General features: G+C 71.6%; 51 protein-coding genes and 3 pseudogenes (1 of these 54 cut by a window edge). 34 read left to right on the top strand and 20 right to left on the bottom strand.

Features of this window, described 5'->3' with window-relative positions:
* The first annotated feature begins 184 nt into the window (after positions 1 to 184).
* The 3 genes from ddaH (at position 185) to F6J85_RS15835 (ending at position 3,212) form a co-directional block, all read left to right on the top strand.
* Positions 185 to 1,081, top strand: coding sequence for a dimethylargininase (gene ddaH, locus F6J85_RS15845; RefSeq protein ID WP_150926513.1), 897 nt, complete (start codon positions 185 to 187; stop codon positions 1,079 to 1,081).
* Positions 1,078 to 2,298, top strand: coding sequence for an ornithine--oxo-acid transaminase (rocD, locus tag F6J85_RS15840; RefSeq protein ID WP_150926511.1), 1,221 nt, complete (start codon positions 1,078 to 1,080; stop codon positions 2,296 to 2,298). The genes ddaH and rocD overlap by 4 nt, the downstream gene beginning before the upstream one ends.
* A 122-nt stretch (positions 2,299 to 2,420) precedes the next feature.
* A complete protein-coding gene (locus F6J85_RS15835) occupies positions 2,421 to 3,212 on the top strand; it encodes an IclR family transcriptional regulator (RefSeq protein ID WP_150926509.1) in 792 nt (263 codons plus the stop codon).
* Between the two features lie 6 nt (positions 3,213 to 3,218).
* On the opposite strand, the gene F6J85_RS15830 is transcribed toward F6J85_RS15835, so the two are convergent.
* From F6J85_RS15830 to F6J85_RS15800, 8 genes and pseudogenes are all read right to left on the bottom strand, one after another.
* Positions 3,219 to 4,397 (bottom strand): acyl-CoA dehydrogenase family protein, encoded by a 1,179-nt coding sequence (locus F6J85_RS15830; RefSeq protein ID WP_150926507.1) that lies wholly within the window; start codon positions 4,395 to 4,397, stop codon positions 3,219 to 3,221.
* Positions 4,394 to 5,266, bottom strand: coding sequence for an amidohydrolase family protein (locus F6J85_RS15825; protein ID WP_150926505.1), 873 nt, complete (start codon positions 5,264 to 5,266; stop codon positions 4,394 to 4,396). The genes F6J85_RS15830 and F6J85_RS15825 overlap by 4 nt, the downstream gene beginning before the upstream one ends.
* Positions 5,263 to 5,571 (bottom strand): AMP-binding enzyme, encoded by a 309-nt coding sequence (locus tag F6J85_RS15820; protein WP_191906657.1) that lies wholly within the window; start codon positions 5,569 to 5,571, stop codon positions 5,263 to 5,265. The genes F6J85_RS15825 and F6J85_RS15820 overlap by 4 nt, the downstream gene beginning before the upstream one ends.
* 178 nt (positions 5,572 to 5,749) lie before the next feature.
* Positions 5,750 to 6,610, bottom strand: a pseudogene (locus F6J85_RS15815) (AMP-binding protein); the annotation flags it as partial.
* Between the two features lie 25 nt (positions 6,611 to 6,635).
* A pseudogene (locus tag F6J85_RS18320) lies at positions 6,636 to 6,884 on the bottom strand (AMP-binding protein); the annotation flags it as partial.
* Entirely contained in the window at positions 6,881 to 7,798 is a 918-nt protein-coding gene (locus F6J85_RS15810; RefSeq protein WP_202980846.1) for an SDR family NAD(P)-dependent oxidoreductase, read from the bottom strand. The gene F6J85_RS15810 and the pseudogene F6J85_RS18320, both read right to left, overlap by 4 nt.
* Positions 7,795 to 8,253, bottom strand: coding sequence for a MaoC family dehydratase (locus tag F6J85_RS15805; protein ID WP_150926499.1), 459 nt, complete (start codon positions 8,251 to 8,253; stop codon positions 7,795 to 7,797). The genes F6J85_RS15810 and F6J85_RS15805 overlap by 4 nt, the downstream gene beginning before the upstream one ends.
* Positions 8,250 to 9,401, bottom strand: a complete 1,152-nt coding sequence (locus F6J85_RS15800; protein WP_238706985.1) for a zinc-binding dehydrogenase — start codon at positions 9,399 to 9,401, stop codon at positions 8,250 to 8,252. The genes F6J85_RS15805 and F6J85_RS15800 overlap by 4 nt, the downstream gene beginning before the upstream one ends.
* A gap of 156 nt (positions 9,402 to 9,557) precedes the next feature.
* Between F6J85_RS15800 and F6J85_RS15795 the strand changes: the two genes are divergently transcribed.
* From F6J85_RS15795 to F6J85_RS15755, 9 genes are all read left to right on the top strand, one after another.
* Positions 9,558 to 10,100 carry a UGSC family (seleno)protein gene (locus F6J85_RS15795; protein ID WP_150926496.1) on the top strand — a complete coding sequence of 181 codons (543 nt, stop codon included), beginning with the start codon at positions 9,558 to 9,560 and terminating at the stop codon, positions 10,098 to 10,100.
* Between the two features lie 2 nt (positions 10,101 to 10,102).
* Positions 10,103 to 11,209, top strand: a complete 1,107-nt coding sequence (locus tag F6J85_RS15790) for a hypothetical protein (RefSeq protein ID WP_150926494.1) — start codon at positions 10,103 to 10,105, stop codon at positions 11,207 to 11,209.
* The gene (locus F6J85_RS15785) at positions 11,209 to 11,460 is read left to right on the top strand and encodes a hypothetical protein (protein ID WP_167758099.1); all 252 of its coding nucleotides are present in this window, start codon (positions 11,209 to 11,211) and stop codon (positions 11,458 to 11,460) included. Before F6J85_RS15790 ends, F6J85_RS15785 begins: the two co-directional genes overlap by 1 nt.
* 10 nt (positions 11,461 to 11,470) lie before the next feature.
* Entirely contained in the window at positions 11,471 to 12,751 is a 1,281-nt protein-coding gene (locus tag F6J85_RS15780; RefSeq protein ID WP_150926492.1) for an aconitase X, read from the top strand.
* Complete coding sequence (locus F6J85_RS15775) at positions 12,748 to 13,173, top strand: aconitase X swivel domain-containing protein (RefSeq protein ID WP_150926490.1); 426 nt, start codon at positions 12,748 to 12,750, stop codon at positions 13,171 to 13,173. The genes F6J85_RS15780 and F6J85_RS15775 overlap by 4 nt, the downstream gene beginning before the upstream one ends.
* Positions 13,174 to 13,260: 87 nt before the next feature.
* Positions 13,261 to 14,349, top strand: a complete 1,089-nt coding sequence (locus F6J85_RS15770; RefSeq protein ID WP_150926488.1) for an ABC transporter substrate-binding protein — start codon at positions 13,261 to 13,263, stop codon at positions 14,347 to 14,349.
* Positions 14,350 to 14,368: 19 nt separating this feature from the next.
* Positions 14,369 to 15,202: an ABC transporter ATP-binding protein gene (locus tag F6J85_RS15765; RefSeq protein WP_150926486.1), complete on the top strand. Its 834-nt coding sequence runs from the start codon at positions 14,369 to 14,371 to the stop codon at positions 15,200 to 15,202.
* Positions 15,203 to 15,206: 4 nt separating this feature from the next.
* Entirely contained in the window at positions 15,207 to 16,070 is an 864-nt protein-coding gene (locus F6J85_RS15760; RefSeq protein ID WP_150920814.1) for an ABC transporter permease, read from the top strand.
* Positions 16,071 to 16,128: 58 nt separating this feature from the next.
* Positions 16,129 to 16,923, top strand: coding sequence for an IclR family transcriptional regulator domain-containing protein (locus F6J85_RS15755; RefSeq protein WP_150920813.1), 795 nt, complete (start codon positions 16,129 to 16,131; stop codon positions 16,921 to 16,923).
* A gap of 3 nt (positions 16,924 to 16,926) precedes the next feature.
* Here the strand turns inward: F6J85_RS15755 and F6J85_RS15750 are convergent, their stop codons facing one another.
* A complete protein-coding gene (locus F6J85_RS15750) occupies positions 16,927 to 18,294 on the bottom strand; it encodes an FAD-dependent oxidoreductase (protein ID WP_150926484.1) in 1,368 nt (455 codons plus the stop codon).
* The gene (locus F6J85_RS15745; protein ID WP_150926482.1) at positions 18,291 to 20,033 is read right to left on the bottom strand and encodes a dihydroxy-acid dehydratase domain-containing protein; all 1,743 of its coding nucleotides are present in this window, start codon (positions 20,031 to 20,033) and stop codon (positions 18,291 to 18,293) included. Before F6J85_RS15745 ends, F6J85_RS15750 begins: the two co-directional genes overlap by 4 nt.
* Before the next feature lie 108 nt (positions 20,034 to 20,141).
* Between F6J85_RS15745 and F6J85_RS15740 the strand changes: the two genes are divergently transcribed.
* The 4 genes and pseudogenes from F6J85_RS15740 (at position 20,142) to F6J85_RS15725 (ending at position 25,035) form a co-directional block, all read left to right on the top strand.
* Positions 20,142 to 21,437: a Bcr/CflA family efflux MFS transporter gene (locus F6J85_RS15740; protein WP_191906656.1), complete on the top strand. Its 1,296-nt coding sequence runs from the start codon at positions 20,142 to 20,144 to the stop codon at positions 21,435 to 21,437.
* Positions 21,438 to 21,524: 87 nt separating this feature from the next.
* A pseudogene (locus F6J85_RS15735) lies at positions 21,525 to 23,267 on the top strand (circularly permuted type 2 ATP-grasp protein).
* Positions 23,261 to 24,193 carry an alpha-E domain-containing protein gene (locus F6J85_RS15730; RefSeq protein ID WP_150926478.1) on the top strand — a complete coding sequence of 311 codons (933 nt, stop codon included), beginning with the start codon at positions 23,261 to 23,263 and terminating at the stop codon, positions 24,191 to 24,193. Before F6J85_RS15735 ends, F6J85_RS15730 begins: the two are co-directional and overlap by 7 nt.
* Entirely contained in the window at positions 24,190 to 25,035 is an 846-nt protein-coding gene (locus tag F6J85_RS15725) for a transglutaminase family protein (RefSeq protein ID WP_150926476.1), read from the top strand. The genes F6J85_RS15730 and F6J85_RS15725 overlap by 4 nt, the downstream gene beginning before the upstream one ends.
* Positions 25,036 to 25,062: 27 nt before the next feature.
* Here F6J85_RS15725 and F6J85_RS15720 read toward each other — a convergent pair whose 3' ends face one another.
* The 3 genes from F6J85_RS15720 to F6J85_RS15710 form a co-directional block, all read right to left on the bottom strand.
* The gene (locus F6J85_RS15720) at positions 25,063 to 26,058 is read right to left on the bottom strand and encodes a LacI family DNA-binding transcriptional regulator (RefSeq protein WP_202980845.1); all 996 of its coding nucleotides are present in this window, start codon (positions 26,056 to 26,058) and stop codon (positions 25,063 to 25,065) included.
* A 62-nt stretch (positions 26,059 to 26,120) separates the two neighbouring features.
* On the bottom strand, positions 26,121 to 27,278 hold the full coding sequence (locus F6J85_RS15715; protein WP_150926474.1) for a Gfo/Idh/MocA family protein: 1,158 nt from the start codon (positions 27,276 to 27,278) through the stop codon (positions 26,121 to 26,123).
* Positions 27,275 to 28,114, bottom strand: a complete 840-nt coding sequence (locus tag F6J85_RS15710) for a class I fructose-bisphosphate aldolase (RefSeq protein WP_150926471.1) — start codon at positions 28,112 to 28,114, stop codon at positions 27,275 to 27,277. The genes F6J85_RS15715 and F6J85_RS15710 overlap by 4 nt, the downstream gene beginning before the upstream one ends.
* 722 nt (positions 28,115 to 28,836) lie before the next feature.
* Here F6J85_RS15710 and F6J85_RS15705 point away from each other — a divergent pair.
* Entirely contained in the window at positions 28,837 to 29,847 is a 1,011-nt protein-coding gene (locus F6J85_RS15705) for an aldose 1-epimerase family protein (RefSeq protein WP_150926469.1), read from the top strand.
* 137 nt (positions 29,848 to 29,984) lie between these two features.
* Here the strand turns inward: F6J85_RS15705 and F6J85_RS15700 are convergent, their stop codons facing one another.
* Positions 29,985 to 31,451, bottom strand: coding sequence for a mannitol dehydrogenase family protein (locus F6J85_RS15700; RefSeq protein WP_238706984.1), 1,467 nt, complete (start codon positions 31,449 to 31,451; stop codon positions 29,985 to 29,987).
* 32 nt (positions 31,452 to 31,483) lie between these two features.
* Here F6J85_RS15700 and F6J85_RS15695 point away from each other — a divergent pair, with 32 nt between their 5' ends.
* A complete protein-coding gene (locus F6J85_RS15695) occupies positions 31,484 to 32,212 on the top strand; it encodes an SDR family oxidoreductase (RefSeq protein ID WP_150926465.1) in 729 nt (242 codons plus the stop codon).
* Positions 32,213 to 32,361: 149 nt separating this feature from the next.
* On the opposite strand, the gene F6J85_RS15690 is transcribed toward F6J85_RS15695, so the two are convergent.
* Positions 32,362 to 33,546, bottom strand: a complete 1,185-nt coding sequence (locus tag F6J85_RS15690) for an HAD-IA family hydrolase (protein WP_150926461.1) — start codon at positions 33,544 to 33,546, stop codon at positions 32,362 to 32,364.
* Between the two features lie 109 nt (positions 33,547 to 33,655).
* On the opposite strand from F6J85_RS15690, the gene F6J85_RS15685 reads away from it, so the two are divergent.
* The 16 genes from F6J85_RS15685 to F6J85_RS15610 all read left to right on the top strand — a co-directional run bounded on the left by F6J85_RS15685 (position 33,656) and on the right by F6J85_RS15610 (position 49,622).
* On the top strand, positions 33,656 to 34,738 hold the full coding sequence (locus F6J85_RS15685; RefSeq protein ID WP_150926459.1) for a LacI family DNA-binding transcriptional regulator: 1,083 nt from the start codon (positions 33,656 to 33,658) through the stop codon (positions 34,736 to 34,738).
* The gene (locus F6J85_RS15680; RefSeq protein WP_150926457.1) at positions 34,735 to 35,766 is read left to right on the top strand and encodes a class I mannose-6-phosphate isomerase; all 1,032 of its coding nucleotides are present in this window, start codon (positions 34,735 to 34,737) and stop codon (positions 35,764 to 35,766) included. Before F6J85_RS15685 ends, F6J85_RS15680 begins: the two co-directional genes overlap by 4 nt.
* On the top strand, positions 35,763 to 37,172 hold the full coding sequence (locus tag F6J85_RS15675; protein WP_202980844.1) for an FGGY-family carbohydrate kinase: 1,410 nt from the start codon (positions 35,763 to 35,765) through the stop codon (positions 37,170 to 37,172). Before F6J85_RS15680 ends, F6J85_RS15675 begins: the two co-directional genes overlap by 4 nt.
* 63 nt (positions 37,173 to 37,235) lie before the next feature.
* A complete protein-coding gene (locus F6J85_RS15670) occupies positions 37,236 to 38,000 on the top strand; it encodes an ATP-binding cassette domain-containing protein (protein WP_150922037.1) in 765 nt (254 codons plus the stop codon).
* Positions 37,997 to 39,076 carry an ABC transporter permease gene (locus F6J85_RS15665; RefSeq protein WP_150922038.1) on the top strand — a complete coding sequence of 360 codons (1,080 nt, stop codon included), beginning with the start codon at positions 37,997 to 37,999 and terminating at the stop codon, positions 39,074 to 39,076. The genes F6J85_RS15670 and F6J85_RS15665 overlap by 4 nt, the downstream gene beginning before the upstream one ends.
* 48 nt (positions 39,077 to 39,124) lie before the next feature.
* Positions 39,125 to 40,117, top strand: coding sequence for an ABC transporter substrate-binding protein (locus F6J85_RS15660; RefSeq protein ID WP_150922039.1), 993 nt, complete (start codon positions 39,125 to 39,127; stop codon positions 40,115 to 40,117).
* 63 nt (positions 40,118 to 40,180) lie between these two features.
* A complete protein-coding gene (locus F6J85_RS15655; protein WP_150926455.1) occupies positions 40,181 to 40,948 on the top strand; it encodes an SDR family oxidoreductase in 768 nt (255 codons plus the stop codon).
* Between the two features lie 2 nt (positions 40,949 to 40,950).
* Entirely contained in the window at positions 40,951 to 42,456 is a 1,506-nt protein-coding gene (locus tag F6J85_RS15650; protein WP_150926454.1) for a rhamnulokinase, read from the top strand.
* Positions 42,453 to 43,214 carry a class II aldolase/adducin family protein gene (locus F6J85_RS15645; protein WP_150926452.1) on the top strand — a complete coding sequence of 254 codons (762 nt, stop codon included), beginning with the start codon at positions 42,453 to 42,455 and terminating at the stop codon, positions 43,212 to 43,214. Before F6J85_RS15650 ends, F6J85_RS15645 begins: the two co-directional genes overlap by 4 nt.
* Positions 43,211 to 43,939, top strand: coding sequence for an SDR family oxidoreductase (locus F6J85_RS15640; protein ID WP_150926449.1), 729 nt, complete (start codon positions 43,211 to 43,213; stop codon positions 43,937 to 43,939). Before F6J85_RS15645 ends, F6J85_RS15640 begins: the two co-directional genes overlap by 4 nt.
* Entirely contained in the window at positions 43,939 to 45,039 is a 1,101-nt protein-coding gene (locus F6J85_RS15635; protein WP_150926448.1) for a zinc-dependent alcohol dehydrogenase, read from the top strand. Before F6J85_RS15640 ends, F6J85_RS15635 begins: the two co-directional genes overlap by 1 nt.
* Positions 45,036 to 45,683, top strand: coding sequence for a nucleoside/nucleotide kinase family protein (locus tag F6J85_RS15630; RefSeq protein ID WP_150926446.1), 648 nt, complete (start codon positions 45,036 to 45,038; stop codon positions 45,681 to 45,683). The genes F6J85_RS15635 and F6J85_RS15630 overlap by 4 nt, the downstream gene beginning before the upstream one ends.
* Positions 45,680 to 46,522: a class II fructose-bisphosphate aldolase gene (locus F6J85_RS15625; RefSeq protein ID WP_150926444.1), complete on the top strand. Its 843-nt coding sequence runs from the start codon at positions 45,680 to 45,682 to the stop codon at positions 46,520 to 46,522. Before F6J85_RS15630 ends, F6J85_RS15625 begins: the two co-directional genes overlap by 4 nt.
* Positions 46,519 to 47,517: a 1-phosphofructokinase family hexose kinase gene (locus F6J85_RS15620; protein ID WP_150926443.1), complete on the top strand. Its 999-nt coding sequence runs from the start codon at positions 46,519 to 46,521 to the stop codon at positions 47,515 to 47,517. The genes F6J85_RS15625 and F6J85_RS15620 overlap by 4 nt, the downstream gene beginning before the upstream one ends.
* A 205-nt stretch (positions 47,518 to 47,722) precedes the next feature.
* Entirely contained in the window at positions 47,723 to 48,610 is an 888-nt protein-coding gene (locus F6J85_RS15615; RefSeq protein WP_150926441.1) for a tagatose-bisphosphate aldolase, read from the top strand.
* Between the two features lie 49 nt (positions 48,611 to 48,659).
* Positions 48,660 to 49,622 carry a LacI family DNA-binding transcriptional regulator gene (locus F6J85_RS15610; RefSeq protein ID WP_150927526.1) on the top strand — a complete coding sequence of 321 codons (963 nt, stop codon included), beginning with the start codon at positions 48,660 to 48,662 and terminating at the stop codon, positions 49,620 to 49,622.
* A gap of 552 nt (positions 49,623 to 50,174) precedes the next feature.
* Here F6J85_RS15610 and F6J85_RS15605 read toward each other — a convergent pair.
* The 5 genes from F6J85_RS15605 to F6J85_RS15585 form a co-directional block, all read right to left on the bottom strand.
* Entirely contained in the window at positions 50,175 to 52,211 is a 2,037-nt protein-coding gene (locus F6J85_RS15605) for a bifunctional aldolase/short-chain dehydrogenase (RefSeq protein WP_150926439.1), read from the bottom strand.
* 66 nt (positions 52,212 to 52,277) lie between these two features.
* The gene (locus tag F6J85_RS15600; RefSeq protein WP_191906654.1) at positions 52,278 to 53,039 is read right to left on the bottom strand and encodes a DeoR/GlpR family DNA-binding transcription regulator; all 762 of its coding nucleotides are present in this window, start codon (positions 53,037 to 53,039) and stop codon (positions 52,278 to 52,280) included.
* Positions 53,040 to 53,103: 64 nt separating this feature from the next.
* Positions 53,104 to 54,729 carry a DHA2 family efflux MFS transporter permease subunit gene (locus tag F6J85_RS15595; protein ID WP_150926434.1) on the bottom strand — a complete coding sequence of 542 codons (1,626 nt, stop codon included), beginning with the start codon at positions 54,727 to 54,729 and terminating at the stop codon, positions 53,104 to 53,106.
* A gap of 17 nt (positions 54,730 to 54,746) precedes the next feature.
* Positions 54,747 to 56,138, bottom strand: coding sequence for an MFS transporter (locus tag F6J85_RS15590; protein ID WP_191906815.1), 1,392 nt, complete (start codon positions 56,136 to 56,138; stop codon positions 54,747 to 54,749).
* A 5-nt stretch (positions 56,139 to 56,143) separates the two neighbouring features.
* A protein-coding gene (locus F6J85_RS15585) for a MarR family winged helix-turn-helix transcriptional regulator (protein ID WP_238706983.1) crosses the window boundary here: on the bottom strand, positions 56,144 to 56,274 show its end. The gene runs 313 nt beyond the window's last position; 131 of the gene's 444 nt are visible here — the last part of the coding sequence; its start codon lies off the right edge, out of view; its stop codon occupies positions 56,144 to 56,146.

Genomic DNA, 56,274 nt, shown 5'->3' with positions numbered 1-56,274 from the left:
CCGTCTGAGACACCCGGCGACGCGGGGTGTTTCGGACGGAGAGTGGTGTTTCGGCGCGGCGAGGGGCCACTCGCCCCCGGGTGTGGGGGCGTGGCACAATGGTCGCGGCGTGCCCGGATCGCCGGCTTCACAGAGCTCCGCCGGGCCCGGGGACAGCGTCCGCCGCACTCATCCGAGGAGCTGTATGTCCACGCACGAATCCGTCGCCCCCGCCGCGAGCACCCAGCGCACCCAGCAGCACCGCCGCTACCTCATGTGCCGCCCCGAGCACTTCACGGTCAGCTACAGCATCAACCCGTGGATGGAGCCAGCCCGCCCCACCGACACGGCGCGCGCCCTGCAGCAGTGGCAGACGCTGTACGACACGTACCTCGCGCTCGGTCACGACGTCGAGCTCATCGACCCCATCGACGGGCTCCCGGACATGGTCTACACCGCCAACGGCGGGTTCGTCATCGACGGCGTCGCGTACGGTCCGAAGTTCCGCTTCGCCGAGCGGGTCCCCGAGGGGCCGGCGTTCATGGAGTGGTTCGCGGCGAACGGGTTCGACGTCGTCGAGCCCGCGGAGGTCAACGAGGGCGAGGGGGATTTCCTCCTCGTCGGCCAGACGATCCTCGCCGGCACGGGCTTCCGCTCCACCGGCGACAGCCACCGCGAAGTCGGCGAAGTGTTCGGCCGCGAGGTCGTCTCCCTCACCCTGACCGACCCCCGGTTCTACCACCTCGACACCGCGATCGCCGTCCTCGACCCGGTCGAGGGTCCTTCGACAGGCTCAGCGACCGGGGGTGTGGAGCGGGCGAACATCGCCTACCTCCCCAGCGCCTTCGACGAGGCCAGCCAGGCGATCCTGCGCGAGCGCTACCCCGACGCCATCCAGGTGTCGGATGCCGACGGCGCGGTGTTCGGCCTGAACTCCGCCAGCGACGGTCGCAACGTCATCATCTCCCCGCGCGCGGTCGGGTTCGAGGCCCAGCTGCGCGAACGCGGCTACACCCCCGTGATGCTCGACCTCTCCGAGCTCCTGCTCGGCGGGGGCGGCATCAAGTGCTGCACGCTCGAACTGCGGGGAGTGATCCGATGAGCCTGCGGCTGGACACCGGGACGCTGCGGATCATCGACGACGAGCGCGAGCACGTGGCATCCAACTACTCGCCCCTGCCCGTGGTCATCGCCCGCGGTGAGGGATCGTGGGTGACCGACGTCGAAGGCAAGCGGTACCTCGACCTCCTGTCGGCCTACTCGGCGCTGAACTTCGGTCACGGCCATCCCGAGATCCTCGCCGCTGCACGAGAGCAGCTGGATCGGCTGACCCTGACGAGCCGGGCCTACCACAACGACCGGCTGGGGCCCTTCGCCGCAGCGCTGGCCGAGCTGTGCGGCAAAGAGCTCGTGCTGCCGATGAACACCGGCGCCGAGGCCGTGGAGACCGGCATCAAGGTGGCCCGCGCGTGGGGCTACCGGGTCAAGGGGATCCCGGCGGATGCGGCGACCGTCGTCGTGGCCGACGGCAACTTCCACGGTCGCACCACCACGATCGTCGGGTTCAGCGACGACCCCGCCGCCCGCGACGACTTCGGACCCTTCGCCGCGGGGTTCGTCCGGGTGCCGTTCGGCGATGCCGCAGCGATCGAGGCGGCGATCGACGAGAACACCGCCGCGGTGCTGATCGAGCCCATCCAGGGTGAGGCGGGCATCATCGTGCCGCCCGACGGCTACCTCCGCGCCGTCCGCGAGATCTGCACCGCGAACAACGTGCTGCTCATCGCCGACGAGATCCAGTCCGGCCTCGGCCGGGTCGGCACGACCTTCGCGTGCGACCGCGAAGGCGTCGTGCCCGACGTGTATCTGCTGGGCAAGGCGCTGGGTGGCGGCATCCTGCCGCTGTCGGCCGTCGTGGCCGACCGCGACGTGCTCGGGGTCATCCGCCCCGGCGAGCACGGATCGACCTTCGGCGGCAACCCGCTGGCCGCCGCGGTCGGGCTGCGCGTGGTCGAGATGCTGTCCTCGGGGGAGTTCCAGACCCGTGCGACGGCGCTCGGCGAGCACCTCCAGGCGCGGCTCGCCGACCTCGTCGGCTCGGGCGTCACGGCCGTCCGGGCGGCGGGCCTGTGGGCCGGCATCGACATCGACCCGGCCGTCGGCACGGGGCGGGAGGTGGCCGAGCGGCTGCTGGCCCGCGGCGTCCTGGTGAAGGACACGCACGGGCAGACGATCCGCATCGCCCCGCCGCTGGTGATCCGCGCGACCGAACTGGACTGGGCGGTCGAGCAGCTCAAGTACGTGCTCGACGCCTCGTAGCCGCGGCGCCCAGAACAGGAGAATCGCCCAGATCAGGATGCTCCGGGCCCAATCCGTCCTGATTCCGGCGATTCGCCTGATGCGGGCAACGGGCGCGGCCGCATCCGGTCGATAATGACAGGGTGACGACGGCGCGCGAGAGCACGACAGAAGACCGGGCGCGTTCGCTCATCGACCGGGCCTTCGCGATCCTCGGCACGTTCCAGGGCGGACGCGTGCGGCAGTCGCTCTCCGACATCTCGCGGCGCACCGGGCTGCCCATCGCCACGTGCCACCGCATCGTGGGCCGGCTCACCGAGTGGGGAGCGCTGGAGCGGGATGGCGACGGGCGGTACAACATCGGCCTGCGGCTGTGGGAAGTCGCGTCCCTTGCTCCCCGTTCGGTCGGACTGCTGCGTCTGGCCCGCCCTTACCTCCTGGACCTGTACGAGACGACGGGCTACGCGTCCCACCTCGCCATCCGTGAGGGCCTCGAGCTCCTCTCCATCGAACGGGTGCAGTCTCCGCGGAGACAGGTGCGTCGGCCGCTGTCCGGAGCGCGCTACCCGCTGCATGCCACCGCGATCGGCCTCGTCCTCCTCTCGCATGCGCCCGACGACGTGCGCGCGCAGGTCCTGGCCGCCCCGCTCCCCGCATTCACGCCCCGCACGTACACCGATCCGGTGCTGCTGGAGCGGCTCCTCGGCGACATCCGGCGAAGCGGTTATGCCGTCAGCGACCGGCAGATCGACGACGTGCACATCGGGGTCGCGGCGCCCATCCACGGTGCGGACGGATCGGTCGTGGCGGCCGTCTCGCTCGCCTTGACCGAGCAGGACGTGGACGGCAAGAACATGATCCACCTGGTGCGTCTGACGGCGACCTCGATCGGGCGCGCGCTCGTCGCCGCCGGCTACGGACGTCCGGACGCCTGACGCCGGTCAGCGGGTGAACGCGCTCAGGCCGGTGATGGCCCGGCCGACGATCAGTGCGTTCATCTCGTGCGTGCCCTCGAACGTGTACAGCGCCTCGGCGTCGGCGAAGAAGCGCGCGACGTCGGAGTCGACCCGGATCCCCTCCGCACCGCACACTTCGCGGGCGAGGGCGACGGTCTCGCGGGCGCGGTCGGCGACCCACCCCTTGGTGAGGGCGGCATGGACCTCCTCCGCCCGGCCGGCATCGCGCAGCTCCGTCATCCGCATCGCCATGGCGAGCGTCGCGGTGGCGTTCCCGAGCATCCGCGCCAGCTTCTCCTGCACGAGCTGGAATCCCGCGATCGGCCGGCCGAACTGGGTCCGCCGCATCGCGTAGGCCAGGGCCGCCTCGTACGCCCCTGCCTGCAGGCCGGCCGCGTTCCATGCGACGACGTAGCGCAGCTGGGCGAGGATCGCCGCGATGTCGGCGAACGAGTGGATGCGGGCGAGCCGGTCGGACTCGGGTACGCGCACGTCGCGGAGCTCGATGTCGCCGTTGCGCACCATGCGGAGCGCGAGCTTGCCGGTGATGTCGGTGACGGCCACCCCGGGGGCCTCCCGGGGGACGAGGAACGCCTTGGCGCGCCCGTCGGCGGCGTCGCGGGCGACGACGACCATGACCTCCGACAGCGCGGCGTTGCCGATCCACCGCTTGTGCCCGGTGAGGCGCCACTCATCGCCGTCGCGGGTGGCGACCGTCTCCATGCCGCCGGCCACGTCCGAGCCGTGATCGGGTTCGGTGAGCGCGAAGCATCCGGTCAGATCGAACGAGGGGATGCGGGGGTCCCACCGTGCGACCTGCTCCGCCGAACCGCCACTGCGCACGAGCGTGCGGAACATGCCGACCTGGCCCCCGTACAGGGTGCCGATGGACATGTCGAAGCGCGCGAGCTCGAAGTGGCGGAATCCGATGTACACGGCACGGGGCAGGCCGTCCTCGCCGAGCAGCGCCGGGTCGTCCTCCAGGCGGAGCGCCGCCAGCTCGGCGCGAAGATGGGCCGGGCTGTGGGCCTCCTCCCACCACTGCGCGAGGTGCGGACGGGCGCGCGCGTCGAGCAGTTCGCGCAGCTGCCGCAGTTTGTCCCGCTCCACCGCCGTGAGCCGTTCGGCGAACCCGAAGAGGTCGACCGGCGCGGATGCGCTCACGATGACAGGCCCAGGAGACGCGCCGCGTTGTCCTTCAGGATCATCGCGCGCACCTCATCCGGAAACTCCAGGCCGTCGAAATCCCGGAGCCAGCGGTCGGGGGTCAGGGCGGGCAGATCCGTGCCGAAGAGCATCTTGTGCTTGAGGTAGGTGCGCGCGGCCCGCACCAGGGCCGGGGAGAAGTACTTCGGCGACCACCCGGACAGGTCGATCCAGGTGTTGAGCTTGTGCGTGGCGATGGAGATCGCCTCGTCCTGCCACGGCACGCTCGGGTGGGCCATGATGATCTGCAGATCGGGATGCCGCGCCGCGACGTCGTCCAGCAGCATGGGGTTCGACAGTGAGAGCCGGAATCCCCACCCGCCGGGGGTCCCGGCGCCGGCCCCGGTCTGCCCCGTGTGCACGAGGATCGGCACCTGCAGCTGCTCGATCGCCGACCACAGGGGGGTGAACTCCTCCGCGGAGGGATCGAACCCCTGCACCGAGGGGTGGAACTTGAAGCCGCGCACGCCGAGTTCGGTCACCTGCCGCTGCGCCTCCTCCACGGCGGCCTCGCCCTGCAAAGGGTCGACGCTGCCGAAGGGGATGAGCACGTCGGCGTTGCGGTGGGCCCCGGCGACGAGGTCGTCGATGCTGTTGGGCGCGTGACCGAGGTTCGTGGTCGCGTCGATCGTGAACACCACCGCGGCCATCCCGCGTTCGCGGTAGTACTGCGCCGTCTGCTCCACCGTGCGGGGCGGCTCGCTGCTGCCGAAGTAGGCGGCCATCGCGGCCGTCAGCTGCGGCGGCGACGCGGTGCGGCCGCTGCCGTCGATGTGGACGTGGGCGTGCATGTCGATCGCGCTGATCGCGTTCAGGTCGATGGTCATCGTGCCCCCTGTCTGGACGCGTCCCGCTCCCGGGACGCGTCCGCCTTGATCCGGGCGAGCTCCACCTTGCCGGTGGGGCTGCGCTCCAGTGAGTCGCGGACGAAGAAGTGCCGCGGTTTCTTGTATCCGGCCAGATGCTCGTCCAGGTGCGACACCAGCGCGCCCAGATCGATCTCGGTGTCTTCCACCGGCACGATCATGGCGCTGACCACCTCGCCGAAGCGCTCGTGGGGCAGACCGAAGACGACCGCGTCGGCGACGCTCGGATGTGCCAGCAGCTGTTCCTCGACTTCGGCGGGGAACACCTTCTCGCCCCCCGGTGTTGACCACGGCGCTGAGGCGCCCGAGCAGCTCGATCGATCCGTCGCCCCGGGCGCGCGCCCAGTCGCCCGGCACCACGTACCGGTGCTCACCGATCGTCGGGAACGCGCGGGCGGTCTTCTCCGGGTCACCGTGGTAGCCACGCGGGAGCACTCCTCGGAAGGCGAGGATGCCGAGCGCTCCCGGCTCGAGCGGGATCTCGGTGTTCTCCTCGCTCAGCAGCACGGTCCCTGGAGTGAGCATGAACTGTGCGGGCAGGTCTTCGGCCGAACGCGTGGTGCCGAAGGCGAACGGGCCGCCCTCGCTCGAGGCCAGCAGGTCGACGATCATGATGTCGCCCTGCGCGTGCAGCCGCCGCTTCACCGCGTCGCTGAATCGCATCCCCGAGCTGAAGATCGAATCCACGTGGGGCAGGCCGCGCCCGTCGGCTTCCACGGCCTCGACGAACGGCAGGGCGACCGCGTCGCCGGCGACCACGAGCCGGGTCACCCGGTGATCGTGCACCAGCCGCAGCGCTGCGGCGAGGTCCAGGTGCGCCTCGTCGTGGAGCACGAGGGCCCCGCCCAGGGCGAGGGTGCCCATCGACATCGACTGCGCCGTGCCGTGCAGCATGGGCGGCAGCGGCAGGGTCGCCACGCGCGGCGTGGCGGGGTCGGTGGCGATCCGCACGGCGCCGGCCAGATCCGCCGGCGGCTCGATGCCGATGACGCCCCACGTGGACTGACGGCGCGCTTCCAGGAGGGTGTCCATGTCCCACACGACTGCCTTCGGCATCCCCGTGGTCCCGCCGGTGTACAGCCGGAGGTGCGCCCCCCGTGGTGCCGCCGACGGCAGTGTGCCGCCAGCGGCGACGATGTCGGCATAGGCGACCGCGCCGGCCAGGGCCGGTCCGCCGTCGTCGTCGACCGAGACGAGCGCGACGGCCGGTTCGATGCCCGCCGCCGCCTCCCGCGCGATGTCTCCCAGGGAGGTCGGCGCGATGAGCACCTTCGCCTGGCTGTCCTCCAGGAGCGCCCGCACTTCGCCGGCCCGGGTAGCGGTAGTTGATCGCGACCGGTGCCGCGCCGATGGCCAGGCATGCCCAGAAGAAGGTCAGATACTCGGTCCGGTTGTACAGCAGCAGGGCCGCGGCATCGCCGACGCCGACGCCGTGCTCTCGCAGGTGGCGGGCCACTGCGCCGGCCTCCGCCGCGAAGCGCGCGTACGTCATCGTCTCGCGGCCGGTGATGATCGCCGGCCGGTCCGGGTCCGCCGCGGCGATGCCCTGCCACAGATCGCTGTAGTGGATGCCGCTCATACCGGCTCCTCCCGGCGCGAAGGCGGGCCCGAGAGCTGGGCCATCGCGGCGAACCGCTCCGACCAGGCGCTGTCGATGGCCTCCGCGCTCCACCCTCCCGGTGCGTCGTCGGTGGCGAGCACGTCGGGGTGGGAGTACAGCGTGAGCCGGTCGCCGCCGATCCCGATCGCCTGCCCTGTCACGTGTGCGGCGCGGTCCGAGGCCAGCCACACCACGAGCGGTGCGACGTCGTCGACCGACCCCAGGGCCCGCTCGCGGCGCAGGTGCTCGGGGATCGGCAGGCCGGCGAGGTGGTCGTGGTAGGCCTGCGTGTACTCGGGGATGGTCGCCGTCATCGGCGAGAGCGCGGTCGGCACGATGGTGTTGACCGTCACGCCGGCCCGGGCCAGCTCCAGCGACCACGTGCGCGCCATGGCGACGATTCCGGCCTTGACCGCCGAGTAATTGGTCTGCCCGAAGCTGCCGAACTGCCCGGCCGGAGAGCCGATGAGGATGATCCGGCCGCCCTCGCCGCGGTCCCGGAAGTGCTGCGCCGCCGCCCGGCCGCACGTGAACGATCCGCGCAGATGCGTGTCCACGACCGCGTTGAAGTCCTCGTCGGACATCTTCCACAGCACCCGGTCCCGCAGCACGCCGGCATTGGCCACCAGCACGTCCAGGCGGCCGAATTCGGCCACAGCACGGTCGACCAGCGCCTGCGCGGTCGCGGTCGGGCCGACCGGGCCCGCCTCGGCGACGGCGCTGCCGCCGGCCTCGATGATCTCGGACACCACGGTCTCGGCGGCGGCCGCATCCACGTCGTTGACCACGACCGCCGCGCCCGCCTCGGCCAGTGCGCGCGCGTAGGCGCGGCCGAGGCTCCGGCCGGCGCCCGTGACGATCGCGACGCGGTCGTCCAGTCGCACCGCGCTCACCGGAAGTGCCTCAGCACGAGATCGGCCACGACGGCGGGCTTGTCGCCACCGCCTTCGACCTCGAACGCGAGGGCGAGCGTCACCTGCACCGAATCCTGCCTCTCCTCGACCTCGGCGATGCGTCCACGCACTCGGATGCGTGAACCCGAGGGCACCGGCGCGGGGAAGCGGATGCGGTCGAAACCGTAGACGATACCGGTGGTGGCGCCGCTGACGCGGTAGATCTCCCTGAGCGGGCGGACCACCATGCTCAGGGTCAGCATGCCGTGTGCGATGCGTCCGCCGAACGGGCTGGCCGCCGCGGCGGCCTCGTCCACGTGGATCGGGTTGTCATCGCCGGTCAGATCGGCGTACACGTCGATGTCGTGCTGCGTGATGGTGTGCCACGGCGAGGGGCCCAGCTCCCGCCCCTTCTGCCGGCTCAGTTCGGTGAGCGGTATCGCCTCGATCGTCATGTCGTCTCCCTCTCCGCCTCGCGGCGGGTCGTGATGATGGCGCGGCCGGTGATCTCCCCGCGAGCCAGCGCCGCATAGGCCGCGTTCGCGTCTTCCAGGCGGTAGCGGCGGGTCACCAGCCGCTCGGTGTCGTAGGCGCCCTGTGCGGCGAGGGATGCGACGATCGGCAGATCGTGCCGCGTCCGCCCGCCGAAGGAACCGACGATCTGCTGTCCGCGCCGCACCAGGGGGGTGATCTCCACCTCTGCCGTCGTCCCGGCCGGAGCGATGCCGATGGCCACGAGGCGGCCGCCCTCGGCGAGCATCCCGAGAGCCTGGCCGAACGTCTGCGCGCGGCCGAGCGCCTCGAAGGCGACGTCCACGCCGCCGGTGGCGGCCCGTACCGCTGCCACCGGGTCCTCTGCGCGGGCATCCACGAGCACCGTGGCGCCCAGTTCACGCGCGGCTTCGAGCTTGTCGGCGGCGATGTCGACCGCGACGATCGTGGTCGCTCCCGCCGCCCGCGCCATGGGGATCAGGCTCGAGCCCACCCCGCCGACCCCGACGATCGCGACCGTGGTCCCCGGCTCCACCTCTGCGGCGCGGAACACCGCTCCGTAGGACGTGAGACCGGCGCATCCCAGCAGGCAGGAGGTCTCCGGGTCGAGCGTGTCGGGCAGGTGCGTCAGCGCCGAAATGGGGACGACGCAGTACTCGGCCAATCCGCCCATCGAGTACATGGCCAGAAACGAGCCGTCCGGCATGCTGAGGCGGCTGCGGCCGTCGAACAGCGTCCCCTTCAGCCGGTTCTGCCCGAAGAACTCGATGCACAGGTCATCCCGCCCACGCCGGCACTGCCGGCAGGAACGGCACGGCATGATGAATCCGGCCACGACCGTGTCGCCGATCGCGAGGCCGTTCGGATCCTCGGTCCCCCCGCCGATCGCGACGACGCGCCCGCTGACCTCGTGCCCCAGCACCGCCGGTCGAGGGAAGGCGACCTCGCCCTTCATCACGTGCAGGTCGGTATGGCACACCCCGCACGCGATCACCTCGAGCAGGACCTCGTCCGGCCCCGGACGCGGGGTGGCGATCTCGCGCACCGTCAAGGTCGGTGAGTCGCCCTCGAGGATGGCGGCCCGCATCGTCGCGGGTATGGGTGGCTGCACCGACGCTCCCTCTGTCGTGTCTGCTCAGCATCCTGTCCGGCGCGCACCCGGACGAGCACCCACCTTTCCATCGAGTGAAAACGGCCCTGCGCGAGTCGCACCGGCCCGTGGCAGTCTGACCGCGCCTGGACACAGACGTACCGAGGGGACACCGACATGGCATGGCAAGAAGCGCTCCTGGACCCGACCGGCATGGCGGAGGGCGCCGCAGACGGCACCCTCGCACCACGGCCGGTCAGCCTGAAGGGACTTCGCATCGGGTTGCTGGACAACACCAAGCCGAACTCCACGATGCTTCTGGAGGAGATCGCCGCCCGGTTGCAGGGCGACCACGGTGCGGGTGAGGCGACGCTGTACACGAAGGACTACTTCGGCACCCCCGTCGCCGGCGAGCTGCTCGAGCAGATCGCGTCGGAGAACGATCTCGTCGTCACCGCGGTGGGGGACTGCGGATCGTGCTCGGCCGCCACGGTGGCGGACGGGATCCTGTTCGAGCGGGCAGGGGTTCCCGCCGTCGCGATCACGTCCGATTCGTTCCTCATGTCGGGACGGGCGATGGCGCAGGTGCAGGGATTCCCCGCGTTCGACTTCACGGCCGTCGCCCACCCTATGGCGAGTCTGTCGGCGCAGGAGGTCCGCGAGCGTGCGGCGACCGTGATGCCGGAGGTCCTGCGGATCCTCGGCGTGGAGGAAGGATGACGATGACCACGATCACACCGGCGCAGGCCACCGCCGACTCCGAGCGCGTGCAGGAGCTCGTCGAGTACTACTACGACAACGAGTGGACCGACGGTCTCCCCGTCGTCCCGGTCACGCAGTCGCTGCTGGACGCGTTCCTGGCCACGGTGCCGCGCGACCCCGAAGAGGTGCTCTTCGAGATCGGGCATCTCAATCGTCGCCTGACGGTGCGGCTGGCCGCCATCAACGCGGCGATGGCGGGGTGCCGTCCGGAGTACTTCCCCGTCGTGGTGTCCGCGTGGCTGGCCATCGCCGCCGAGCCGCATCCCGCCCGCGGCATCTGGCAGTCCACGACGGGAACCGCACCGCTGCTCGTGGTCAACGGCCCCATCCGCGAGCGGATCGGACTCAACAGCCGCGGGAACGTCTTCGGCTCCGGGTTCCGCGCCAACGCCACGATCGGGCGAGCCATCCGGCTCGGCTGCATCAACGTGTTCGGCCTGCATCCGCACAAGCTCGACCAGGCCACGCAGGGCACCCCCGCCAAGTACTCGTCGTGTCTCGCCGAGAACGAGGAGCAGAGCCCGTGGGAGCCGCTCCACGTCGAACACGGCTATGCCGCCGATGACGACGTGGTCACGGCATTCGTCATCCGCTCGGTCATCCACATCGAGGCCCGCCACACCCAGGAGCCGGAACAGCTCGCGCGCGATTTCGTCGACACCATCGCACGGACCGGCGCGCTGATCCACGAATACACCAGCGCGCTGCTGGTCCTCACCCCCGAGCACGCCGACGTCTTCGCACGCGCCGGGTGGAGCAAACAGGATCTCCGCGACTTCGTCTTCGCGCACGCAACGCAGCGGCGAGAGGACCTCGCCGCCGTCGGCAAGGACGCGCTGTCGCACAAGACCCGGTGGCGTCTGCCCGGCTCCCACCCCGATTCGATGCCCGACAGCGCCAGCGCGACCGACACCCCCGACCGCGTCCCGGCGCTGAGCAACCCCACCTCGGTGCAGATCATGGTCGCCGGCGCCGACAACGCCGGGGTCTCGGCGGTCGTGGAGATCTTCACCCTCAACCCCCCGCGGGAGATTCCTCTCTCGCTCAGCAGAATCGGAGGCTCATGATGAGCGGATCGCAGGACGCCACGACGGTGGATGCCGCGCTGGCGCAGTTCACCGAGATGATGGCCGCCGACGGGTACGTCCTGAGCTGGCAGCCGGCAGAGGCCGACCGCATCGTCGTCCGCATCGATGCGACCGAAGGCGCGTGCGCCGACTGCCTCGTCCCCCAGCCGGTGATGGAGGCGATCATGGCGCAGGCGCTCGAGCCGACGCCGTACTCCCTCGACCACGTGGTTCTGCCGGCCGCGCACTGAGGAACCTCCCGTGCGCCTGACCGAGCAGGAGAAGCGGATGCGCGACGGCGACGAGGGGGATGCCGTCGCCGCCGCGATGGACCTGCTCATCCGCTACGGCGACGCGCTCGGTGCCGAGCGTCTGGTCGAGACCCGCAACGTCGCCGGGACCATGACCCAGCCCTCCCCGGCCAAGGCCGCGCTGGTGGCGGAGGGAGGCTGGGAGCGCGCCTTCGCGGTGATCAACCTGGACTCCGATCGCACCCTCGACATCCCCCCGATGCGGGTGCCGACCTGTCAGCTCCAGCACGGCTTCGGCGCGGACGCGGAGGGGCTGACGGCGTACCCGGTGCAGAACATCCGGATGCAGGATGAGGCGGAGTCGTACTTCACCGATCGCGGCGTGACCGTCCTGGCCACGTGCACGCCCTACCAGGTGGGGAACGTGCCCGCGCGCGATGAGCACTGCGCCTGGATGGAGTCCTCCGCGGTCGTCTACGCCAACTCCGTCCTCGGCGCCCGCACCAACTGCGAGGGCGCAGCATCCACGGGTGCCGCGTCACTCACCGGCAAGATCCCCTACTGGGGCAATCACGTGCCGGAGAACCGCTACGCCACTCACCACGTCTCGGCCGAGATCGATGTCGCCGACTTCCGTGAATGGGGCATGTTGGGGTATTTCGTCGGCGAGGCGGTCCAGGAAGCGCGGCCGGCGGTCACCGGCCGGCTGCACGCGGCCGGCGATTCCAACCTCAAGCACTTCGGTGCCGCGACCGCGACCTCCGGTGGCGTCGAGATCTACCACCTTCCCGGGGTGACCCCGGAGGCCCCGACCCTCGAGGCGGCGTTCGGCGGCCGCTCGCCTGTGGAACCGATCCGTTACGGAAAGCGGGAGCGCGCGGCCGTTTACGAGACGCTGAACGCACAGGGCACGAGCACCGACGTCGACTTCGTGCTGCTGGGATGCCCGCACGCATCCCTGGAGCAGGTCGCCGAGATCGCCCAGCTGCTCGATGGCCGCCGCCTCAGCACGAGCGCGCAGCTGTGGGTCATGCTTCCGCGCGCGCTGGCCGCGGAATCGCTGCGCGCCGGATGGACGCGCACCATCATGCGGGCCGGTGGCCACGTGCTGACCGACTCCTGCCCCGCCATGTCGCGGGCGGCTCCCCCGGGGACCCGCGTCATGGCGACGGATTCGGCCAAGCAGGCGCATTACCTCCCGGCGATCCTCGGCATCGAGGCGTGGTTCGGCACGACCGCCGAGTGCGTGGATGCGGCGCTCACGGGCCGGTGGCGCGGAGAGCTCGCGTGATCGAACTGACCGGGCGTGGAATCGTGGGCGGCGTGGTGCGCGCCTCCGCGCTGGTCACCGCGGAGCCCATCTCCGGCTTCGGGGGGATCGACGTCGCCACCGGCACGGTGATCGAGCCGCGACACGAACTGTTCGGCGTCTGCTTCACCGGCCGCATCCTCGTCTTCCCCGGCGCGAAGGGGTCGTCGGGGTGGTCCAGCTTCTTCCAGAGCACCCGGCTGATGGGCACCGCGCCGGCCGGGATGGTCTTCGACGTGGTCACGACCAAAGCCGTCCTGGGCGCCATCCTCACGCGCGTGCCGACCGTGGTGGGCGCCGAGCCCCTCCCGCACCGCACCATCCGCACCGGCGACACCGTGGAGGTCGACGGCACATCCGGACGCATCCGCGTGTGGCCCGCGGTGGACGGTTCCATTGGGTGAAAAAGTGGTTGGCACCCCGCCTCGTCCTTCGCAGACTCGACCTGACGCTCGCAACGGCGTGAGCGGGTCCCGACACAGGAGTCAGACATGATCACAGCAGTCCGCCGAAAGGCCATCCGACGTCACTCTCTGCTTCTCGTTGCCTCCGTGGCCGCCGGCGCCCTCGCCCTCTCGGGGTGCTCGGGGGGCGACGCGGAGCCCGCGACCACCGAGGGCACGGGCGAAGTCGACCTGGGAAGCATGACGGTCGTCACCTTCCTCCCGCTGGAATCCTTCAGCTTCACCCCCGAGATGTTCGCCTACTCGGGCGGGTACTTCGAAAAGCACGGGCTCGACGTGCAGCTGCAGCCGGTGCAGGGCACCTCGGCGGCGATCCAGTCGCTGCTGGGCGGCGCGACCACCATCACCCGAGCGAGCACCGTCGACGTCTTCCCGCCGATGGAGGACGGTCAGCCCATCCGGGCCGTCGGCACGATGGCCTACAAGTCGAACCTCCGCATGATCTCCGTCGAGGGGAGCCCCATCGAGTCGCCCGCCGACATCGAGGGCAAGACGATCGGCATGGGCTCGGTCGGAGGCACCAGCGAGAAGCTGCTGGATCTCACCCTGGACGACGCCGGAATCGCCGCCGACTCGGTGACGCGCCAGGCCGTACCGGTGACGGCAGCGACCCTCGAGGTCGTGCGGCAGGGGCAGCTGGACGGCTACATCGTGAGCCTGGACACGTCGCTCGCGATCGGGCAGCAGAACGACGACGCCGTCGTCGACGACGCGGGCCTGGGCGACGCGCCCGACATCCAGACCTGGATCACCACCGAAGCCAACCTCCAGGACGAGACGAAGGTCGCCCAGATCGAGGCGTTCCTGGCCGCGATCCAGGAAGCGGTGCAGGACGTCATCGACGACGCGCCGAACGGGTTCTCGAATGTCCTGAAGACCCTGCGCGACAGCGGTGACTGGAGCTTCCCCGCCCTGGCGGACGACGAGGTCGCTGCCGACGCACTCGAGATCTACACGACGCAGACCTGGGTGGACGCGGACGGCGGGGCCTCCCTGCTGGAGAACAACATGGAGGCGTGGACCGCCACGTACGACACGTACGTGGCGGCAGGGCTGCTCGAGGGCGGACAGGACCCGGCGGAGTGGATCATCGACGATCACGTCCCGGCCGAGTGACACGATCCGAGGAGATCACATGAGCAACCAGGCGACCGTCGCGGGGCCCGAGCAGGCCGGCGAGGAGCAGGTTCTGCCGCGGCTCCGCATCCGCGGCGTAGGGCGGGACTTCCACACCAAGGCCGGCGTCACCCACGCCGTCTCCGGGATCGATCTCGATATCGAGCGAGGCGAGTTCGTCGCACTCATCGGTCGATCCGGATGCGGCAAGACCACGCTTCTGCGCATGATCGGGGGCCTGCTGTCCCCGACGTCGGGGACCATCGAGGTGGATGGGCGTCATCTCTGGCGCAACGGCCACGTCGAGAGCTCCGCCGTGACGCGGCTGGGCTTCGTCTTCCAGGAGAGCAACCTCTTCCCCTGGTTCTCGGTCCTGGACAACATCGCGCTGCCGCTCAAGCTGCGCGGAGTGGACAAGGCCGCACGCCGGAAGAGGGCGACCGAGCTCGCCGCCCTCGTGGGGCTGAGCGGATTCGAGAAGTCGTTTCCCCGGGAGCTGTCCGGCGGCATGCGTCAGCGGGCCGCCATCGCGCGCGCGCTGAGCACGAAACCGGACCTGCTGCTGATGGACGAGCCGTTCGGTGCGCTGGATGCCCTGACGCGCGAGCGCATGAATCTCGAACTGCAGCGCATCGTCCTGGAGACCGGCTCGACCGTCGTGTTCGTCACGCACGACATCCCCGAAGCGGTGTTCCTCGCCGACCGGGTGGTGCACATGACGCCCCGCCCCGGGCGCATCCGTCAGATCCTGCCGGTCCCGGACGCCAAGCCGCGCGGCATCGAACTGCAGACCACCCCCGGGTTCAACGACATCGTCCGGAACCTTCGCCACGACCTCGACGAGGAGGACTGACCCCATGGCAACTGCGCAGGCGGCCCCGCCGGAAGAACCCACGACGACGACGGTCGTCACCGAGCAGCGCCGCCAGTCCGAGGGGCGCATCCTGAAGATCCTGCCGTGGATCGTCACACCCTCGCTGGTCGTGCTGATCATCGTCGTGTGGCAGGTGCTGGTCACGGCGCTGAAGGTCAACCCGTTCGTCTTCCCGCCGCCGGCAGCGGTGGGGGAGGCGTTCGTGACGCTCGTGCTGGACGGCAGCACGTGGGGGGAGGCCGCGGTGACCCTGACCGAGATCCTCGTCGGCTTCGTCATCGCCGTGCTGATGGGCGTCATCGTCGGCGTCGCGTTCGGCAAGCTGCCGTGGCTCGAAGTGAGCATCCGCCCTCTCATCGTCGTCGCACAGGTGGCGCCGAAGGTCGCCTTCATCCCGCTGTTCGTCATCTGGTTCGGCTTCGGCATCACCTCGAAGGTCCTGCTCGCGGCACTGCTGGCCTTCTTCCCGGTCATGCTCAACGTCCTGCTGGGCGTGCGCTCGGTCGAGCGGGGACAGCGCGAGGTGATGCGGAGCCTCAATGCCTCCCGCGCCCAGATGTTCACCCAGCTGGAGATGCGGAGCCTGCAGCCGTACCTGTTCGCCGGTATGGAGGTCGGGATCGTCCTGGCCACCACCGGCGCGATCGTCGGGGAGTACCTGGGGGGCAGCGTGGGGCTCGGCGCGATGGTGGTGCGGGCGATGAACTCGCTGGATGCCGCGCGCACGTTCGCCCTCATCCTGCTGCTCTCGCTGATCGGGCTGGCGCTGTACCTCATCGTCAACGAGGCGAAGCGGTTCTTCATCCCGTGGCACGAGTCGGTGTACGGGCTGCGGGAGGGGATGTAGGCCGCCGTCCCCGTAGGCTGGTGCCGCTCTCTCGCAGAGCGCGCACAGGAGGGGCGGCATGTCGGAGGAGCGGTCGCGCGACAGGATCCAGAGCATCGAGCGAGCCGTCCAGGTGCTGCGGGCGTTCAATCGCCGGGAGGGGCCGCTGAGCGTGGCCGAGATCTCGGCGCGGGTGGGTCTTGCCCGCCCCGTGGTCCGTCGCATCCTGCTGACCTTCGCCCACCTCGGCTACACCGAGTCCACGAACGGGTCATGGAGCCTGACGCCGCGCATCCTGGAGCTCGGCTCGGGATACTTCACCGCGTCGTCGCTGCCGGAGATCTCGTACACCTACATGACGGAGGTCGTCGAGCGCACCGGTGAGACGTGCAGCATCGGCGTACTGGACGGACTCGAGGTCATCCACGTCGCCCGTGTCGAGGACCGTCGGCCGCTGCCGGACTCGGTGCGGGTGGGCAACCGTCTGCCCGCTCACGCCACCGCGATCGGCAAGGTGCTGCTGGCCCAGTTGACCGAGCCGGAACTCACCGTCCTGCTCGCCTCGACGGCCCTGGAGACCTACACCCCACGCACCGTCGCCGATCCCGACCGGTTGCGGGAGCGGCTGGAGCTCGTGCGCGAACGCGGGTTCGACGTGTCCCTGGAAGAGCTGAATCCGGGCCAGGTCGCCGTCGCCGTGCCGATCCTCGCGGGTGGGCAGGCGATCGGTGCGATCGCAGCGTCGTCGACCACGGTGCGCGAGACCGAGCAGAGCCTGACGGAGACCGTCATGCCGGTGCTGCGCACCGCAGCCGACGAGATCGCCCGGGCCTACCGCAACGCGAACCCGCAGGTTTTCCGCGCCGACCGGTGATCCTCACGCCACCGGAACGGTCACACCCTCCGGCAGGCGCGTCCCGAGGAACGCCCCGTCGGCTTCCAGACGCTCCTTCAGTCGCGCCACATCCACGCCGGAGCCCGTACCGTCACCGCTCAGCGCGAGGTCGGCGGCGGTGCCGGCGGCCTGCCCCATGGCGAAGCACGGGCCGGTGACTCGTCCGGAGGACTGCCCGCGCTGGGTCATCGACGCACACCGGCCGGCGACGAGGAGATTGCGTACGACCTGGGGCACCAGCATCCGGTAGGGGAGCTGGTTGTAGCCGCGCGAATCCACCGGCGGGAACCGGAACTCGACGTCGCCGGGCACATGCGCCTCGACCGGCCAGCCGTTGACCCCGATCGTGTCGTCGAAGTCGGCGCAGCCGAGCACGTCCTGCTCGGTGAGCTGGTACTCCCCGACGATGCGACGCGTCTCGCGGATGCCGATCTGCGGGGCGATGTCCACGACGTACGCATCCTCGAACCCGGGGGTGTTCTCCCGGATGAACGCGAAGGTGTCTTTGACCTGACGACGGCCCTGGATCTCGCCCCGCGTGAGCTGGCGCACATCCGTGCCGTCGATGGCCGAGCCGTCCTCGTTGCTGAGCTGCGTGAGGTTCGAGCGCCACTCGATCGGATTGCGCTGCGGCCGGACGATCGGCTTCTTGCGGGGGAATCGGTGGGTGCCGGCGGCCTCTGCCTCCTCCATCCGCCGCCGGATCGTCTTCCACGCTTCGCCGGCGCGCTCCGGGTCGACGCCGTTGATCCGGAACATCAACGACGGGTAGAGCAGGTGCTCGGCCCGCTCGTAGGGGGCGCCTGCCCACGCGGCGATGTCGGCGTCTCCCGACCCGTCGATGAAGAACCGCCCGCGCACGGCAGCGCGTCCGGACTTCGATTCGATGACGACCGCGTCGATCGTGTCGTCGCCCGACATCACCACGTCGACGGCGACGGCGTGGAAGAGCACTTCCGCCCCGCCGGCCAGCAGCAGTTCGTCGGCGGCGATCTTGTACGCCGAGATGTCGAAGGCGACGGCCTGGATGCGGTCGTCGACGGACAGGTGCGGCTCGTTCAGTCCGTCGAGGGCGTGGAGGCGGTCGTACAGCTCGTCCGCGAACCCGTGCACCACGAGCCGGTCCTCGCCGTACACGCGGGCGTGCAGACCGCAGAAGGTGCTCAGCCCGCCCATCGTCCCGGCGCCGCCGAGGAAGCCGTATCGCTCGATGAGCAGTGTGGACCGTCCCGCGCGCGACGCCGCCGTGGCCGCGAGCAGGCCGGCGGGCCCGCCGCCGACCACGACGACGTCGTACTCCCCGATCACGGGGACGCGGCTGGCGGGCAGGGCGATGGTCGGATCGGTCATGCGTGCTCCGTGTGCTCGGGGGTGGATGCGGCGACCTCCGCCGCGGGCTGACAGGGGCCGTTCGGGCGGGCGCACAGCACCGCGCCGCAGCCGAGGGGCTGCACGAGCTGCTCGTACTGGTCCAGCATCCCGCCGCCGCTGTCGCGGTCGGGGAGGGGGACGTAGGGCGGGCGCGCGGCGAGTTCGGCGGGGTCCACCAGCAGGTCGAGCCGGCCGTCGGCCAGGTCGATGTCGATGAGGTCGTCATCCTGCACGAGGCCCAGTGGAGCGCCCGCAGTGGCGGCCTCGGGGGAGACCTCGCCGACCGTCATGCCCTGGTTCACGAGCCCGCTGAACTGCCCGTCGGTGACGAGCGCGACCGAGTGGGCGAGCCCGCGTGCGTGCAGGGCGAAGATGAACGCGCTCGTCAGTCCCATCCCCGGTGCGCCGCTGACGCCGATGCCGCGGATCACCGCGACGTCACCGGGACGCAGCCGCCCGTCCGAGATCGCCGCGATGGCGTCCTCGCGGCTGGTGAAGATGCGCGCCGGCCCGGTGAACCGCCGCGGGCCCGAGTCGGGGACGGGTCGTTTGGCGACCGCGCCACTGGGGGCCAGCGATCCGCGCAGCACCGCGATGGCGGGATCGGTTCCGAACGGATCCTCGACGGTGCGGATGATCTCGCCGTCGGCGGGGCGGGCGGCGGCGAGGGAATGGGCGAGAGTGCTGCCCTCGACGGTGAGGCTCGAGCCGTCCAGCAAGGGGAGCAGCTCGCGCAGGACCGTGGCGCCGCCGCCGGCGTCTTCGAACTGCTCCGTGAGCCACGGGCCGTTCGGACGCACCGAAGCCAGGAGCGGCGTGCTGCGCCCCAGGGTGCGGAACTCCTCCCACACGTCGATGTCCAGGCCGCTTTCGACGGCGATGGCCTGCAGGTGCTTGATGGTGTTGATCGACCCGCCCACCGCGAGCATCGCGCGCACGGCATTGCGCACCGACGCGTCGGTGATGATCTCGCGGGGGCGCAGATCCCGCTCGATCAGGCCGACCAGGGCCTCCGCGCTGCGCCGCACCGACTGCCACATGCGTTCGCTGTTGGCCCGTACCGGGGCAGAGCCCGTGACCGCCATCCCCAGTGCCTCGGCGACGATGTGCATGGAGTTCGCCGTGGCCAGCCCTGCGCACACGCCCGGACCCAGGATGGCATCGTCGGCGAGCTCCTCCAGGTCGTCGGTGGGCTCGCCGGTGACCGCCGCCATCGCCGCGAGGAGGAAGACCTCCTCGACGTCGGCCTCGCGCCCCTCGGCCAGTCCGCTGTGCTGGTAGCCGCACGCGACCACGACGGTGGGGATGTTCAACCGTCCGGCGGCCATGAGGTGCGCCGGGGTGGTCTTGTCGCAGGACGACAGGCAGATCATCGCGTCGAGCTTGGCGCCTTCCACGGCGGCTTCGATGTCGTTCACGATGAGGTCGCGGCTGGGCAGGATGTAGCGTCCCGCTCGCCCGGCGCTCGTGACGAAATCGCTCGGGGCGGTCGTGCGGATCTCGAACGGCAGCACCCCGAGTTCGCGCAGGTGCCCCTTGAGCGCGTCGGCGATGTCATCCAAGTGGGCGTAGCAGGCGGCCAGCTCGGAGGACGTGTTGACGATCGCGACCTTGGGCTTGGTGAGGTCTGCCGTGGCGATCCCGAGTGAGCGCCACTGCGCGCGGCGCGCGATGCCGAGGGCGGAAGTGGGGGGCAGGTTGCTGCGGAGCGTGGGCATCCTCGTCCTTGTCTCGCGTCGTGACCTCGCGGTCTCGGTCGTACGCATTGCGTTCAACAAGTCGCAATGCGTACGCTGAGCATACGACGCGGGGGGAAGCGGGTAAAGGTGAGCGCAGCGCGGCGGACAGCCCCGACGACGCACTCGCCGCCCGTACTCGGGGCCGGCCTCCTCACCGTGCTGGGTCTGCTGATGACGGTCAATCCGATCGCCTCCAACATCTACCTGCCGGGGCTGGCGCAGATGGCGGCGGACCTCGGCGTGACGGTGGCCGGGGCGCAGTTCGCGCTCACCGGCTTCCTCCTCGGGGTGGCGGTCGGGCAGTTGGTGGTCGGCGCGATGACCGACAGTCTCGGTCGCCGTCGCGTGCTGCTGCTGGGCCTCGGGCTGCTCACCGCGGCCAGTGCACTCGTTCTGCTCGCTCCCACCCTCGGAGTGCTCATCCTCGGCCGCGTGCTGCAGGGGTTCGGCTCATCCGCCGCGGTGGTCGTCACGCGTGCCGTCGTCTCCGACACCGCGCGTGGGGCGCAGGCCGCGCGCGCGTACAGCGTCCTCATGGGCATGCTTGCCGCCGGCCCGCTCTTCGGCCCGCTGCTGGGGACGCTCCTTCTCCCGCTCGGCGGCTGGCGTGCCACCTTCGCCGCGCTGCTGGTGATGAGCGTGCTGTACCTCGTGGCCGCTGCCCTCGCCGTCCCGGAGACCCTCGCGGTGGCCGACCGGTCGCCGGTGCGGATCGGGCGACTGCTGAGCAATTACCGCCGGCTCGCGGGCGACGGCGGTTACGTCGGCAACGCGCTGGCCATGGCCTTCGGCTTCGCCGCCCTCGTGACCCACGTCAGCGCGTCGTCGTTCGTCGCGCAGGACGTGCTGCGCACCGACGAGTGGGGCTTCACGTTCCTGTACATGGCCTACGCGCTCGCGGTGATGGCCGGCAGCGCCGTGAACGCCCCGCTGTCGGGGCGGTTCGGTGCGCGCCGGATGCTGGTGATCAGCCAGGCGATCGCGATCGCAGCCATGGCGGCGATGACAGTCTTCGCCCTCACCGGGACGCTCACCGTCGCCACGTTCCTCGCCACGGTGATCCCCGCATGTGCGGCCGGATCCGCGCTCCTGGCCAACGCGACTACGCTGACCCTGGCACGCGCGGCCTTCGCCGCCGGCTCCGGTGCTGCCCTCATGGGGTTCACCCAGTTCACCATGGGCTCGCTCATCTCGCCCCTGGGCGGCGTGCTCGGCCCGGCCACCGCCGCCCCGATGGCGCTGACGATGCTGGCGTCGTTCGTGCTCAGCGCGGTCGCGGGCGCACTGGGGGTGGCGTGCGGAGCGACGCCGCGGTGCCGTCCCCGGTGCCCGAAAACAGGAGAATCGCCCGCATCAGGATGCTTCGGGCCGAATCCGTCCTGATTCGGGCGATCTTCCTGTTTAGGGCGTCGGGCGCAACCCCCCGGCGCCGAAACATGGCGGCAACATGGCCGCCACTAGGCTCGTGACATGGGTGACCTGTTCGACGGATACGGCTCCACGCTGGCGCCGCGCAAGACCTCGACCGGCATCCCGGCGTACGACGAGATGTTCGGCGACCCGCCGCATCCGGGCGAGCACGCCGAATCGCGCAAGGCCTACCGGGAGCTGTACCAGGCGCTGGCGCAGATGACGCAGGAGGAGCTCCGCGGGCGCACCGAGTCGCTCGCGAGCTCGTACCTCGCGCAGGGCGTGACGTTCGACTTCGCCGGTGAGGAGCGTCCGTTCCCGCTGGATGCGGTGCCCCGCATCATCGACTACGACGAGTGGTCGCGCGTGGAGGCGGGCGTCAAGCAGCGCGTGCGCGCGCTCGAGGCGTTCCTCGACGACGCATACGGCAGCCAGCACTGGCGTGCGCGACGGCGTGCTGCCCGCCCAGCTGATCGCCTCGTCGCAGTACTTCTACCGCCAGGCCGCGGGGATCCACAGCGCCAACGGCGTCCGCATCCAGGTCGCCGGCATCGACCTCATCCGCGACGAGCACGGCGAGATGCGGGTGCTCGAAGACAACGTGCGCGTCCCCAGCGGCGTCAGCTACGTCATCTCCAACCGCCGCGTGATGGCCCAGACGCTGCCCGAGCTGTTCGTCTCGATGCGCGTGAGTCCCGTGGGGGACTACCCGAACAAGCTCCTCGCGGCGCTGCGGGCCTCCGCGCGGGGGCGGCATCGAAGACCCCAACGTCGTCGTGCTGACGCCGGGGGTGTACAACTCCGCGTACTACGAGCACACGCTGCTCGCCCGTCTCATGGGCGTCGAGCTCGTCGAGGGGCGCGACCTCATCTGCGTGGGCGGGCAAGGTCTTCATGCGCACCACGCGTGGTCCGCAGCGCGTCGACGTCATCTACCGGCGCGTCGACGACGACTTCCTCGACCCGCTGCAGTTCCGTGCCGACTCCATGCTCGGCGCGCCCGGCATCATGCTGGCCGCACGCCTGGGCAACGTCACGATCGCCAACGCCGTGGGCAACGGCGTCGCCGACGACAAGCTGCTGTACACGTATGTGCCCGACCTCATCCGCTACTACCTCGCCGAGGAGCCGATTCTGCGCAACGTCGACACGTGGCGGCTGGAGGACCCCGGGGCGCTCGAGGAAGTGCTCGACCGTCTCCCCGAACTCGTGGTCAAGCCCGTCGACGGATCCGGCGGCAAGGGTCTGGTCGTGGGGCCCGACGCGTCGCCGTCGGAGCTGGACGCCCTGCGCCGCCGCCTCAGGGCCGACCCGCGCGGGTGGATCGCCCAGCCCGTGGTCATGCTCTCGACCATCCCCACCCTCGTGGCGGACGGGATGCGGCCACGTCACGCCGACCTGCGGCCGTTCGCCGTCAACGACGGCGACGACGTGTGGGTGCTTCCGGGCGGACTGACCCGCGTCGCCCTCCCCGAAGGGGAGCTCGTGGTCAATTCCAGCCAGGGCGGCGGATCCAAGGACACGTGGATCGTGGGCGGCTCCGCCCCCGCGCACGTCGAGTACGGACAGGGCAACGGCCTGGCCGGTCTCGTCGCCGATCAGGCCGCCACGATCACCGCAGCGATCCCGATCATCTCCGACGCCCAGCCCGAGGTGACCCATTCGCCGCAGGATCCCCACCGAGGCGACACCGAGCAGCAGCAACAGCAGCAGCAGGCCGCGCCTGCCACCAACGAGCACGGTCCGCAGCACGAGCAGCAGCAACAGGCCCGCGACCTCCCACGGGGGGTGGACGGATGCTGAGCCGCATCGCCGAATCCTTGTTCTGGATCGGGCGCTACATCGAGCGCAGCGACGGTACGGCGCGCATCCTCGACGTGCACCTCCAGCTGCTGCTGGAAGACCCGTGGATCGACGAGGACACCGCGTGCCGGTCGCTGCTGAGCGTCATGGGTTCGTTCCCGCTCGAGGACGTCGACAAGGTGCGCCGCGACGACGTCCTGCAGCGTCTGGCCGTTGACCGGATGAACCCCGCGAGCATCGCGTACGCCCTCACCGCCTCCCGCGAGAACGCCCGCCGCGCGCGCGAGATCGTCTCCACCGAACTGTGGGAGACCCTCAACACCACCAACTCGCGGATGCCGCGGCGACTGCAGACCGACAAGGTGCACGAATTCTTCGCCTGGGTGCGCGAGCGTGCGGCCCTCGCGGTCGGGATCGTCGACTCCTCCACCAGCCGCGACGAGGCGTGGCAGTTCTTCACCCTCGGGCGCAGCATCGAACGGGCCGACATGACCGCGCGCCTGCTGGCCACCCGTTCGCTGACGGAGGTGTCGGGGCCGTCGTGGACGACGATCCTGCGCTCGTGCGGCGCATACGAGGCCTACCTGCGCACCTACCGCGGCATGCCCAGCGCCCGCAACGCGGCGGAGTTCCTGCTGCTGGACCGCCTGTTCCCGCGCTCGATCATCTACTCGATCCAGCGCGCGGAGGAGTGCATGAGCGCGATCGACCCGCGCGCCGACCGCGTCGGCCACTCCAACACCGTGCTGCGTGCACTGGGCCAGATCCGCAACGACCTGGAGTACCGGCCGATCAGCGACATCCTCGGCGAGCTGCCGCTGCACATGCAGCGCGTGCAGAAGGTGACGCGCGAAGCATCCGAGGCCATCCGCTCGCGGTTCTTCCCGACGCAGGCCGAGCCCAGCTGGATCGGGGAGATCTCGTGAAACGCCTCCGCATCGAGCACTCGACCGGCTTCGCCTACCAGGGCGACGTCTCGGCGTCGTACAACGAAGCGCGGATGCTGCCGACCTCCACCGACAGCCAGTTCGTGCTCAGCTCGGGCCTGGAGATCGAGCCGTCCACCACGGTGAACTCCTACGTGGACTACTTCGGCACGCGCGTCAGCGCCTTCGACGTGCTCTCCCCGCATTCGGACCTCACCATCACGGCGCGCTCGCTCGTGGAGGTGCGTCCCCGGCCGCTGCCGCACATCGACATCACGTGGGACGCGCTCGCGGCGGAGGCGGCCCGCTCGATCGGCACGGTCGAACAGCTCGTGCAGACCGCTCGGACCCGACCGCACCCCGAGGTCGCCGAGATCGCGCGGGCCATCGCCGCGCAGCACGATCATCCCGGAACGGCGGCGCGCGCGATCGCCGAGGCCATCGGCGACGCCGTCGAGTACATGCACGGCGTCACGGGCGTGCACTCGACCGCGTCGGAGGCGTGGGAGGCGCGCAAGGGCGTGTGCCAGGACCTCGCGCACGTCACCCTCGGGGCGCTGCGGGAGGTCGGCATCCCGGCCCGGTACGTCTCGGGCTACCTGCACCCGCGCCCCAGCGCCGAGGTGGGCGTCGCGGTGACGGGCGAGTCGCACGCGTGGGTGGAGTGGTTCGCCGGCGACTGGCAGGGCTTCGACCCCACCAACAACATCGAGATCGGCGACCGGCACGTCCTGGTGGGGCGCGGCCGCGACTACAACGACGTGCCGCCGCTGCGCGGCGTCTACGCCGGGCCGTTCAAGTCGCAGCTGCGGGTGAAGGTCACGATCACGCGCGAGGCGTGACGCGGCGCTCCTGAGCCCGTCGCAGGATCAGCGCCCGTAGCCGCCGCGATCGACCAGGCGCGTGGGGAGCAGGAAGCGCGACGATCCGGCCGAGCCGTCGATCCGCGCGAACAGGGTCTCGGCGGCGACGGTGCCCATGCGATCGGTGTCGTAGTCCACGATGCGGATGCGCCGGGGAAGCACCTGCGCGAGTTCGAAGTCGTCGAAGCCGGTGACCGCCACCTCGGCGTCGCGGGGAAGGATCGCCTCCAGGGCCCCGATGGTCGAGCGGTTGTTGGCGCAGAACACCGCGGTGGGCGGATGCTCCGCCTCCAGCAGGCGCTCCATGGCGTCCCGGGCCGCGGCGGGGGTGTGCAGATCCGACACGAGCAGGGCCGGGTCAGGGATGCGCCCCGCCTCCGCGAAGGCGTCGAGGAACCCCTGCCGGCGCTCGGCCATCGTGAAGATCGAGGGCGAGTCGAACAGCAGCGCGATGCGTTCGTGCCCGTAGCGGAGCAGTTCGGCGACCGCCGCGTGCGCGCCGCCGCGGTTGTCGATCAGCACGGCGTCGGCCTCGAGTCCGCCGCCGGGGCGGTCGAGGAACACCACCGGCGTGCCGGCGGCCACCTCGCCGGCGAGATAGGACTGGTCCTCACCCGCGGGGACGAGGATCAGCCCGCCCACGCGGCGCTGGCACAGGTCCAGCGCCAGCGTGCGCTCGGCGCGCGCATCCTCTTCGCTGGAGGCCATGATGACCTGCATCCCACGGCCGATCGCCACCGTCGACACGGCGGCGGCGACGGTCATGTAGAACGTGTTCGACAGGTCGGCGGCGAGGAATCCGATCGTGTCGCGGCTGCCCGAACGCAGGCTGGCCGCGAGGGCGTTGCGGTGGAAGCCGAGGCGGGCGATCGAGGCGTTCACGCGCTCGATGAGGGCCGCGTCGACATTGGGCTGGCCGTTGATGACGCGTGAGACGGTCTTCAGGCTGACGCCGGCGTCGGCGGCGACATCCACCATGGTGGGGCGACCGCTCTTGCGCATCCGGTGCCTTCCTGCGTCGTGGTCGCGTCGATCCTACGGATGGCGCACGCCGCTGCCGCGGATCACCGCTCCAGCGGAACCAGCGCGGCCTGCTCGTGCGACGCGATCGCCGCCGAGAAGATGCGGTGCGTCAGCGCGGCCTCCTCGGGCCGGACCGTCCCGAAACGCTCGCCCAGCTCGCCGGCGAACTCGGCGAGGAACGCCGCCCACATCTGCAGGATCGAGTCCGAGAACCCGGTCTCGAAGTTCGCTCCGGTCACGGTGGGCCACACGGCCTGGCTGCCCGCGTCGATCCGCTGCCAGCTCTGCTCCCGGCCCACACCTGGGACGTCGACGACGGCGAACACCTCGACCGACTTGGGGTTCTTCGTGCTGAAGCGCACCCCGCCGTCCATTCCGATCGCCTCGAACTCCCACGTGTTCTTCTCGCCCGGCGCGATGCGCTTGGTCTCGGTGGTCAGCACGAAGGGGGCGCCATCGTGGGTGGTCCAGCTGTGGATGACGGCGTTGTCCCACGTGTCGCACGGCACGGGCGTCCCGTCGGGTCCGGGGCGCTCGGTGACGATGTCCTGCAGCACCCCGACGAGCCGCTCGGGCACCCAGCCCAGGCGCAGCGGAACGTGCCACGTGTGCATCCCGAGGTCGTTCATGACGCCGGCCTCGCCGCAGAACTGCTTCTGCCGCTTCCAGTTCAGCGGCTTCGCCGGGTCGAGGTCGCTGGCGTGCAGGAACGTGCACTTCGCCTCGATGACGCGGCCGAGGGCTCCGCTGCGGACGTAATCGACGGCCCACTGCGCGCCCGGGAAGAACGGCATCTCGCTGGAGATCCGCACGAACGAGGCGGGGGCCTCGTCGATCGCGTGGAGCACCGCATCCGCCGCCGCCCCGTCGATTCCGAAGGGCTTCTCGGCCAGCAGCGCCTTGCCGGCACGGATGGTGTCGACGTACAGCTGCTCGTGGAGGTCGTGGCGCACCGCGATGTAGACGACGTCGACGTCGGGGTCGGCGAGGAGCTCGTGGTAGTCGGTGGTCTTCAGTCGCACGGTGTCGATGCGGTCGAACCACTCCATCGCGGCGGGGTTGATGTCGCACACGGCGACCAGCTGAGGATCCACGGGATGGTCGATGAGCGCGGGCCAGCGACGCAGGGCGGCGGCGATCTCCCGCCCCATGAGGCCGGCGCCCACGATGCCGACGTTCACGCGCCGGGGCGCGGTCATCCCTCGCCTCCGATCAGGGCGAGGGCGTCGTCGACGGTGGCGTCGTCGTGGACGACGGCCATGAGGGCCGCGGTGATGCCGGCAGGATGCGGATGCTGGATGACGTTGCGCCCGTAGACGATGCCGCGGGCGCCCTGGGCCAGGACGGCCTGGGTGCGCTCGAGGAGCGTGCGATCGTCGACGCGTCCGCCGCCGCGCACGAGCACGGGGGTGCCGGCGGCGGCCTGCACGACGAGGTGGTAGTCGCCGATGTCGTCGGTGGGGTCGGCCTTGATGAGGTCGGCGCCCAGCTCGCGGGCCTGACGCACGAGCGTGACGATCTTGCGGGTGTCTCCGTCGACCGTGTACCCGCCCTTGTCGGAGTTCGTCTGCATCACGAGCGGCTCGATCATGAGCGGCATCCCGTAGCGCTCCGCGTCGGTGCGCAGCGCGAGGATCGAGCGGATGCACTGCTCGCGGACCTCGGGGTGACCGGGCAGGTCGAGGAGGTTCACGCAGACCGCGACGGCGTCCAGCCGCACCGCGACCTCGATCGCGTCGGGCACGTGGACGCTGTGCAGGGGCGACTCGAGCGGGCTGTTGTAGACGTTGGCGATGTCGGTGCGCAGCACGAGGCCGGGCTTGTCCTTGCCCGGCGCCGACTGGAGGAGCGGAGCCTGCCCGAGGGTCAGCTGGATGGCGTCGGGGCCGGCGTCGATGAGGGTCGCCACCGTGGCGGGCATGTCTTCGATCCCGGCGAGAAATGCGTGCTCGTGGAACGCGCCGTGGTCCACCGCCACATCCAGCGCGCGGCCGGATCGCGGGTTGAAGAGGCGATTGAGGCGGTACTTCGTCATGGGAGTGCACTCTCCGATGGCTGGCGACGGGGCCGCGCCGGTGCGGCGGCCCTCTCAGTATGGGCAAGCTGAGACAACGTTGTCAACAACGTGTAGCCGTCGCGCGATCCGGGTGGTCGCCCTGCCCGAACTCCTCAAGATCGCAGCTCGGGTGGGCGCGGTTTCGCGTGATTCCGGGGGTGCGTCGGCTCGCACGCGTGAGTCTTGAGGAGTTCGGGCGGGGCCGACGTCGGCAGGGGTCGCCTGGTGCGGACATAGGCGGGACCGCGCGAGCCGAGTGGGCGCGCTGCCCGGGTGGCTGCGGGCGCCGGTCCGGCCGGGCGGCTCCGGGTGGTCGCCCTGCCCGAACTCCGCAAGATCGCAGCTCGCGCAGGCGCGGACCCGCGTCATTCCGGGGGTGCGTCGGCTCGCGCGTGTGACTTTTGAGGAGTTCGGGCGAGGCCGCCGCCGGCAGGGGTCGCCAGGTGCGGGCAGAGGCGGGACCGCGCGAGCCGAGTGGGAGCGCAGCCCGGGTGGCTGCGGGCGCCGGCTCGGCCGGGCGGCTCCAGGTGGTCGCGCTGCCCGAACTCCTCAAGATCGCAGCTCGCGCAGGCGCGGACCCGCGTGATTCCGGGGGTGCGCCGGCGCGCACGCGTGAGTCTTGAGGAGTTCGGGCGAGGCGACGCCGGCAGCGGTCGCCCGGGGCGGGGGCTGCTACCGTGGCGCTTCGACGGAGGGAAGACATGGCGACGGAGCTGTTCGGGAGGCCCATCGAGCACGCGCGTGAGCGCCGCGGTTCGCTCGCGCAGACGGCGGCGGTGGAATCCTCGCTCATGACCGACGGACCGTCGACGGGGATGCGGCGCATCCGGATGGTCGCGGGCGATGTCGACCTCGAGCTCCTGCCCGACCGCGGGCTCGACCTGGGCCAGGTGCGGGTGGGCGGCGTGCCGCTGGCATGGCTCTCGCCCACGGGATTCCCCCGCGCCAGCGTGCACGACGGCGATGGGCGTGGCTTCTCCCGTGCGTTCGGGGGAGGACTCCTCACGACGTGCGGCCTGCGCAACGTCGGTCCTGCCGCCGACGACGGCGGGGAGCAGCATCCGATGCACGGCCGGTACACGTCGCTGCCGGCGACGGTCGTGCGGGCGGAGGCGACCGACGACGAGGTCGTCGTGGAGGGCGTGGTGCGCGAGGCCGCCGTCTTCGGCGCCGACCTCGAGCTGCGCCGGCGTGTGACGCTCGTGCCGGGGGAGCGCACGATCCGGGTGGACGACGTCCTGACCAACCGGGGGGCGGATGCGGTGGAGCCCATGGTGCTCTACCACGTGAACTTCGGCTGGCCGCTCGTGGACGAGGGCACGCGCCTGCACAGTCCGGCGACGGCGGTGCGCCCGCGGGACGAGCAGGCCGCCGTCGGAGCGGAGACGTGGGACACCTTCCCCGCGCCATCCCACCCCTACCCGGAGCAGGTGTTCGCCCACGAGCTGCCGAAGGACGAGCGTGTCGCCGTCGAGGTGCTCAACCCGCGTGGGCTCAGCGTCGCGGTGCGCTTCGACACCGCGCAGCTTCCCGGACTGTTCCAGTGGCGTGTGGCCCAGCCGGGGCTGTTCGTGCTCGGGGTGGAGCCGGCGCTCGTCCCCACGATCCTGGGGCGCGCCGCCGCCCGCGAACAGGGGCTCCTGCGTCCCCTCGCGCCCGGCGCCGCGCTCACCCTCGGCGTGGAGATCGAGGCGACCGGCTCGCTCTCCTAGCCCGCATCGCGCGGGGCGTCGCCGCCCGCCGCGGCCCGCGTCACGGGAGGGTGCGCCGCCCCCCGCGGCCCACGTCACGCGAGGGCGATCGCCGCGGCCCGCGTCACGCGAGGGTGCGCCGCCCCCCGCGGCCGGCGTCACGCGAGGGCGATCGCCGCCCCCCGCGGCCCTCGCTCGGCGAGGAGCGAGCGCGCGGCCAGATAGGCCTCGCGCAGCCGCGGGTCATCGACGCCGAGCGTCGGCACGTGCGTGAGGAAGGCGCCCGGGTCGGCCTCATCCGCAGTCGCGGCCGCCTCCAGCACCTCGAGGCGGGCATCGTGCGTGATGACGCGCTCCCGCGCGTCCCGCGCTCCCCGCACCAGGCACGCCTGCCATGCGGCCAGGACGAGCGCGCACCGCGCGAGGGATCCGCCCGCGGCGAGCCGGTCCTCGATCACGGGCATGAGGAACTTCGGGATGCGGTCGGAGCCGTCCACGACCTGGCGGGCCAGGGTGTCCTGGATGGCGCGGTTGGAGAAGCGCGCGAGCAACTGCGCGCGATAGGCGGCCAGGTCGATGCCGGGCACGGGGTCGAGGGTGGGCTGGGCCTCCTCCCGCATGTACGCGCCGAGGAAGGCGGCGAAGTCGGGGTCGTCCACGACGTCGTGCACGTGCGTGAATCCGGCGAGCAGCCCCAGGTACGACATCGCCTGGTGGGAGGCGTTCAGCAGCCGCAGCTTCATCTTCTCGTACGGGGCGACGTCGGTGACGAACTGGGCGCCGACCGTTTCGAGCGCGGGGCGGCCGGTGGGGAAGCGGTCCTCGATCACCCACTGCGCGAATTCCTCCGCGCACACCGGCCACGCGTCGCGCAGTCCCGTGAGCTGCTCGACGACGTCGACGTCTTCGGGGGTCGTGGCCGGTGTGATGCGGTCGACCATCGAATTGGGGAACGCCGCCTCAGTCGCGATCCAGTCGGCCACGTCCGGCGCGGCGGCACGGGCGAAGCCGACGAGAGCCTCCCGCGCGACCGCGCCGTTGCCCTGGATGTTGTCGCACGAGAGCACCGTGAACGGCGGGATGCCCCGTTCCCGGCGGCGCGCGAGACCGGCGACGAGGTAGCCCCACACCGTGGTCGGGGCGGCGCCGGCGACCGCGTCGGCCCGCGCGCCGGCGCGGTCGAGGTCGAACCTGCCCGTGACGTCGTCCACGCCGTAGCCGGCCTCGGTGACGGTCAGCGACACGATCCGCACCTCCGGCGAGGCCAGCTTCTCGATGACGGCCTCGGGGCTGTCGGGGGCGTAGAGGTACTCGGCGACCGAGCCGATGACGCGCGCGGTCGTGGCGCCGTCGGGGCTGCGGGTGACGAGGGTGTACAGGCGATCCTGCGCCGCGAGCACGTCGCGCATGCGGGCGTCGCCGGGCATCAGCCCCACCCCGCACACGCCCCATCCGGGCTCGCCGCCCTCGCTGAGGGCCCGGTCCAGGTACATCGCGAGGTGGGCGCGGCTGAAGCCGCCTAGACCGAAGTGCACGACTCCGGATAGAGTCTCGTCCCGATCGTACGGTGGGATGACAACGTTGTCGGTTGCGTTGCTCAGCGTCGAGCTGTTCAGGTCGGTCACGGCCCAGAGTCTAACGAAAGGACACATACGCAATGGGAGACTTCGAAGGTCGTACCGTTCTGGTCACGGGAGCCGCGGGCGGCATCGGCGGCGCCACCGTGCGTCACTTGGTCGCACGCGGAGCGGACGTCATCGCCGCAGGTCGCACGGCGGAATCGCTCGAGGCGATCACGCAGGAGACGGGCGCGCGGCCCCTGGCGTTCGACCTCGAGTCGGAGGATTCCGTCCGCGCCGCGATCGAGGGTCTCGACCTGTGGGGCGTGGTGAACTGCGCCGGCTTCGGCGGCGAGATCGCCACCCCGCAGGACACCGACATCTCCGTCTTCGACAAGGTCATCGCGGTGAACACCCGCGGGGCGCTGCTGGTGATCAAATACGCCGCGCGCGAGATGATCCGCCTGGGCCGCGGCGGCGCGATCGTGAACGTGTCGAGCCAGGCCGGCCTGGTCGCCCTCACCGGCCACATCTCGTACGGCTCCTCCAAGGCGGCGCTGGACAACATCACCCGGGTCTCGGCGCTCGAACTCGGGCGCTACGGCATCCGCGTCAACAGCGTCAACCCGACCGTCGTGATGACGCCGATGTCGGAGTGGTACTGGGGTCGCGAAGACGTGGGTGGCCCCTTCCTGGAGCAGATGCCGCTCGGACGCTGGGCGACCGAGGACGACATCGCCGGCCCCATCGTGTTCCTGCTCAGCGACGAGGCGAGCATGATCAGCGCCGTCTCGCTGCCGATCGACGGCGGCTACACCGCGCGCTGACCCCGCCGCCCCGCCGCGCCCTGCCCCGCGAGAGTGCATCATCCCGGCGAATGTGCATCGAATCCGGTGCACTCTCGCCGAGATGATGCACTTTCGGCGAGTCGGGGCTGGGCCGGGCGGGGCGGCCGGGCCGGGCGTGGGCGGGCGGGTCAGGGGCGGATGCGGAGGCGGAACGCGGAGCCGTCGGCGACGAACTCGAGCTGGTCGAGGCGGTCGACGACCACGTCGGCGTCGGCGAGCTCGTCGGCCTCGTGCGTGCCGGTGATCGCCACCACGGCGCATCCGGCCGCGCGGGCCGCGGTGATGCCGGCGGGGGCGTCCTCGAACACCACGCAATCGCCGGGCTCCACGCCCAGCCGGCTCGCGGCGAGGACGAAGGGCTCGGGATCGGGCTTGCCCCGCGTGACGTCGTCGAAGGTCACCACGACATCGGGGCGCGGCAGGCCCGCCGCCTGCAGACGGTTGCCCGCGATCAGGCGCGTGCCGCTGGTGACGATCGCGTGGCGCGGTGCCGAGGCGAAGAAGTCGGCCGAGCCGGGGATGGGCGCCACATCCGAGACCTCGGCGGCCTCGATCTCGGAGATGCGCGCGAGTGCGACCTCGGCACGGTCGGCGGGGAACATCCGGGCGATGAGCTGCGCCGCAGGCTGCCCGTGGCCGGAGGCCAGCAGGTCCAGGTCGACGCCGAACTCGCGCGCGAGCACCGTCCACGAGCGCAGCACCGCGGGCGTGGAGTCGATGAGAGTGCCGTCCAGGTCGAACAGTGCCGCGTCGAACCGCCGCGACCACAGCGGGGACTCGGCGGGGAGTGCGCGATGGCGCCCGAGCGCCCGCAGCACGCGCGTCACCTGCTGCGGGGTGGACAGCGCCGCGTCGATGCGCACGTGCGGCACCGTCGGCGGCTCGGCGGGCGGATCCACGGCGTGCGCGTCGCGGTCGGCGTCCCGCTGCGCCCGGCGCCCGGCGAGGGTCTCGGGCGTGCCGGTCATCCACACCACGACCGGCTCCTGTCCGCACGCCTGGGTGAGCCGGCGCCAGTCCTCACCGCCGGTGAGTTCGGCCGTGAACGGCGCGACGGCCACCGCCCCCACCCCCGTGCGGCGCTGGTCGGCCAGTGCTTCGCGCAGGACGCGGTAACGGGCGGGGCGAACGGTGTCGCGCAAGGCCTCGTCGTTCCAGTGCGCGCCCCCCAGCAGCGGAGGGAGCAGGTCCTCCAGCACGGGGTTGGTGAGCGTGTCGAGGTCGAGCACCGGGAGTCGCAGGTGCGCGGCCAGCGCGCGGCCGAGGGTGGACTTGCCCGCACCGGGTGCCCCGGTGACTGCCAGGAAGATCATCAGGCCTCACTTTCCGCCAAGACTTGACAACGTTGTCGGAAGAGGCCCACTATATCGACGGGTGTCCCGGCTCGCCGGGGTTTCGAAATGACAACGATGTCGAGGTGAAATGGCGCACGACGAGGATGCTGAGGCGGGGGCCACGGCCCTTCCCCGCGGTGCGCACCCGCGCGCACGCATCACCGACGTCGCCGCCCGGGCCAGGGTCAGCATCAAGACGGTGTCACGGGTCGTCAACGACGAGCCCGGCGTGCGCGAGGAGACCCGCACGCGCGTGCGTGCCGCCATCGGCGATCTCGGATTCGTTCCCAACACGACCGCCCGCTCCCTCAAGACCGGGGGGCAGGACGCCATCGGAGTGGTCATCGACGCCATCTCCGACCCGTTCTTCGCCGACCTCGTCAGCGTGCTGGAAGACCTCGCCGCCGAGCGCGGTATGAGCCTGCTGTTCGCCAGCACCGGGTTCGACGCCGACCGTGAGCGCGAGCACCTCCAGCGGCTGGCCGGACACCAGCTGCGCGGGCTCATCATCGCCCCCGTGGGCGTGAGCGCGCAGGAGCTGCAGGTGCTGCGTCGGCGGTTCCCCATCGTCAGCGTCGACCGGGTGCGCGAGGGCATCGACTCCGTGATCGTCGACGACTTCGCCGCTGCGCGCGACGCCGCCCGTCACCTCGTCGAGCAGGGGCACCGCCGCATCGGGTTCATCGGCGACGACCCCGCCTACCCCACCAACAGCGCTCGCCTGGCCGGCTTCCGTGCCGCGCTGGATGAGGCCGGCATCGCCGTGGACGAGTCGCTCATCGTCGGTCACCCGCGCAGCCGCTCCGCGATGGCGTCGGCGTCGGCGGCGCTGCTGGCCCGTCCGGATGCGCCCACCGCCGTGCTGTGCGCGACCTCGCGTGCCTCGATCGCCACGATGGACGCCATCCGCGCCGCCGGCACCGAAGGCCTCGCGCTCATCTCCTTCGGCGACTTCGAGCTCGCCGACCTGTTCACCCCCGCCATCACGTGCGTGGATCACGTCCCCCGTCCGATCGCGACGGCCGCCTTCCAGCGGCTGCTGGAACTGTTCGACGATCCCGCCTCCGAACCGCGGCGGATCGTCCTGCCCACCTCCCTCGTCCAGCGCGGATCGGGCGAACTGCCCCCGCGTGCGGCCGGGGCCTCGACCCTCCTCGGAGCCGAATCATGAAGCCCCTCCTCCTCCCTCCGAATCCGGTGCAGCACTTCTACCTCGGTGGCGACCGCATCGCGGCGCTGCGCGGGATCGTCCCGGAGTCCGACCGTCAGCCCGAGGAGTGGCTGGGAGCCACCGTCGCGCGCTTCGGCGACACCGAGACGGGGCTCGCCGTGACGGAGGGCGGGACGTTGCTGCGTGACGTCGTCGCGGGCGACCGCTCCGCGTGGATCGGGTCCACCGAGGGCCGCGACGCCGCCGATGTCGGGATCCTCGTCAAGCTGCTCGACGCGCGCCAGCGCCTCCCCGTCCACGTGCACCCCGAGCGCAGCTTCGCCGCGGCGCACCTGGACTGCCCCTACGGCAAGACCGAGGCGTGGTACGTGCTCGACACCGAGCCCGGCTGCGCCGTGTACGTCGGGTGGAAGGAAGCCGTCGACCGCGACGAACTCGACCGCCGCCGCGACGCGCAGGACAGCGAATGGATGCTGGACCACCTCAACCGCGTCGAGGTGCGCGAAGGCATGGGGGTCCTCGTCCCGGCCGGCACCGCCCACGCCATCGACGGCGGCATCTTCGTGGCCGAGGTGCAGGAGCCCACCGACTTCTCGATCCTGCTGGAGTGGTCGGTGACCACCTCCACGCGGGAGGAGTCGCACCTGGACCTCGGGTTCGACACGGTCATGCCCGCCGTCTCCACGCAGGCGCTGACGCCGGACGCGCTGGCCTCGCTCATCACGACCGAGGGCGAACGACAGGGCCGCGGCATCCGCAGCGTGCTCCCCGCCGCGGCAGACCCGTACTTCCGCCTCGCCGTGGCCTCTGGGCCGGATGCGGTCGAGGCGGGCTTCGCGGTGATCCTCGTCACCGACGGTGACGGCGCCGTCGTCTCCGACGAGGGCGCCGTCGCGGTCCACTCGGGGCAGGCCTTCGCGGTGCCGCACTCCTTCGGCTCGTGGCACATCGACGGCGACGCGTCGGTGCTCGTCGCCCGCCCCGGTGCGGGGTGGCCCGCGACGCTGGCCACCGGGGAGCTGCGGTGAACGAATACGTCGTCGGCGTCGACATGGGATCCACGAGCATCAAGATGCTCGCGGCCACCCCGGACGGGCGCGAAGTGCTCGTGGTCAGCCGCCGCTCGCCGTGGGTCAGTCTCGATCACGGCCAGGCCGAGATGCCGGCCGAACGCGCGCTGAGCGTCGTGCGCGAACTCGCGCACGAGGCCGACGCCGCCCTCTCCCGCCACGGCGCCTACCGCGTGGCGGCACTGGGGGTCTCCGGCATGGCGGAGGCCGGAGTGCTCCTGGACGGGGCCGACCGCCCGGCCGCGCCCATCATGGCGTGGTTCGATCCGCGCGGCGGCGCGCAGATCCAGCAGACGCCCGCGGAGTTCCGCGCCGAGTTCCCGGGCCGCACGGGTCTGCCCGTGGGGCCGCTCGCCACGATCTCCAAGCTCCTGTACCTGCGCGATGAGGGCATCGACCTGCGCGCGCGCACCTTCCTGAACGTCCCCGAGTACATCGTCCGCTCCCTCGGCGGCCCGCGCGTGGCGGAGTACTCGCTCGTCTCGCGCACCGGCATGATCGATCAGGACGGCAGCGTCCCGTGGGATGCGGCGCTGGACGTGCTCGGGGTGGGACCGGGCGTGCTCGCCGAACGCGTGGGCGCCGGCATGCCCGTCGGCCTGCTCGCCGACGAACGGATGCCGCAGGCCTTCCAGGCCGCCGCTCTCACGATCGCCGGTCACGACCACCTCGTCTCCGCCGTCGCGGCCGGAGCCACCGCCAGCGACGAGCTGTACGACTCGATGGGCACGGCCGAGGCGCTCGTCCGCGTCATCGACGCCGCGCTTCCGTTCGACGCCCGCGAGCGCCTGGCCCACGCCGGCATCAACACCGTGCGGCACGTGCTGCCGGGCAAGTACGTGCTGCTGGCGGGGACCAAGTCGGGCCTGCTCATGCGGCGCGTGCTGCAGCTCATCGGGGTCGCCGACGAACGCGGCCGCCTCGATCTGGACGCGCGCGTGATGCAGCTGCCCGTGCGCGGGGCGCTGGCCGACGGCGGTCTGGAGGTCACCGGCGCGCGCAACGACGACGGCGTGCTCAAGGTCGTCGCCAACAGCGACGGGCTGTCTCCGGAGGAGCTGTTCATCGCCGCGCTGCTGCACGGCAACGACATGTGCGCCGAGCTCATGGAGGTCATGGACCGCGAGGTCCCCGCCCCCACCTCGACCCTGCTCACGGGCGGATGGTCGAAGATGCCCAGCGTCGTGCGCGCCCGCAGCCTCGTGCTCCCCGACGTCTCGCTCACCTCGCACGACGAGGGCACCGCCTACGGCGCCGCGCTGTTCGCCGCCTTCGCCGCCGACGGCGGCTCGGGCGACTTCCCTGCGTTCGCCGCATCCTTCCTCGCCGCGCACTCCGCCTCCGTCGCCGAACCGGCCGGATGAATCGAATGAACGGAGCCATCGTGAACCACCTGCACATCCGCATCCGCATAGAAAGGAGCTGACATGCCCACCCCCGTACTCGAAGCCCGTGGACTGTCGCGCCAGTTCGGCCACGTCCGCGCGCTCAACGAAGCCGATTTCGAGGTGTATCCGGGCGAGGTGACGGCGCTCATCGGCGACAACGGCGCCGGTAAGTCCACCCTCGTGAAGGCGCTGTCGGGCAACCTCGCCGTCGACAGCGGCACGATCAAGTTCGACGGCGAACCGATCGAGCTCACCACGCCGTCGCAGGCCAGCGCGCTGGGCATCGAGACGGTGTACCAGGACCTCGCCCTGGCCCCGCACCTGGATCCGGTGCAGAACATGTACCTCGGACGCGAACTGCGTCAGTCCGGCGTCGGCGGCGCGTTCGGATTCATGAAGACCAAGGAGATGCGCGAGGAGTCGCGCGCGGCCTTCGCCGATCTGGGCGCGACGGTGCGCTCCCTCACCTCCCCTGTGGGCGAGATGTCGGGCGGTCAGCGTCAGGCGATCGCGATCGCCCGCGCCGTGCACTGGGCCGATCGCCTGGTCTTCCTCGACGAGCCCACCGCCGCCCTCGGCGTCCGCCAGACCCAGAACGTGCTCGACACGATCCGGCGCGTCCGCGACAAGGGCATCGCCGTCGTCCTGATCAGCCACTCGATGCCGCACGTCATGGAGGTCGCCGACCGGATCCAGGTGCTGCGACTGGGCACCCGCGCAGCGGTTCTCGACGCGGGGAGCACGTCGATGGAGGAACTCGTCGGTCTGATGACCGGCGCCATCACGAAGGAGGGGAACCAATGAGCACGTCCAGCCCGCCCACCGAGACCATGGCGATCGGCACCGCCGAACCGAAGGAGGGCTTCTTCAAGCACCTTCTGAAGGCCCAGGCCTTCCAGATCCTGCTCGTGCTCCTGGTGATCGTGGCGATCTTCAGCGCCCTCGCACCCGACACGTTCGCGCAGTGGTCCAACTTCCGCCTCATCATCCAGAACGCCTCCATCCTCGCCGTCCTCGGCATCGGGATGACGTTCGTCATCATCACCGCCGGCATCGACCTCTCGATCGGCTCGGTGCTGGTGTTCTCCGGCGTCGTGGCGGCCATGGTCATGCGGGCCATGGGCGGCCAGGGCTGGGGCGTGGCCATCGTGGGCATCCTCGTCGCGATCGCCTCCGGCGTCGCGTGGGGGCTGTTCAACGGCTTCCTCATCGCCAAGGGGAAGATCCCGCCACTCATCGTCACGCTCGGCTCCCTGGGGATGGCGCTCGGGTTCGCGCAGATCCTCACCGGCGGCGTCGACGTCCGGCAGGTGCCCACGGTGCTGACCACGACGATCGGCTACGGCAACGTGTTCGGCACCATCCCGACCATCTCGGTGATCGCGCTGGTCCTGATCATCATCGGCGCGATCGTGCTGCACTACACCCGCTTCGGCCTGCACACCTTCGCGGTGGGTTCGAGCGAGGTCGCGGCGCGGCGCGTGGGCGTGAAGGTCGACCGTCAGCTGATCAGCATCTACACGATCTCGGGCGGCCTCGCCGGTTTCGCCGGCATCCTCTCCCTGTCGCAGTTCAGCACCACCGCCATCGCGGGCCAGTCGCAGACGAACCTCAATGTCATCGCGGCGGTCGTGATCGGCGGTACGTCGCTGTTCGGCGGCATCGGCACCATCTTCGGCACGGTCGTGGGTCTGTTCATCCCGGCCGTTCTGCAGAACGGGTTCGTCATCACCGGCGTCCAGCCGTTCTGGCAGCAGGTCGCCGTCGGCGCGGTGCTCATCGCCGCCGTGTACGTCGACCAGGCCCGCCGCTCCGCCGCGATGCGGGGCAGCTCACAAAGCCTCTGGCGCAGGTTCGTCAGCGGAAGTCGACGCGGGTGACCGTGGCGACTGCACCAACCCACCACACAAGAGAAACGGTTGATCACAATGAAGTGGAGTAAGAAAGGTCTCGGCATCGCGGTGTTCGGCGCGTCCGCCGCGCTCGTGCTGGCCGGATGTTCGTCCGACGGGGGCAACGCCGGAGGATCCGGCGAAGGCTCGGACGAGGGCTACAAGATCGCGTTCGTCCAGGGCGTCGCCGGTGACGAGTTCTACATCTCGATGGAGTGCGGCATCAAGGAGGCGGCCGAGGCCGCCGGTGCCACCGTCACGGTGCAGGGCCCGGAGAAGTTCGACCCGACGCTGCAGAAGCCGCTCGTGGACTCCGTCGTGGCCTCCAAGCCCGACGCCCTCCTCGTGGCCCCGACCGACGTGACCGCGATGGCAGCGCCCATCCAGGCCGCCGCCGATGCGGGCATCAAGGTCGTCCTCGTCGACACGACGCTGGACGACCCCTCGATGGCGGTCTCGCAGATCTCCAGCGACAACGAGGGCGGCGGCGCTGCGGCGTTCGAGGCCATCAAGGAAGCCCACCCCGACGGTGGCAAGGTCCTGGTCGTCTCGATCGACCCGGGCATCTCGACCTCCGACGCACGCGCCGCGGGCTTCGAGGCGGCTGCGGCGGAGGACGAGAACTTCGAGTTCCTCGGCATCCAGTACAGCCACAACGAGCCGGCCACCGCGGCCGAGATCGTCACGGCGGCCCTGCAGAAGGACCCCGACATCGTCGGCATCTTCGCGGCCAACCTGTTCGCCGCCGAGGGCACGGCCACGGGTGTCCAGCAGGCCGGCAAGACCGGTGACGTCACGATCGTCGGCTTCGACGCGGGCCCGGCTCAGGTCGAGCAGCTGCGGGCCGGCGTCGTTCAGGCGCTCGTCGCGCAGGAGCCGGCGACCATCGGCAAGGACGGCGTCGAGCAGGCCATCGCGGCGCTCGAAGGGGAGAGCACCGAGGAGAAGATCCAGACGGGCTTCACCATCATCACGCAGGACAACATCGACGGCGAGGGCGCGGACGCCGCCTACCGTTCCTCCTGCTGACCCCTCCGCGGTGGCCGGAGCATCACGCTCCGGCCACCGCGGCCACCTCCCGGACGGAGCATCATGAACTTCCCCGACCTGGCCGGCCGCACGGCCGTCATCACCGGCGGTGCGCGGGGCATCGGCTATTCGCTGGCGTCGGCCCTGGCCCGCCAGGGCGTGAACGTCGCCCTGCTCGACCTGCTGCCGGAGGTCTCCGACTCCGCCGCGCGCCTGGCCGGCGAACACGGCGTGCAGACCGCATCCGCCCTCGTCGACGTCACCGATCCGGTCTCGGTGGATGCGGCGTTCGCCGACGTCCGCGAGGCGCTCGGAGTCGCGGACATCCTCATCACCGCCGCCGGCATCACCATCTGGGGCGACGCCGCCGAGGTGGCTCCGGAGACGTGGCGCAAGGTCATCGACGTGAACCTCAACGGCACGTTCTTCAGCACGCAGGCCTTCGCCCGCCCGCTGCTGGCAGAGGGCCGGGAAGGCTCGGCCATCCTCATCTCCTCGATGTCGGGCCGCGTCGTGAACGTGCCCCAGCATCAAGCGTCGTACAACGCGTCCAAAGCAGCCGTCGACCAGCTGACCACCTCACTCGCGGTCGAGTGGGCGCCCGCCCTGCGCGTGAACGCGATCGCGCCGGGCTACATCCTCTCGGACATGACGCGTCAGTTCATCGACGCCAACCCCGACCTCGCCGCGCAGTGGATCTCCGCGATCCCGGCCGGGCGCATGGGGGAACCCGCTGACCTCGACGGCCTCGTGCTGCTGCTGGCCTCCTCGGCCTCGTCGTATCTGACCGGGCAGACGCTCGTGATCGACGGCGGCTACACGGCCATCTGACGATGCCTGCACCATCGCCGGCCGCGTTCCTCGCCGTCGACCTCGGCTCCGCCAGCGGCCGGGTCATGCTCGGCGTCCTGGACGCCGGCATCCGCCGCCTGTCCGTGCGCGAGGTCGCGCGCTTCGCCAACCGCCCCGTGCCCCGCCCGGAAGGTCTCGCGTGGGACATCGACTCCCTGTGGGACGACGTGCTCGCCGGGCTCGCCCGAGGGTGCGCCGCCGCGGCGTCGGCGGGCGCGACGGTACGCGGCATCGGCGTGGATTCGTGGGGCGTGGACTATGTCCGTCTCGGCGCCGACGGCGGGATGCGCCCGTTCGCGCGCCACCATCGCGACGTGGATCCCGCGTTCGCCGCCGTCACGTCGGCATCGCGTGACGTGGCGGCCGACTACGCCGCCACGGGCGTGCTGGACCAGGCCATCAACACCGCCCATCAGCTCCGTCAGGACGCGCGCGACGGTGTCGGCGCCCCCGACGACACGATCCTGCTGATCGCCGACGCGTTCGTCCACCTGCTCACCGGCGCGGTCGCCGCCGAGCGCTCGCTGGCCTCCACGACGGCGCTCGTGGACCGCGCGCACGGCGAGTGGTCGCCCGCGCTGACGGCCGGGCTCCCCGCCCGACTGCCCGCGCTCGTGCCGGCGGGGCACCCGGCCGGATCCACCACGACCGACGTGACGGCGCGGCTGGGCGTGAGCGAGCCGGTGCCGGTGTTCTTCGTCACCTCCCATGACACCGCGGCGGCGTTCTCCGCGGTCGTGGGGGCGGGCGGGAGTGCCGAACTCGAGGGGGTCGTGGCGTGCGGAAGCTGGGCGGTCGCCGGTGCCGCCGTCGCCGAGCCCGTGCTCACCGAGGCGGCGCGCACGTGCGGGTTCACGCAGGAGACCGGCGCCGAGGGCGCGACGCTCCTGGTGAAGAACCTCAGCGGGATGTGGCTCCTGCAGCAGGTCACACGGGAGTGGGCGGTGCAGGACGGACTGGTCGAATGGCCGCTCGCCCGGCTCTCCGAGCTCCTCGAGGATGCGGCGGCGTCGCGCTACGCCGGATGCTTCGACCCCGCCGATCCCGCGCTGGGCACCCCTGGCGGCCTCATCGACCGCCTGCACGCCCGGTGCGCAGCCGACGTCGGCTCGCCGCCGCAGACGCGCGCCGACCTCGCCCGCGCCATCCTCGCCAGCCTCGCGCACGCGTATGCGCGCACGATGACCGAGATCCGCCGGCTCACCGGCCGGCCCGTCGCCCGCATCCGCCTGGTCGGAGGCGGGGCGCGCGGAGACCTGCTGGCGGCCCTCACCGCGGCCGCCGCCGGCGTGCCGGTCACGGCCGGCCCCGCCGAGGCGTCGGTGCGCGGCATCCTCCTCCAGCTCGCCGTCGCCGCCGGCGCACTGCCCGATCTCGCCGCCGCCCGCGCCCTGGACGTGGACGACGGCGAGCCTCTGCCGCGCGAGTACCCGCCCCCCGCGATGCGCCTTTCCGCCTCCCGCCCCGTCCCCGAAGGAGCCCCATGACCGACGCCGCCCGAGACGCCCTCGTCGATCTGTCACGCCGACTGGGCGACCCGGCCTTCGACGCCGCCCTGCTGGGTGAGGGCAACACGTCGATGCGCGTGGCCGACGGCATGCTCGTCAAGGCCAGCGGGGCCGCCCTCGGGGCCGCCGGGCACGACGACTTCGTCCCGATGGCCTTCCGCGAGGCGCTCGCCGTGATCCAGGACGAGCGAGCAGGCGACGCCGAGGTGGACACGCTGTTCTCCGCCGTCGCCGCGAGGGCGGGGCGACGTCCCTCCGTCGAGGCGCTTCTGCACGCCGTCGTGTACGACGCCACCGACGCCCGCGTCGTCGCGCACAGCCATCCGACGGCGGTGAACGCGCTGCTGTGCTCGGACGCCGCCGAGCTGCTCGTCGAGGGAGCGCTGTTCCCCGACCAGATCGTGGTCCTCGGCGCCGCGCCGATGCTCGTGCCCTACGTCGACCCCGGCGTCCGGCTCGCGCGCGAGGTGCGCACACGCCTCGCGCGGCACATCGACGAGCACGGCGATGCGCCGAAGGTCATCTACTTGCGCAACCATGGGATGTTCGCACTCGGCGCGAGCGCCGAGCAGGTTCTGGGCATCACGGCGATGGCGCAGAAGTGTGCCCGGGTGCTCATCGGCGCGGCGGCCGTCGGCGGCGTGCGGTTCATGCCCGCCGACGAGGTCGTCCGCATCGACACCCGTCCCGACGAGAAGTACCGGCGCGCGCTGCTCGCCGGGGAGGAGACCCGATGACCACGCTGACCGACAAGGTGGCGATCCTCACCGGCGCGAGCTCGGGTATCGGCCTGGCCACGGCCCACGCCCTCGCCGCGGAGGGCGTGCACGTCGTGGCCGTGGCCCGCTCGGAGGACAAGCTCGCCGAGCTCGCGGCGAGCCTCGGCGACCGCGTCACCCCGTTCGCGGCGGATGTGGCCGACCCCGCCAGCGCGGAGCGCATCGTGGCGCACGCCCTGGACCGGCACGGCCGGCTCGACATCGTCCTGCCCAATGCGGGCGTCTACGTCGGCGGCGACCTCGTCACCACCGACCCCGCCGACATCGCAGCCCTCGTGTCCACCAACGTCACGGGCGTGATGACCCTCGTCCGGGCCGCGCTTCCGTGCCTGCTCGCGCAGGGATCGGGCGACATCGTCGTCACCAGTTCGGTGTCGGGGCACCAGGACATCGAGTGGGAGCCGGTGTACTCGGCGAGCAAGCACGCCGTGCAGTCCTTCGTGCACACCGTCCGGCGCCAGACCGCGGAGAGCGGCGTGCGGGTGGGGGCGATCGCGCCGGGCGTCGTGCTCAACCCGCTGTGGGGCTTCGCGCACGGCTCGCCGGAGGAGGCTGCGCGCATCGAGGAGCGCACCGGCATCCGCTCGGCCGACGTCGCCGATGCGATCGTGTTCATGCTGACCCGCCCCGCCCACGTCGTCGTGCGCGACCTCGTCCTCCTGCCCACCGGGCAGCCGATCTGATGGCCTGGCCGACCGGCCGCATGGCGGCCCTCGTCTTCGCCGGCCCCGGCGCCGTTCAGTGGCGCGAGGTCGCGATCCCCGACGCCCGAGAGGGTCACGTGCTCGTGCGCGTCGAGCGGGTCGGGATCTGCGGCACCGACCTTGCGCTGCTGGACGGATCGATGGGGTATCTCGAATCCGGGCTCACGCGCTATCCGATCCGCCCCGGCCACGAATGGTGCGGCACGGTCGTCGCCGTCGCCGGCGGCGTCTCGGACGTCACCGTCGGCGACCGCGTCGTCGGTGAGCCGTTCCTCAGCTGCGGACGGTGCGCCGTGTGCCGCGCCGGACGCCGGGACCAGTGTCCGCACCGCGACGAGATGGGGGTCCGCGGCGACGCGCCCGGGGCGGCCGCGCAGTACGTCGCGGTGCCCGCCGAGAACGTCGCGGTCGTGCCGGTGGGTCTCGACCCCTCGGCGGCGGTGCTCGCCGAACCCCTCGTCACCGTGCTCCACGCCCTCTCGGTCGTGCGGCTGGAAGCCGGCGAATCCCTCGGCATCATCGGCGCAGGCACCCTGGGGATGCTGGCCGCCCAGGTCGCGCGCGCCGCCGGCGCCGAGGTGACCGTGTACTCCCGCGGCGACCGTGCCGAGCGCGCCCAGGCGTGCGACGCGGCATTCGTCCGCAGCGCCGACGCGCCCGCCGACCGCCATGACGCCGTGATCGAGGCCTCCGGGGGCGAGGGCACCGTCGGCCTCGCCGTGCGGCTGGCCCGTCCCGCCGGGCGCGTCGCGCTCGTCGGCGTCCCGGGGTCGCCCGAATCGCTGGATGCCATGCCGGTCGTGGTCAAGGGACTGCAGGTGACCGGGGTCCTGGGCGGCATCCCGTTCCTCCAGCGGGCCGTGCGGCTGCTCGCCGACGGCGTCGTGAAACCCGACGCCGTGATCGACCGCGTGCTGCCGGCCGCGCGGGTCGTCGAGGCGCTGGAGCTGCTCGCCGGCGGTGGCACGCACCGCCCCAAGATCCTGCTCGACCTCCTGCTCGACCCCCTGCTCGACCCCGCGGACGTGGCATCGGTCGTCTCCGCCGGCAGCGATGAGGGAACAGGAGACGCGGCATGACCGTGCCCACCGTGCATGTGGACGAGCTCGTGGAGCGCGCGCGGCAGCTCGCCGCCGGCGGCCGGCGGGTCGTGCTGGGGATAGCGGGGGCGCCCGGAGCGGGCAAGAGCGTCCTGTCCGACGCGCTGCTGGCCGCGCTCGGCCCCGACGCGGTGCTCGTGGGGATGGACGCCTTCCACCTCGCCGATGCCGAGCTCGCCCGCCTGGGCCGGGGCGAGCGGAAAGGGGCCCCCGACACCTTCGACGTCGACGGATACGTCGCGACGCTCGAGCGCATCCGGGCCCGTGACCGGGTCGTCTACGCACCCGTCTTCGACCGCTCCCTGGAGGCGGCCGTCGCCGGATCCGTCCGCGTGGATCCGCAGGTGCCCATCGTCCTGACGGAGGGGAACTACCTCCTCCTCGACTCCGGCGGCTGGGAGCGGGTGCGCCCCCGGCTGGACGAGGTGTGGTTCGTCCAGCCCGACGAGGCCTCGCGCCAGAGGTGGCTCATCGCGCGCCACGAGAGCTACGGACGCGACCCGGCCGCCGCGCGCGCGTGGGCGCTGGGCACCGATCAGCGCAACGCCGAGCTCGTCCAGACCACCGCGCACCGCGCCGACCGTGTCTTCGCGGTCGACTACCGAAGGGAATCCCGCGCATGACGCTGGCGACCATGTCCACCCTGCTCGCCGACCACCGTGCCGTCGGCGCGTTCAACTTCGTGCAGCTCGAGCTCGCCCAGGCGATCGTCGCCGGTGCGGAGGAGGCGGGCGCCGGTGTCGTGCTGCAGCTGTCGCAGAACGCCGTCCGCTTCCACGGCGCCCTCGGCCCCGCCGCATCCGCCGCGCTGCAGCTCGCCCACGGCGCCCGGGTTCCCGTCGTCGTGCACCTGGACCACGCCACCGACGAAACCCTCGTGGATGCCGCACTCGCCGCCGGCGTGCGCTCGGTGATGTTCGACGGCGCGCACCTGCCCGACGCCGAGAACCTCGCACGCACGCGTGCCATCGCCGACCGCGCGCACGCCGCCGGCGCGTGGGTGGAGGCGGAGCTCGGCGAAGTCGGCGGAAAGGGCGGGGCCCACACGCCCGGTGTCCGCACCGACATCGAGGATGCGGCGGCGTTCGTGGCCGCCACCGGCGTCGACGCGCTGGCGGTCGCGGTGGGCAGCTCGCACGCCATGACCGAGCGCGCCGCGTCGCTGGATGAGGACCTCATCTCGCGTCTTGCCGCCCGGGTGCCGGTGCCGCTCGTCCTGCACGGCTCCAGCGGGGTGCCCGACGCGGGCATCGACGGCGCGATCCGCGCCGGCATGCGCAAGATCAACATCGGCACGCACCTCAACGTCGTCTTCACCGGCGCGGTGCGCGAGGCGCTCGCCGCCGACCCGGCGATCGTCGATCCGCGCACCTACGTGCGCCCCGCCCGAGACGCCGTCGCGCGGGAGGTCGCGCGGATGCTGCGGCTCATCGTCGGCGGCGCGGGCGAGGGCCGGGCATGACCGCGCGGCTGGGCCGGGGCGGTGTCGTCACGCTCACCCCCGCCGGCGCCATCGATGCGACCTACCTGGTCGACGGCTTCGCGCGGGGCGACCTCATCCGCGCCTCCGAGTACACCCGTGAGGTCAGCGGCAAGGGGGTCAACCTCTCCGCCGCCCTCGATCTGGCCGGGGTGCCCACGGCAGCGGTCGTCGTGCTCGGGCAGGACGACGTCGCCTTCGCCGGGCACTCGCCCCACGCCGCGCTCCTGCGGATCGTTCCGGTCCCCGGCGCCACGCGCGTGAACACCGCGATCGTCGACGCCGCCGGGGCCACGACGAAGGTCAACGCGCCCACGCCGCCGCTGAGCGCGGAGGCGTGGGCGCGGGCGACCGACACGGCCCTGGCCGAGGTCGCCGCCTCGGATGCGCAGTGGCTCGTGCTGTGCGGTTCGCTGCCGGTGCTCGCCGGCAGCGGCCGGCCCGTGGATGCGACGGAGCTGTTCACGCGAGCGCGGGAACGCGGCATCCGCGTCGCGGTGGACACCAGCGGCGCCGGCCTCGCCCGCGCCCTGGGCGCCACGCCCGACCTCGACCTCATCAAGCCCAACACCGCCGAACTGGCCGAGCTCACCGGTCGTGCGCTCGTCACGGTGGGCGACGTCGTCGGCGCCGCCCGCACGCTCATCGACCGCGGGCTCGCTCTGGCATACGTCAGCATGGGCGCCGACGGTGCGCTCGCCGTCTCGGCCGACGAGGTCGTGCACGCCCATGCCCGCTCCCGGCGTCTGGCCAACACCGCCGGCGCCGGCGATGCGTCGCTGGCCGGCTTCCTGGTCGGGCTGGCATCCGGCGCCTCGGAGTCGCTGGAATCCGCCGTCGCCCACGCCGCCGCATGGGGTGCTCACGCGGTGGCGCAGACCACCACGGTCCTCCCGGGCCTGGGCGGCCTCCCGGAGGCGGTCGTCACGGTGGCGCCCGATCCCGCCACCGCCCTGTCGGAGCCGGCGGGGGCCTGACCGCTCCCGAGGCGGCCCCGCGGGGTGGCGGTGCGCTGGGCGCGCTGGGCTCTGGGTGCTGGGCGCGGGGCGCTGGGCGCTGGGCGCTGGGCGCTGGAGCATTGACAGGCGAGCCCCCAGGCGGCACCATGGAAGTGAGCAAGTCACCGGTGTCATGGTTGATTTTCCGGGGTTTCGCGAGGCAGCGACGGGAAGAGGGAACCGCATGAACGCACTGACCACGGCCGAACGACGTGGGATGCAGGTCATCTCCACGGCGGCCGGCAACATGCTCATCGTCGCGGCCGACCAGCGCAACGGCATGAAGGCCGCGATCCTGGATGCGCCGGAGGGGTCCTCCGCGATCACGAAGGCCGAGCTGGCAGAGGTCAAGGCCGACCTCGTGCGCCACCTCGCCAACCATGCCCCCGCCATCCTGCTCGACCCCGAAGTGGCGCTGCCGGCGATCGTGGACGACGGCGTCCTCGCCCGTGACACCGCGCTCGTGGTCGGGCTCGACGCATCCGGGTTCGAGGAGGTCGACGGGCTCCGCTACACGAAGCACGTCGACGGGGTCACGCCCGCCACCGTCCGCGCGCTCGGCGGCGACGCCGCCAAGATGCTCTGGTACACCCGGCCCGACCGGCAGGACGCCGGCTCCCGCGTCGCGCACGAGATCCGCGAGCTGGTCGCAGCCTGCGAGGCGGAAGGCGTGCTGCTCATCGTCGAGCTGCTGACCTACCAGCTGCCGGGGGAGAGCGACGAGGAGTACGCGGCATCCTTCGCCTCGCTCGTGGCCGGTGGCGCCGCGCTCGCGGTGGCGTGCGGCGCGAAGGTGCTCAAGCTGCAGTACCCCGGCAGTGCCGAGGCGTGCGCCGCTGTCACGGATGCCGCGCAGGGGGTGCCGTGGGCGGTGCTGTCGGCGGGCGTGGACCACGAGACTTTCATCAACCAGGTGCGCACGGCGATGTCGGGCGGGGCAGCGGGTGCCATGGCAGGCCGGTCGCTCTGGAAGGACAGCCTGTCGATCTCGGCCGATACCCGTGCGCACCTGCTCACCGAGCGGGCCCTCGTCCGCCTGCGCGAATTGACTGCCGCCGTCGACGGCCTCTGAAATCCGCCGATCCGGCCCGGTCGGATGGAAGGATGACGGCGTGACGACGATGCGAGACGTGGCCGCACGGGCCGGGGTCAGTGCGAAGACGGTCTCCCGGGTGTTCAACGATGATCCGCATGTGCTCCCGCACACGCGCGAGCGGGTGCAGCGGGTCATGCGGGAGCTCAACTACGTGCCGAATGTGCTGGCCACGACGTTCCGCGCCGGACGCTCGTCGGTGATCGGGGTGGCGGTTCCCGACATCGTCGACCCGTTCTTCGCCGCGATCGCCCGGGCGGTGGACGACGTCGCCCGGCACGCGGGGATGTCGACGCTCGTCACGAGCCTGGGCGACGACCCCGCCGACGAGCGCGCCACGATCGAGTCGCTCCTGGGGCGCAAGCTGTCCGGTCTCATCGTCGCCCCCGTCGGAGACGACCAGGCCTACCTCGAGCGCTGGCAGGAGTCCACCCCGATCGTGTGCGTGGACCGCGCCCCCTCCGGGCTGCGCGCCGACACCTTCACCGCCGACGACGAGGCGGGCGCGCACGCGGCGACGGCGCATCTGCTGGGGCACGGACATCGCCGCATCGCGTACCTCGGCGACGTGCTCGGGCGCTCCACGGAGCGCGCACGCCTGGAGGGATGGCGCCGCGCCCTGCGCGAGGCCGGATTGCCGGAGGACGACGCATTGATCGCCGCCGACGTGGCTACTCCGGCGGCGGCGCAGCGCGAGATCGCGCGCGTGCGGGGGCTGGGCGATCCGGCCACGGCGATCTTCTCGTCCAACGCGCGCACGACGATGGCGCTGGTGCGCGCGACGCGCGAGGAGCACGTGCCGCTGGTCGGCTTCGGCGACTTCCCCCTGGCCGACCTGCTGCGTCCGGCGATCACCGTGATCGACCAGAGCCCGGACCGGCTCGGCCGCCTCGCCGCCGAGCGCGTGCTGTCGCGGCTGTCCGCGCCCACCGCCGAACCCGACCACGCCGTCGTGGACGTCACCCTCGTCGAGCGCGACTCCTGCCGCTAGGCCCCGCCCCCGCCTGCGCGCAGCCTCCGCGCGGCGCGGCCCGCGGCGGCGCCGCGCCGTAGCCGCCCCAGGTTCGCGCTACTTCGGTGCATTCGCGCCACATCTTTACGGCGCGGATGCGCGAAACAGGCGCAGACGTGGGTTCGGCGGGGGTGGCCCAGGACACGAGCGGGCGAGCGTGGGGCGCGCGGGCGGCGGCCCGCTCCCGGCCTGCGCGGTCGCCGCGGCCGCGGCGCCACCTCCGCGCGGCCCGTGGCACCACGTTCGCGCTACTTCGGTGCGTTCGCGCCACATCTTTACGGCGCGGATGCGGAAAACAGGCGCAGACGTGGGTTCGGCGGGGGTGGCCCAGGACACGAGCGGGCGAGCGTGGGGCGCGCGGGCTGCGGCCCGCTCCCGGCCTGCGCGGTCGCCGCGGCCGCGTCCGCCCGGGCGCCGGCCGCGTCCGCCCCGCGCCCGGCCGTGGCCCCTGGGGTTCGCGCTACTTCGGTGCATTCGCGCCACATCTTTACCGCGCGGATGCGCGGAACAGGCGCGGACGTGGGGCCCGCGTCAGCGGAGGAACGCGGCGGCGACGCCGGAGTCCACCGGCACGTGCAGGCCCGTCGTGCGCGACAGCTCCGGGCCGGTGAGGACGTACACGGCGTCGGCGACGTTCTCCGGCACGACCTCGCGCTTGAGGATCGTGCGGTTGGCGTAGAACTGACCGAGATCCTCTTCCTTCACGCCGTAGGTGGCGGCCCGGTTCGCACCCCAGCCGGAGGCGAAGATGCCGGAGCCGCGGACGACACCGTCGGGGTTGATGCCGTTCACGCGCACGCCGTGCTCGCCGAGCTCGACCGCGAGTAGGCGCACCTGGTGCGCCTGGTCGGCCTTGGTCGCCGAGTACGCGATGTTGTTCGGCCCGGCGAAGACCGAGTTCTTCGACGAGATGTACACGATGTCACCGCCCATGCCCTGCGCGATGAGCGCGCGAGCCGCGGCCTTCGCCACGAAGAACGAGCCCTTCGCCATCACGTCGTGCTGCAGGTCCCAGTCCTGCTCGGTCGTCTCCAGCAGCGGCTTCGACAGCGACAGCCCGGCGTTGTTGACGACGAGGTCGATGCCGCCGAACGCCAGCAGCGTCGCATCGAGAGCCGCCTGCACGGCATCGGCGTCGGCCACGTTCGCCGCGACGCCGATCGCGACATCCGCGTTCCCGAGCTCGGCCGCGGCGGACTGTGCCTTCTCCAGGTCGAGGTCGGCCACGACGACGCACGCGCCTTCGGCCGCGAGACGCGTGGCGATCGCCTTGCCGATTCCGGATGCGGCGCCGGTGACGAGAGCGATGCGACCCTGGTGCGACTTCGGCTTCGGCATCCGCTGCAGCTTCGCGTCCTCCAGCGCCCAGTACTCGATGCGGAGCTTCTCCGCGTCCGAGATGGGGGTGTAGGTCGAGAGGGCTTCCGCGCCGCGCATCACGTGGATCGCGTTGACGTAGAACTCGCCCGCCACGCGTGCGGTCTGCTTGTTCGCGCCGTACGAGAACATCCCGACACCGGGGATCAGCACGATGAGCGGGTCGGCGCCGCGCATGGCGGGGCTCGATGCATCCGCGTGCGCGTCGTAGTACGCCCGGTAGTCGGCGCGGTACTGCTCGTGCAGCTCGGTCAGGCGGGCAATGGATGCGTCCACCGACGCGCCGGCGGGCAGGTCGAGCAGCATCGGCTTGACCTTCGTGCGCAGGAAGTGGTCGGGGCAACTCGTGCCGAGGGCGGCGAGGTCCGCTGCCTTCTCGCCGGCGAGGAACTCCAGCACGTCGTCGGAGTCGGTGAAGTGCCCGACCATGGGCTTGTCGGTGGACGCGAGCCCGCGGATGGTGGGGGCCAGGGCCGCGGCCTTGGCGCGTCGCTCGGCCTGGGGGAGCGCCTCGTAGCCGGCGCGCACGCCGCCGAAGGGATCGGACCGCCCGTGCTCGCCGATGTACGCCTCCGCCGTGTGGATGATCCACAGCGAGTTCGCCTCCGCCTCCTCCGACGTCTCCCCCCACGCGGTGATGCCGTGCCCGCCGAGGATGCAGCCGATCGCCTGCGGGTTCTGCCGCTTGATCTCGGCGATGTCCAGGCCCAGCTGGAAGCCGGGCCGCCGCCACGGCACCCACACGACCTTCCCCGCGAAGATCCGCGAGGTCAGCTCCTCGCCGTCGGCGGCGGTGGCGATCGCGATGCCGGAATCCGGATGCATGTGGTCCACGTGCGCCGCGTCCACCAGGGCGTGCATCGCCGTGTCGATCGATGGAGCCGCGCCGCCCTTGCCATGCAGGCAGTAATCGAACGCGGCGACCATCTCGTCCTCACGCTGCACACCCGGATAGACGTCGACGAGCGCGCGCACCCGGTCCAGCCGCAGCACCGCGAGGCCCGCCTCGGTGAGCGTGCCGAGGTCGCCGCCCGACCCCTTCACCCACAGCAGCTCGACGGGCTCGCCGGTGACCGGGTCGATCCCGGTGCCCTTCGCGGAGGTGTTGCCGCCGGCGTAGTTCGTATTGCGTGGATCCGCGCCCAGGCGGCGGCTGCGGGCGATGAGCTCGGACGGGGTCGACGCGGTCATGATGCCACTCCAGGATGTTCGGTGATGTGAAATCTACCATCAACGAACATCGCAGTTCAGAGCAGTTCAGAGCAGTTCGACCACGCCGCGGAAACCCGCCAATCGCTCGTCCGCCGGATCCAGTTCGGTGATCAGGGTGTCCACCTGCTCCATCGCGACCGCGGCGGCGACCGAGCGGCGCGCGAGTTTGGTCGAATCGACGGCCACCACGCACCGCGACGCCTGCTCCACCAGCGCGCGTTTGACCTCCGCCTCGGCCAGCGAGACTTCGGAGGTCCCCGCGCCCGGGTCGACCGCATCCGCCGATGTGAGAGCCAGATCGAAGAAGAGCGAGCGGATGCTGCCGACGGCGAGGGGACCGGTGAGACTGCCGGTCGTGGGCTCGGGGCTGCCTCCGGCCAGCAGCGGCGAGACTCCCGCCGTCTCCGCCAGGACAGCGAACGTGTCGACGGAGTTCGTGAAGGCCGTGAGGCCCGAGCGCGCCCCGAGCGTCGCGGCGACGAGGCCGATCGTGGACGACGCGTCGAGAGCGATGGTGCCACTGGCGGGCACGAGGGTGAGCGCCTTGCGGGCGATGACGCGCTTGGCTGCGACGTTGAGGGTGCGGCGGCGGTGGAACGGCTGGGGGGTCGGTGCGGCGATGGCGCCGCCCCGGACGCGCCGCAGCCGTCCGGAGGACTCCAGGTCGGCGAGATCGCGCCGGATCGTCATCGGCGACACCCCGAAGCGCTCGGCCGCCTCGTCGATCCGCACCGTCGCGCCGCTGTCGGCCAGCTCGAGCAGCGCCGCGCGGCGGTTCTGCGACTCGACGGTTCCGCTGACGCTCATGCGACCGAGCATAGGGCCGCCCGCGCCGCCGCCCCCGCCGTCGCACCCGCCACGGGGAGCAGGGTCACGCGGACGGCGCGGCGGCTGCTCCGTCCGCGACCGCCTCCGGCCGCCCTCCGCGGGGTGTGGATGCGGCGGAGCCCAGCGACAGCGTCGACAGCAGGCCCAGCGCCAGGAACCCGGCCGCGGTGAAGGCGGCGGCCCGCGTGCCCTCGGAGAACGCGGCCTTCGCGTCGTCGGCGAAGTCCGCGGTCTGCGGGGACGCGGCGAGCCCGGCGATCGCGCCGCCGGCGCTGTCGACGACCGCCGACACCGTCTGCTCCCGCTGGTCGTCGGGCACGCCGCGATCGGCGAGCTTGGCGTCGAGGAGCCCGGCGGTGCTGCTGAACAGCACCGTGCCCAGCACCGCGACCCCGAGAGCTGCGCCGAGCTGCCGCGACGTGGACTGCGTGCCCGACGCCTGCCCGCTCTCGGCGACGGGGACATCGGCCAGGACGACGCCGGTCAGCTGCGCGGTGGCCAGCCCGACGCCGAGACCGTAGACGAAGAGGAAGGGCAGAAGCACCAGCGGTGAGGACTCCGGGCCGATCATGAACGCGATGCCGGCCACACCCACGACTTCGGCGAGGAGTCCGACGCGGACGATCCACACCGGTGCGGCCCGGTTGGCCAGCGCCCCGGCGACACCGCTGGCCACGAACGACCCGCCCGCGAGGGCGAGGAGAACGAGACCGGTCTGCAGCGCATCCAGACCCAGCACGAACTGCAGCCACAGGGGGAGGGCCAGGATGATGCCGAACTCGCCGAGGGAGACGACCATCGCGGCGATGTTGCCGTTGCGGAACGACGCGATCGTGAACAGGCGGAAGGCCAGCAGCGTCGACTTCCCCGCTCGCTCGCGCCGCAGGCCCCACAGGATGAAGGCGGCAAGTCCCACGAGGGCGATGAGGAATGCGATCGGCACGGGGGAGAGATCCCACGGCCACTCCCACTCGCCGACCTGCGGCCGGGTCTCGGTGAGCCACCAGCCGTACGTGCGGCCTTCGATGAGCCCGAAGACGAGGGAGGCCATCGTCACCACCGACAGCACCGCGCCGACGACGTCGATGCGCTGCGTGCGCTCGCCGCGCGACTCCGCGACCGTCAGCGATACACCGACGAGGATGATCAGTCCCAGCGGGATGTTGATCCCGAACGCCCAGCGCCACGAGAACGCCGTCGTCAGCCAGCCGCCCAGCAGGGGGCCGAGCGCCGCCATGCCGCCGATCGTCGACCCCCACACCGCGAACGCGATGCCGCGTTCGCGACCGCGGAACGTCGCGTTGATGAGCGAAAGGGTCGTGGGCAGGATCATCGCGCCGCCCACGCCCTGGATCAGCCGCGAAAGGATCAGGAGGCCGCCCGTGGGGGCGAGGGCAGCGGCCACGGACGCGACGGCGAAGATCACGACGCCGGTCAGCATCATCCGCCGTCTGCCCAGGCGGTCGGCAAGGCTGCCGAACACCAGCAGCAGGGAGGCGAAGACGAGGGTGTAGGACTCCTGCACCCACTGCACCTCGGTGGAGGTGATCCCGAGTTCGTCGACGATCGAGGGGATCGCGACGTTCACGATCGTCGAGTCGACGATGATCAGCGACACGGCGATGCTGATGAAGACGAGCCCCACCCAACGGCGGGATGACGATGCCATATCGCTAGCTTATCTAGCTAAAACTTCCTGTCCAGAGATTTCTCGAGGTCAGGACGGTCGGCGCGCGAGTTCTTCGAGCGTGCCGCGCTCGTGGCATGCGGCAGTGGGATGGGGGTCGTGCCGGCGACTTCGTCGCTGAACTCCTCCGGCACCGGCGCGATGACCGTGATGGGGAGGGTCTCGTCCAGGGTGAGGCGGAACCGGCGGCTCTCGTGCCGGCGCAGGCGGCCGGATGCGAGCGTCCAGGTGACGCCGATGGCGCACGCGACGAGCGCCATGATCGCCGCGACGAAGATCGCCACACGCGTGCCGAAGGCGTCGACCATCCACCCCACGATGGGGGCGCCGACGGGCGTTCCGCCGAGGAGGATCGCCATGTACAGCGCCAGCACGCGGCCGCGCAGCACCGGATCGGTCGTCGTCTGGACGTAGCCGTTCGCGGTCGTGAGGGTCGTGACCGCCGCGAAGCCCACGAACACCAGCGCGAGGGCGTAGGTCAGGTAGGTCGGCGCGAACGATGACGCCATCATCGCGAGGCCGAAGCCGCCGACGGCGAAGATCACGACGCGCATGCGCGCCCGGTCTCGGCGGGCCGCCAGCAGCGCCCCCGCCAGCGAGCCGATGGCGAGGATGGAGCTGAGCAGGCCGAACCCGTCGGCGCCGTGGCCGAATTCCAGCGCCATCGTGGAGGCGAAGATCGGGAAGTTCATGCCGAACGCGCCCAGCAGGAAGACCATCGAGAAGATCACGAGCAGGTCGGGCCGTCCGCCGACGTAGCGGAAGCCGTCGGCCAGGCGCGATCGGCCCGATCCCACCGCCCGCGGGATGAACTCGTGCGGTCGCATGAGGGCGAGGGCCACGAGCATCGCGATGAACGTGGTCGCGTTGACCAGGAACACCCACCCGCTGCCGATCAGCACGATCATGACGCCGGCCACCGCGGGGCCGATGAGGCGGGCGGTGTTGAACGACGCGGCGTTGAGAGCGACGGCGTTGGAGGCGTTCTCGCGCGTGACCAGGTCGGACACGAACGCCTGCCGAGCCGGATTGTCGAAGGCCGTGATGATGCCCAGCGCGAAGGCGAACACGTACATGAGGGGGAGCGTCATGACGCCGGTGAGCACGAGCACGCCCAGTGCCACCGCCAGCAGCAGCATGAGGGTCTGCGTCACCATGATGAGCCTGCGCCGGTCGAAGCGGTCGGCGACCCATCCCGTGACGCTCACCAGGAGCAGCGGCGGGGCGAACTGCAGCGCCATCGTGATGCCCATGGCGCCCGCGTCGTTGGCGGTCAGCTCGGTGAGGACGACCCAGTTCTGCGCCGTGGCCTGCATCCACGCGCCGATGTTGGAGACCACCGCGCCGATGAACCACACGCGGTAGTTGAAGATCGCGAACGACCGGAACATGGCGGTCATCGGTCGGCCAGCTTCCGCAGGACCGCCGCGGCGTCGGACAGGGCCGCGCGCTCCGTCTCGGTCAGCTCGCCCAGCGCGGTCTCCAGCCACGCATCCCGGCGGCGTACCGTCTCCTCGACGACGTCAC

Source organism: Microbacterium lushaniae, from assembly GCF_008727775.1.
In the GTDB taxonomy this organism is placed as follows: Bacteria; Actinomycetota; Actinomycetes; order Actinomycetales; family Microbacteriaceae; genus Microbacterium; species Microbacterium lushaniae.
This window is presented reverse-complemented; position numbering and strand designations above follow the sequence as displayed.

What these genes read in the sequence shown, in the direction of transcription:
- ddaH (WP_150926513.1), top strand. Translation starts at nt 185, where the DNA reads ATGTCCACGCACGAATCCGTCGCCCCCGCCGCGAGCACCCAGCGCACC.
- rocD (WP_150926511.1), top strand. Translation starts at nt 1,078, where the DNA reads ATGAGCCTGCGGCTGGACACCGGGACGCTGCGGATCATCGACGACGAG.
- F6J85_RS15825 (WP_150926505.1), bottom strand. Translation starts at nt 5,266, where the DNA reads ATGACCATCGACCTGAACGCGATCAGCGCGATCGACATGCACGCCCAC.
- F6J85_RS15805 (WP_150926499.1), bottom strand. Translation starts at nt 8,253, where the DNA reads ATGACGATCGAGGCGATACCGCTCACCGAACTGAGCCGGCAGAAGGGG.
- F6J85_RS15795 (WP_150926496.1), top strand. Translation starts at nt 9,558, where the DNA reads ATGGCATGGCAAGAAGCGCTCCTGGACCCGACCGGCATGGCGGAGGGC.
- F6J85_RS15790 (WP_150926494.1), top strand. Translation starts at nt 10,103, where the DNA reads ATGACCACGATCACACCGGCGCAGGCCACCGCCGACTCCGAGCGCGTG.
- F6J85_RS15785 (WP_167758099.1), top strand. Translation starts at nt 11,209, where the DNA reads ATGAGCGGATCGCAGGACGCCACGACGGTGGATGCCGCGCTGGCGCAG.
- F6J85_RS15770 (WP_150926488.1), top strand. Translation starts at nt 13,261, where the DNA reads ATGATCACAGCAGTCCGCCGAAAGGCCATCCGACGTCACTCTCTGCTT.
- F6J85_RS15765 (WP_150926486.1), top strand. Translation starts at nt 14,369, where the DNA reads ATGAGCAACCAGGCGACCGTCGCGGGGCCCGAGCAGGCCGGCGAGGAG.
- F6J85_RS15760 (WP_150920814.1), top strand. Translation starts at nt 15,207, where the DNA reads ATGGCAACTGCGCAGGCGGCCCCGCCGGAAGAACCCACGACGACGACG.
- F6J85_RS15755 (WP_150920813.1), top strand. Translation starts at nt 16,129, where the DNA reads ATGTCGGAGGAGCGGTCGCGCGACAGGATCCAGAGCATCGAGCGAGCC.
- F6J85_RS15750 (WP_150926484.1), bottom strand. Translation starts at nt 18,294, where the DNA reads ATGACCGATCCGACCATCGCCCTGCCCGCCAGCCGCGTCCCCGTGATC.
- F6J85_RS15745 (WP_150926482.1), bottom strand. Translation starts at nt 20,033, where the DNA reads ATGCCCACGCTCCGCAGCAACCTGCCCCCCACTTCCGCCCTCGGCATC.
- F6J85_RS15730 (WP_150926478.1), top strand. Translation starts at nt 23,261, where the DNA reads ATGCTGAGCCGCATCGCCGAATCCTTGTTCTGGATCGGGCGCTACATC.
- F6J85_RS15720 (WP_202980845.1), bottom strand. Translation starts at nt 26,058, where the DNA reads ATGCGCAAGAGCGGTCGCCCCACCATGGTGGATGTCGCCGCCGACGCC.
- F6J85_RS15715 (WP_150926474.1), bottom strand. Translation starts at nt 27,278, where the DNA reads ATGACCGCGCCCCGGCGCGTGAACGTCGGCATCGTGGGCGCCGGCCTC.
- F6J85_RS15710 (WP_150926471.1), bottom strand. Translation starts at nt 28,114, where the DNA reads ATGACGAAGTACCGCCTCAATCGCCTCTTCAACCCGCGATCCGGCCGC.
- F6J85_RS15705 (WP_150926469.1), top strand. Translation starts at nt 28,837, where the DNA reads ATGGCGACGGAGCTGTTCGGGAGGCCCATCGAGCACGCGCGTGAGCGC.
- F6J85_RS15695 (WP_150926465.1), top strand. Translation starts at nt 31,484, where the DNA reads ATGGGAGACTTCGAAGGTCGTACCGTTCTGGTCACGGGAGCCGCGGGC.
- F6J85_RS15690 (WP_150926461.1), bottom strand. Translation starts at nt 33,546, where the DNA reads ATGATCTTCCTGGCAGTCACCGGGGCACCCGGTGCGGGCAAGTCCACC.
- F6J85_RS15685 (WP_150926459.1), top strand. Translation starts at nt 33,656, where the DNA reads ATGGCGCACGACGAGGATGCTGAGGCGGGGGCCACGGCCCTTCCCCGC.
- F6J85_RS15680 (WP_150926457.1), top strand. Translation starts at nt 34,735, where the DNA reads ATGAAGCCCCTCCTCCTCCCTCCGAATCCGGTGCAGCACTTCTACCTC.
- F6J85_RS15670 (WP_150922037.1), top strand. Translation starts at nt 37,236, where the DNA reads ATGCCCACCCCCGTACTCGAAGCCCGTGGACTGTCGCGCCAGTTCGGC.
- F6J85_RS15665 (WP_150922038.1), top strand. Translation starts at nt 37,997, where the DNA reads ATGAGCACGTCCAGCCCGCCCACCGAGACCATGGCGATCGGCACCGCC.
- F6J85_RS15660 (WP_150922039.1), top strand. Translation starts at nt 39,125, where the DNA reads ATGAAGTGGAGTAAGAAAGGTCTCGGCATCGCGGTGTTCGGCGCGTCC.
- F6J85_RS15655 (WP_150926455.1), top strand. Translation starts at nt 40,181, where the DNA reads ATGAACTTCCCCGACCTGGCCGGCCGCACGGCCGTCATCACCGGCGGT.
- F6J85_RS15650 (WP_150926454.1), top strand. Translation starts at nt 40,951, where the DNA reads ATGCCTGCACCATCGCCGGCCGCGTTCCTCGCCGTCGACCTCGGCTCC.
- F6J85_RS15645 (WP_150926452.1), top strand. Translation starts at nt 42,453, where the DNA reads ATGACCGACGCCGCCCGAGACGCCCTCGTCGATCTGTCACGCCGACTG.
- F6J85_RS15640 (WP_150926449.1), top strand. Translation starts at nt 43,211, where the DNA reads ATGACCACGCTGACCGACAAGGTGGCGATCCTCACCGGCGCGAGCTCG.
- F6J85_RS15635 (WP_150926448.1), top strand. Translation starts at nt 43,939, where the DNA reads ATGGCCTGGCCGACCGGCCGCATGGCGGCCCTCGTCTTCGCCGGCCCC.
- F6J85_RS15630 (WP_150926446.1), top strand. Translation starts at nt 45,036, where the DNA reads ATGACCGTGCCCACCGTGCATGTGGACGAGCTCGTGGAGCGCGCGCGG.
- F6J85_RS15625 (WP_150926444.1), top strand. Translation starts at nt 45,680, where the DNA reads ATGACGCTGGCGACCATGTCCACCCTGCTCGCCGACCACCGTGCCGTC.
- F6J85_RS15620 (WP_150926443.1), top strand. Translation starts at nt 46,519, where the DNA reads ATGACCGCGCGGCTGGGCCGGGGCGGTGTCGTCACGCTCACCCCCGCC.
- F6J85_RS15615 (WP_150926441.1), top strand. Translation starts at nt 47,723, where the DNA reads ATGAACGCACTGACCACGGCCGAACGACGTGGGATGCAGGTCATCTCC.
- F6J85_RS15610 (WP_150927526.1), top strand. Translation starts at nt 48,660, where the DNA reads ATGCGAGACGTGGCCGCACGGGCCGGGGTCAGTGCGAAGACGGTCTCC.
- F6J85_RS15605 (WP_150926439.1), bottom strand. Translation starts at nt 52,211, where the DNA reads ATGACCGCGTCGACCCCGTCCGAGCTCATCGCCCGCAGCCGCCGCCTG.
- F6J85_RS15600 (WP_191906654.1), bottom strand. Translation starts at nt 53,039, where the DNA reads ATGAGCGTCAGCGGAACCGTCGAGTCGCAGAACCGCCGCGCGGCGCTG.
- F6J85_RS15595 (WP_150926434.1), bottom strand. Translation starts at nt 54,729, where the DNA reads ATGGCATCGTCATCCCGCCGTTGGGTGGGGCTCGTCTTCATCAGCATC.
- F6J85_RS15590 (WP_191906815.1), bottom strand. Translation starts at nt 56,138, where the DNA reads ATGTTCCGGTCGTTCGCGATCTTCAACTACCGCGTGTGGTTCATCGGC.